This window comes from Pseudescherichia sp., from assembly GCF_031998825.1.
Lineage (GTDB): Bacteria > Pseudomonadota > Gammaproteobacteria > Enterobacterales > Enterobacteriaceae > Pseudescherichia.
Genome location: NZ_DAMACX010000024.1, coordinates 1 through 54,559, shown reverse-complemented (window position 1 = coordinate 54,559; position 54,559 = coordinate 1). Strand labels below are relative to the sequence as shown.

Genomic DNA, 54,559 nt, shown 5'->3' with positions numbered 1-54,559 from the left:
ACCATGTGATCCCCAGCGCCGCCGTACCCAGCACCATTCCGAACACGGTTCCCACGTCCTGGATATCCCAGTTACCCAGCCAGGCGAGGAAAACCGCTATCCAGTAGGTCATGGCCGCTGTTACCCGTTCGATAGTCATATTTCACTCCCAGAGCTGCACGGTCTGGGCCGTGGGGCTGCTGACCAGCTCAGGCAGCTCCACCTCTAAACCGTGCGGCAGAACGGGGCCAACAGCAGCCAGCCCCGGATTGGCGGCCAGCACCGCTTCTGTCATGCCCAGCGTGCGCCCGTAGTGACGCCAGCAAATCGCGTCTACCGTGTCATACTGCTGCGCCCGGACTTTCATCAGATCAGCTCCACCGTCATGTGTGGCAGGTCCTGCAGACGGGCGATCGCCCAGCGTGCATCCCGCCACAAATCACCCAGGCCGCTTTCCATTTCGTCCGCCTTTTTGTTCCCTTCCGCCGTACTGTCAAAATCGCGATAGCTCTCAACCGTCAGCGCCTTTGTCCAGCACCAGACAGCGCGGCGGTACAGATGAACGCGCTCGCTTTCGCCACCAATTTTTTCCGCCGGAACATCAGCCAGGACTTTGCAGCCCCGGTCCATTTGTTTCTGGCGAAAACTGAACAGCTCCGCGTTCACCTCAGAAACGGCGGTCAGCGTAAGCAGCCGCAAGCGTTCCGGCGTTACCGTTCCGTCCTGCCGCATTACCTGGCGATACTCAGCCAGATCAAGAGCGGGCCAGAAAAAGGTATTAGGGATAATGTCCGCCTTCGCGCTTTCCTTCACCGGCTCCGGTGAAACAAATTTCATGTTCATTCACTACTCCCTGATGGGTGGGCGGTGGACGGGGTTTTGATGCGGCTTATAGCCTGTCGCCACCCCGTGCCGCCCCGCGCGTGGGCACGTTCGGTTAGCCGCCGTTGACGGCTTTTCTCAGCCGGGTTTCCAGCTGCTTGATTTCTGTTTTTACGCCGCAGTTCATATCCAGCTGCAAAGCACGCTTGAGGTGGCTCAGCGCTGCGACGCCCTGATCGTTGTCACGCAGGGCAAACCCCATCGCCTTGTAAATCCGGGCACGCGACTGATCCGGCATGTCGTGCGGCTCAACCAGTTCCAGCGCCTGCGTCAGCAGGGCAGCGCTGAACGTTTCTCCGCCCGCAAACGCCCGCATAGCCGCGTCCGCAAACTCTTCTGCAATGGCAGTAGCCGTGGTGCGGTTGAATCGCTGCGGCAGTACCCAGCCATGCCGCAGGGCGTGACGGGCAATCTCCAGCGCACCGGTGTAATTACCGGTATCGATACGCCAGATAAGAACGAACATCGCCACATCGTCCTGGCGTGCTGAATCTGCCGCCAGTACCCCGGCAACCCAGGCGTCATAGACGGGCAGAAATTCACGTTTCAGGGCAATCTTGCGTTCCGTTCCCTGCACCGTTTTCAGGCGGCGCATGTGCTCGCCGAGCTGCATCAGCATTTTTTCATAGCCGCTGGCCCCGGCTGCACTGCCGCCCGGACGGGCGGCCTCCTGTGCCTGGACAAACTGCGTATGTGCGCGGAATGGGTTCATGGTTACGCCCCGCCGCCTGCCGGATCCTCAGCCGGTGCTGCCGATGCGTTCATGGTCTGCATCACTGTTGCCGTCACGGCGGCGATGCGGGCGATCTGCTCATCGGTCAGCTCCGCGCTTACTGCCTGCTGCTGCGCCGGGGCGTCTTCGGTTTCCAGTACCTCGATGTTTTCAATCAGCGCCACGCAGTCGTAATCCTCAACCACGTATGCCTCGTTGACGGATTCGAAGTTTTCAATGCGATCGCGCTTCGGATTGTCGATAACCGCGCGGCGGCGGGTTCCGTCCTGCCAGTAAATCGACAGGTTATCCAGACGCGTGATCAGGATGGCGTTAGCCGGGAAGAAAGGCGCCTGCACAGCGGGCAGGCCGCCGATACGCTTCTGGCTGATAATCAGATCGGCGGCCAGCGCCTCGCTGTTCGGCTGGTCACGGTTGACGATAGGGAAATATTTATCAGCCATCAGCGAACGGCCACAGATAACAACCAGCTCAGTATCGTCCTGGTACCACGGCTCGATTTTCTCGCTGACTGCGCCCATAACCAGTGCGTCGAGGTTTTTAAAATCGCCGCCCTTGCCAATACGCACCGTCTGAGAAATAACGGTGCCATCGCTGCCCACAATCCGGCTCAGTACGCGCACCGGTGCTTCACGGCGGATTTTCTCCAGCCAGCCGATATTCACGTCCTGCAAGAGTGGATAGGTCAGGCGATCGGAGGTCTTTTCCCGGCGCTCACCGTTAAAGCCGATCATGATGCGGTCCAGCGCCTGGCGCTTGATAATCGCGTCACGGATGCGGATCTGGAAGTCCTGGAATTTCGCCCACAGGTCCAGCTTTTCATAACCCAGCGCGGTGTCAAAGTTGGTCTGGGTGCACTTGTAGCCTTCGCCGTCGATATAGGTCGGATCGGTCGGCTCGCGCTCTTTTTTGGTGGTATCCGTGGTTCCGGCTACCGTCGCGCCGATACCCAGCCCCAGACGTTCGCCGGACTGCTCATCAACCGGCACAACATTAATTCGCGTCAGGAACGCGGACGACTCCTGGATTTTTGTTTCCAGCGTCTGCGCGACCGATGCTTCAGCGGTGTACTTAGAGCCAATATCTTTAACGTCAATTTTGTTAAGCGTCGCCAGCTGCTGCAGGTAAGCGTTAAAGGCAAAGCGGGTTTTCGTTTTCATCGGGTTTTATGCTCCGTCAGCAGGTTGTGAGTTGGTCTGAGCTGCCGTTACCGCCGGAAGAGAACGGGCGGCGATCGCTGCGGCTGTCTTCGACAGATAATTTTTCGCGCAGGGTTGAAAGCTCGCTTTCTGCCGTGGACAGCTGTTGCTGCATGTCATCCAGGCGCTGTGAAAAATCACGTTTCAGATTGCCGACGCGCTGGCCGACCTCTGCCACTGATTCAGACAGTGCCTGGTGCGCCCCCGCGACTTCTTCAACGGCCTGATGCACGTCAGCAAAACGGGCGTCGTCGTCAGCGGATTTACGGGAAAGCAGCGCTTTGATGCTGGCGAAAAAGCTCGGCTTTTCTTCCGGCAGGTCTTCAAATTCGAAGAGAGTTTCTTCGGCAGCGGTGAAGAGGTTGCCGTCCGCCTGTTTGCGGCGTGCCAGCGGATTAACCGCAGCGCTGGCGCTAAACTGCAGCATTTCAGTGCCCAGGCTGGCCGGATCGTCAGTGACAGCCAGGCCGACCAGATAGGCTTCCCCGGTGTCGGAAAATTTCGGGTTTACTTCCATTGAGGTGAAGAGTTTCTGCAACCTCGCAGTCATGGAAACCAGCTCATCGGTCGGCAGAATCCAGCTGTATAAAGCCATCTTGCCTTTCAGCGGGCCTTCACTGATTTCCTCCGCCTCCAGCCCTTCCACGATGCCGAAACGGCGGAAAGAGCTGTCAGGCGTATAGCCCTTGATGTGTTCCATGTTGATTACAGCGGTGTAGACCTGCGGGTTGTAATTCGCCGCCATCTGGGTAAGCCATACGCGCTCAATGACGCGCCCGTCAGTGGTGGCACCTTCCACCCCAATACGAAAACGCTTTGATTTTTTTGCCATCTGTCCGGCTCCGGTTGTTCTGGACGTGTCGAGAGGCTTTATGTTTGCGTTTCAGGGGAGGGAGAAACAACGCGCGGGCATTGTGGGGAAAATGGCACAACAGGGCGAAGCGGCGCAGGTGAACGCGGGGCCGTAGTCTGACGCCATGAACATGACGACGATTAACCCGGACCTCGACCCGCGAAAACAGGCGATGTTTCTGTATTTCAGCGGTATACGCATCGCCCGCATTGCTGAAATGCTGGGAGAGAAACCCGCAACCGTTCACAGCTGGAAAAAACGCGACAAGTGGAGCGAGATCGGTCCTCTGGATCAGATGCAGCTGACCACGGCGGCGCGCTATTGCCAGCTCATCATGAAGCCCGCAAAGGAGGGGCGAGATTTTAAGGAAATTGACCTGCTGGCCCGTCAGGCAGAACGCCACGCCCGGATCGGTAAATTTAACGATGGCGGCAACGAAGCCGACCTCAATCCGAAGGTAGCCAACCGCAACAAAGGCCCGCGCAGACCGCCAGAGAAAAACGTTTTCAGCGATAACCAGATCGAGAAGCTGGAAGAAATTTTCCACTCCACCATGTTCGCCTACCAGCGCCAGTGGTGGGAGGCCGGGAATAAATACGCCGTCAGGAACCTGCTGAAATCCCGCCAGATCGGGGCGACGTTCTTTTTTGCCCGTGAGGCACTGATTGATGCACTTATCACCGGCCGCAATCAGATTTTCCTCTCAGCGAGTAAAGCCCAGGCTCACGTTTTCAAGCAGTACATTGTTGAGTTTGCAAAAGAGGTTGACGTGGAGCTGCGCGGCGATCCGATGGTGCTGCCGAACGGGGCGACGCTATATTTCCTCGGCACCAACGCCCGGACCGCGCAGAGCTATCACGGAAACCTCTACCTGGACGAATATTTCTGGATACCAAAATTCCAGGAGCTGCAGAAAGTGGCGTCCGGTATGGCGCTGCATAAAAAATGGCGTGAAACCTACTTCTCCACGCCGTCCAGCCTGACGCACAGCGCCTATCCGTTCTGGTCCGGCGCTCAGTTTAACAAGGGCCGGTCAAAGCATGACAGAATAGAGATTGACCTCTCCCACAGCCATCTTGCACGCGGCGCACTCTGTGCTGACGGCCAGTATCGCCAGATCATCACCGTGGAAGATGCGGTGCGCGGTGGCTGCGACCTGTTTGACCTGGAGCAGCTGCGCCAGCGCTACAGCCCGGAAGATTACCAGAACCTGCTGATGTGCGTGTTTATGGACGATCTGGCGTCTGTATTCAATCTGGCTCTTATGCAGGGCTGCATGGTGGACAGCTGGGAAGTCTGGGACGACTTTGAGCCGCTTATGCTTAATCCGTTCGGGCAGCGCCCGGTATGGATCGGCTATGACCCGGCTAAAGGCACGCAGAACGGCGACAGCGCCGGGTGCGTGGTGATCGCGCCCCCTCTGGTACCAGGCGGTAAGTTTCGCATCCTGCAGCGCTACCAGTGGCGCGGGATGGACTTTCGCGCCCAGGCTGAAGCCATCCGGCAGCTTACCCTGCAGTTTAACGTGACCTATATCGGCATCGACTCTACCGGCGTGGGCCACGGCGTCTATGAGAACGTGAAGGCGTTCTATCCCGGTGTCCGCGAGTTTGTCTATAACCCCAACGTCAAGAATGCCCTGGTGCTCAAAGCCTACGACATCATCGCGAGCCGCCGTCTGGAGTTTGACGCGGGCATGACCGACGTAGCCCAGTCATTCATGGCGATCCGCAAAAGCACCACGGCCAGCGGAAACCGGCCAACGTATGAGGCCAGCCGCAGCGAGGAAGCCAGCCATGCAGATTTGGCCTGGGCAACCATGCACGCACTCTTTAACGAACCGCTGGAAGGCGCAACGGCGAATAACAGCACTATTGTGGAGATTTACTGATGGGTAAACGTAAGCCCCGCGCGCAGGAGCTGCGCCGCCAGTCTGCCGCGCAGACCATGACCGAGCAGCCCGGCGGCGCTCATGCCGAGGCGTTTTCATTCGGGGACCCCGTGCCGGTGCTCGATCGCCGCGAACTGCTGGACTATCTGGAATGCGTTCAGGTCGACAGGTGGTATGAACCGCCCATCAGCCTGGACGGGCTGGCGCGTACGTACCGCGCAGCGGTCCATCACAGCAGCGCAATACAGGTGAAGCGTAACATTCTGGTCAGCACCTTTAAGCCGCACCGCCTGCTGTCCAAGCAGGCATTTGGCCGTTTCGCCCAGGACTTTCTGGTATTCGGCAACGCCTACCTTGAGAAGCGGGTTAACCGGCTAGGCGACACGCTGACGCTTGAGGCTTCGCTTGCCAAATTCACCCGGCGCGGCATTGACCCGGATCATTTCTGGTTCGTGCAGTACGGCTACCAGAAGCAGCCCTATGAGTTTGCGCCGGGCCGGGTCTTTCACCTGATGGAAGCCGACCTGAACCAGGAGATTTACGGCCTGCCGGATTATCTGTCCGCCATTCCGTCCACGCTGCTGAACGAGTCCGCGACCATGTTCCGCCGGAAGTATTACCTTAACGGTAGCCACGCGGGCTTTATCATGTACATGTCAGATCCCGCGGCTAACCAGCAGGACGTGGATAACATCCGGGAGGCGCTGAAAAAATCGAAAGGGCCGGGCAACTTCCGCAACCTGTTTATGTACAGCCCGAACGGGAAGAAAGACGGCATTCAGATCATCCCGCTGTCAGAAGTAGCGGCAAAGGATGAGTTTCTGAATATCAAAAATGTGAGCCGTGATGACATGCTGGCCGCTCATCGTGTGCCGCCTCAACTGATGGGCATCATTCCGACTAATACCGGCGGGTTTGGTGATGTGGAGAAGGCCGCCCGCGTCTTTGTTCGTAACGAGCTGCTACCACTCCAGAAGCGCATGGAAGAACTGAACGACTGGATCGGGGAGCAGGTGATCCGCTGGGACCCGTACAGCCTGGACCTGGGCGACGAAAGCGCCAGCTAACCCAGCAGACCGCCCGTCAGGGCGGTTTTTTTTGGCCTTCAATCTTTAAACGACCTACCGCCACAAGCTCTGACCCACTCAGCACGTCTCTATGGCCCTCTGAGCGACCCTATTTTTTGCATCACTTCCGCACCGCTTCGCTTCGTCGCACCTCACAGCGGCCCGCACGCGCACGAATTGCCCCCTTCCCGGCGTGCCTGCCGGGGTCAAAAATGGTCTTCTGACCCCGCTTTAACCTCAAAGCGCGCGCTCGTAGCCCCGCCACGCCTGCGCGCTTTGTGTAATAGTTTTCATGCAAGTGCATGAGATATGAAAAAGCCCGCCAGAACTGGCGGGCCGGGGCATAAACGATCCTCTAACGATCCTTCATTTTCATGCACCATAGACATGCACAACCGCGTGAACGGCGCGGCAATGATAAAACCATCAGATCACAGGGCAGTTATCATCGCTGATTGTGCGGTTGATGAGGTGCGTAACCCTGCCTAAAACAACCACATCGTCCAGTGCTTCACCTTCCAGCGCTTCGCCGTCGGATGTTATAAAAGAGTGACCGGCAACTTTTGCGAAATGCGTACGCCCGAATGCCTGGATCAGAACGTCCGCACCAGGCGGGCATTTTAATGCGGGGTTAATCACCGCATAACCTGCTGATGTTTCAATAATACGACTGTTAGCGGTGATGCCGCATAAGCTGTTTGGAGTCAGGACAGTCTCTACGTAGTCCTGTGCCGGGCTAGGAAATCCCATAACTAACGCCTCGCTTCGCTCGTTGTTCAACCCTGCATACGCCAGAATAAAATTCTTACGTCTGCAGGGTTCCTTTTATTGCTTTCAGCTTACGTTTTTCTAATTTGTGACCTTCATTGATTGGTTGTATTCGTGGCTTCTAATTTTTGCCATCAATTCGTCGGTCAGCTCAGACACCCACTGGATAGCCAGGCGCTTTTCTTCGTCACTGCATTCACTAGCCGCTACAAGTTTCACAAAAAAATCAATACGCTGGAGCTTCATCGACTCCAAGAAAAAGTCTTCCATTTTCCCTCCCTTACATCATTTACTGTATGCATATACACTGTTTATAAATACAGTATAGAACCGATCCCACGTTGTAAACTATTTTTATGTTTCAATGGGATGTGTCCGATGCCATTTATAACCGCAACTATTGCAAAAGGAGGATAAACATTGCGCAAGGCCTGTATTGAGTTAGTAGCACAAACCAAAATTGCCCTGCTTCTGGCTGGCGACCTCGGTACTGGTCGGTGCCTGCACATGGTCGTTTGTTCAAAGGATATGGACCATATGCCCACCACTGAACAATGGCTCAATGCTTACAAGCGGTGTGAGCAAAAAGCAGCAGAGCTGAAATATGAAGTAACGCGCGTACGGGGCCGAAAGCTGGCGGGCCTTTAGCTATTTTTATGGCGGCATTAATACCACTGCCGCCACTTAGCATCCTCCTGCAGACGCTGGTCCCGGTAAAAAATGCGCAGCCCTGCCCCGGATGGAATGCTCCCGCCCCGCAGAAGCAGATCAATCTCCGTTTCGCTACCGTCAAAGCCCCTGGACCTGAGTTCCGTCTCAAGCTGCAGCCGCAGGTGAGAAGATATTTCCTGCTTATACCCCTTTCTCCGCTTCGGCTTAACCAGCCTTAACCGGGTATTAAGCTCACGCAGTTCCTTTTTGCTCATGCTGTGGAGGTGATCCTGCAGTTCCTTCTCATTCATGGCCCTAATATCTGGTGCGTCATCCCCTGACTGGCTCAAATTTTCAACAGGGGGACAGTTATTGCCACGAGTCCAAGGGGCGCAAGCGCCCTGGTCGGCTGTCGCCTCCTGAAGGTCAACGGCTTTACGAACCATTTTCCACTTCACTGCGTGAGTGCAGATCCGGCCCTCAATGATCGGGGACCAGATGCCATAAATACGAACACCATGATCGCCGTAAGCGCTCGGCTCATCGTTCAGTTCATAAGCGGTTCTGACAAGGTGATGTTTACGGGGGACCAGAACGCCGCCCTGCTTCATGATGTAGGTGGCAAAACAGCCTGCATCTGCTGCGGCCAGCACCGCATCGAGACGCGGGTTTTCCAGTACCGGCACGCCTGCCTTCTTGTCACCCTGCGCCCTGGCAGCCTGACCGGCCAGCAGGCGCAGCTCGCGGTACGCCTGGCGGCCAGGAATACCAAAGAAGCGGAATTGCTGGACACGGTGCAGCGAAGCCCAGGCGTTTACGTTCTCAGCGTTATCGCGCAGTGATCTGCCCGTTTCTTTACTGATTTCCTGCGCCAGCCCGCGCCCGTCGATGTTCTTACTGATGTATTTGGCGATATAGCTGGTCGGCGTACCCTTGCGCGGGTTGATAAGCTCAGACTTGAAGCGCGGCCCGGTATTGGTGCCCAGCTCCTCCCGGTCCTCACGAATGGCAAATTTACGCAGCAGCGCGGTGATGGATTTACGGTCTTTTTTGCGCATGAAGCACAGCAGATGCCAGTGCACGGTGCCGTCATGGTGCGGCTCTGCCACGCGGACGCCATACCAGCGTAGCCCGGCCTTGTGCATTGCCTTGCGGAAAGCGGCGAACATATCAACCAGATAGTCGCTGCTCTGCCGGACACTGGCGCTGGACCACTTCGGATTAGGCCTGCCGTTATTGAGGGTTGCGTGGAAGCGTGACGGGCAGGTGATGGTATAGAACACCGCGCACTCCCCACGCATTTCTGCGATAAGCTCCAGCCCCTTAACGCAGGCCATCATTTCGTTGCGCCGGTGCGCCGGGTTGCTACTGCTGGCGTTTACCACATCCTCCATATCCAGAGTGTCGCCGTCAGCGTTAACCAGCTCATGCGAGCGGAAAAACTCCAGAGACTTGCGGCGCTGTTCGCGTTTGTGGATCACAGCCTCATAGCTGACATAGGGAGACGCCTTTTTATTTACCAGGCACACCGCACGCAGCTGCTCCTCTCGCCATTCACAGCGCATCTTCCACAGTTTGCGATACCACCAGTCAGCGCACAGCATACGCGCCAGCGAACCCGGAATAAGCTCGTATGGGACCGGGTTACGGCGGTGCTTTTTACGGCGTAGCTGCTCGAAAGCTGGCGGGATAACATCAAGACGCATGGCCTCAGCGGCCACCCTTTCCCATGACCGGCGGATCTCTTCCGGCATAACGTCATCATCGGTAAACAGCTCGCCGCAGGCAGCATCCAGACACATGCTCATGTGCGCCGCCACAAGGGTAGATAACCGCTTAACCTGCTCCTGGTTCATTTCGGGCAGAACCAGAAGCCCCTCCAGTCCGTCGCGGCTCGCCATAAACCGGAATGAGGCAGAAGCCTGACTATCCCGCACATGCTCAAGCCGTTTAATGCATGGCCCGATTGTTTCACGTAGATAGCGGGAATAAGCCTTAGGTTTATCCAGGCTCTGGAAATACTTTATCCGCTCAAGCAGCGGTTTGCTGATGTGTGCCGGCTGTGCGCTTACGTCAGAGATGATGACCAGATCGGGATTGAATTGCTGCTGTTCACGGGCCATTTTGGCGCGACTTATTAGCAGGTCCTGCCCCATTTCCCGCTGGACAGGATCACGGGATTCATTGAAGAAATAGCGTTCCCAAACCTCGTCGCTCACCTTCTCGCGGCGCAGCTGTTCCTGCTCGTTATCCGCAGCGTAAAGAGCGATCAGGTTTGAAAGCGCAGACTCCGGCGCAACTGCCGCCGGGTCCAGATAAGGGTTAATAGCCGTTTGAGGCGCGCTCCATGCGCATTCCTTGGTATCCTTATCGACTTTATAAGGGGCGAGAGACGCGGCGAGACGGCCTGAGCTGTTACACGTCACTCACAGACTCCCGCATAAACGCTGCTGCAGACGGACTTGTCATTAGATTCAGCCAGCAGGTCGAATTGTGCGCCCCCGCGTGTTGTCATGGCCCAGTCGCGATAGGTCTCAATCCCGTACCTATCAACGGTAACAACTTCAATCCGTTTTTCGGCGCGACGTGGATCGTGCGTGGAAGGAAAGAACATAGAATTTCCACGGCGCGAACATGCAGCGACAAAACGCTCCCACTCTGCTACACGTTTTATCTCTTCAGGCCAGCGGGTAAATATTTCTGCTAGCTCAGATTTTCTGGCATGGATGCACGGCATACACCCGACGCGGCTACAGCCCTGTTCGTAAAGCGGGTTCGGTTTAATTCCGTGGCGCTTAGCCAGGGCAAACACATCTTCATGCAGCCACTTAAGTATCGGGCGGTACACATGCAGCCCTGGAGTGTTATCAGCGTCCTCTTCCCACTCAGGGAGATTTGCACGTGCAGGCGATTCCTGAGCCCGGACACCCTGCCACAGAATTACCTCATCGAACTCCTCCAGCGTAGGTAGAACAACCTGATCGCGCACTGGGTCATGCTTCAACTCCAGAGAACAAAATCTGGCTTTAGTGCTGGGGAACCGGCCTTTCCACATGCATAAGTCAAGGAACGGGTTGCCTGTTGGCTTAAGGATATTCAGTGCCTGATGGATGCGTTCTGCCGCCTCATCAGGGGACATTCCGCACTCCTCAACCAGAGAAACAGGCCACTTCTCTGCAATAAATTTCCGCTTCCCTTCAATCTGGCGAGTGAAGTCAGCCCGGACGCGTTTAACTGGCCCCAGCTTTTGTTCAAGATAATCCAGGTACTCCATTGTCTGCGGATGTTCATGGCCAGTATCTGCAAAGACGTTCAGATGTGGCACGCCGGATTCCCTAGCAAGCAGCCATTGCGCCAGGGAATCTTTCCCTCCCGAAATACTAATAACGTTGATGGTGCTGGGAGCAAAACAGCGGTGATCGATAGTGTTCATGCCCGTACCTCACGCTTAACGCAGTAATCAGGGCCACCTGCAGGGTCAAAACCGATCCAGTGATGAGGTTTAGAAACAGCTATAACCTCAACGGCGGATTTACTTTCACCGGCGGCCACGCCCATGCTGCGCTTTGCTGTCAGCTGATGGAGGGAGAAATTGCGATAAAGGGAACGCGTCAATGAGGTGTCACTGTTGGACACAATGACCGGATGACCTTCTGATGACCGGCGTTCAAGAATAGACGCCAGATGATACTGATCATCTTCAGTAAATCCTGCAGTGTGATAACCAGTAAACGTTCCGTCATATGGCGGATCGCAATAAACCACATCACCTGCCTGCAGCATTGCCAGTGTCTCGTCATAACTGGCGCAGATGAACGTGGCACGCGCAGCCTTTTCAGCAAATGCGCGGATTTCATCAACAGGCAGATAAGGCTTTTTGTAATTACCATATGGCACATTGAAAAGGCCGCGCTGATTATAACGGCACAAACCACGGTAACAATGGCGATTAAGGAAAAGGAAGTAAGCCGCCTTATCTATTGGCTCAAGTGGTACAGTATTAAAAAACTGGCGGCACTTATAATAACCTACTTCCGTGGTGAACTTTGAAAATACACGCTCAGCCAGATGAATGAAGCTGTTAACGTCTTCTTTGATTACCTGATAAAGATTAATAAGGTCAGGGTTAATATCCGCGACAAGATAATGAGGATAGTCTGTTGCCATCATTACGGCGCAGGAACCCGCGAAAGGTTCAACCAGTCGCGGGCCAGCGGGTAAGTGTTCTTTAAGCTGGGGCATAATGGCTGTTTTATTGCCCGCCCATTTAAGGATGGTGGTCATACAGCACCTCCGTTGTAATGCTTGCCTTTCAGCTCGGCGATTTCCTGACAAGTGACGCAGCACTGCACGCCCGGAATAACAGCCCGGCGAGCAGCAGGAATCTCGCCGTCGCACGCTTGGCACAGAAACGCAGAAGGCGCAGCCGTACAGCTGCGCGCATTCTGAATAAGGCGATCACGGTCTTCCTGTTCGCGCTGCTGCACGCGATCCATAAAGCAGCCCATTAGTGCAGCTCCTGTGCTTCGTTGATGATAATAGTTGCCTCAAGCCGCAGAAGCTCCGCCGCTTCAGTGCCGCTTAGCTCGCCACGGGTGATAAATACAGCCAGCTTTTCCAGACGTGCCGCCATTACATCAGCGCGGCCCCGACGTTCTTCCAGACGTGCTGCGGTCAAAAGGCTATTAATACCAGCATCGTCCGGCCCGGTTTGGGTGTTACGCTTTTCAATATTTCGCATATTTATTTCTCCAGAATTTAGGCAAAAGAATGCCCGGCGGGTTTACGCCATTAATTTTGTTAGTGGTTAATTACTCGGGTAGTACGCTTTCATGCGGCGAAAAGCGACGGGGTAGAATTTCGCCCCAGCGCGCTATTTCATTCATTGCTTTAATCAGCAACAACCGGCGGGACTGATCGAAATATTCAAACGGCTTTCCGACCTCATCGCTTTTAAACGTACCTGGCTCGTTGCGGTTCGCCAGCGTCATGACAACGAATTTAAAATCATCATTAAGCTTGTTGAAATTACGCAACGCGCCGTTCTGCGTTGCCTTTAGTTTCTGATGAAAACGGGCGAAACACTCCTCGCCAGACATCTTCACCGGCTGCGCATCGGCACAACCAGCATTATTAAACGGCATCGCACCTGCATTGATTGGTGCGGACATGTTGTTAATCATATCAACCTCAAAAAAGCTTTAACCCGGCGCTTAAAAGACACGGGGCGCAAAGTGCGCAGTTCACTTAATAATGCCGACTGGTCGCGGCTGGGGTTCCAGCGCTTACGGTCGCTTCCCATGATCCAGCCGTGGCCGTAGCTCATGGACGGACTTTGACGAACAAGCAGCGACGCGAACGAGGGTTCATGTTTCATGCTCATCTCACATCAGGCCGAATGTTGCGCCGATACCGCTGACAGTATCTACAGCGCTGGCGACTGCTGGGTTGCCCTGGACGCGGGCTTGCAGTGCGATAGCCGTTAACGTCAGCATTCTGATGCCAGAATTAACGCACTCGATCATTCCGTGCTTACGGGCTGGCGTCAGCCGTTCCGTTGATATAGCACCGGTGGCCAGCTCGCCAAGCTCACCCATCGCACGCATGACATAGGTTTGCATTTTCTCGGGTGCCAGCTCGTTCACCGGTACACATGGCAGACAATGTATCTGAGCTAAAAACCCATCAACCAGTGTTGAGTCCTCAGTTAGGTCAGTAAGCGTCCAAATCTCACGGGGTGTTAACTGATGCGGCTGGTCCGGGTTGAGCTTGTTGTAAAGCGTATGCGGCTTGATACCCGCCTTAACAGCTAGCTCTTTAACGTTGTGAGTTGCTGCGAACTTTCTGCAAGCATCGTCGAAATGTGAATGTGACGAAACGCGAAAATCTAACATGCTGTAAATCCTTTTATATCCCAGAATGGAACTATCAAGCCTGCAGTGCGATTTCGCAGCCCTGGGCCGCTTCCATCGTTAAAGCAAACATGTTCACTTCAACCAGACCGTTAGCGTTTTCTTTCTTGCGGATCGGAAGACGGCCTTCACGAATCATTTGGCGGGCATAGCTGAGCTTGTAACCGGTACGGCGGCAGAACTCATCAAGGGTGATATAAGGCTCTGACACCACAAGGTTAAAGCTGGGGCGCATTGATAATTGTCGTTTCATGATGCACTATTCCTCAGTTTGTGTTTTAAACTTCACTATTCGGATGTATTCGCACATATTCCGAACATCACAAGACCGATGATAGGATCTCAAAACTGATATGTCAAACGCAAAAGAAACCCCCTGCGCGATTTCTGCATTTAATTTTTCATCTCAAAGCGGTGGCAAAGATGCGATAACGCGCATCCTTGAAGCTTATGGATTCAGTACAAGACAAGCTCTATGTGAGCACCTGGGTGTTTCTCAAAGCACTATGGCAAACCGCTGGATGCGCGACACTTTCCCCCATGATTGGCTAATCGCATGCCATCTAGACACTGGTGCTCCGATGCTTTGGCTAGCTACCGGGCAGGGTAAACCGACAAGCGAAAAAAATGACCCGAACAGTTTAACTTTGAAATTAAAAGAAATCACAAATGGGCTTTTCAACGATTCCGTCTTGGTTCATTACGATTCGAACCTACTACCAAAAGACGCATTAGCCCCCTTCTTTGTGAAGTTCGAATCTGTGGTTTACCTCGTTGATGAATATAAAGGCGAAATCAACGATGGTGTTTTGCTGATCGAGATCGACGGCTTTGCCAGTGTCAGACAGATTTACCGACTACCCGGCGGCAAGTTAAGAGTTGAAAATGGCCCTGCATCATTTGAATGCGCAGTGTCTGACATAAAAGTACTAGGCAAGGTGATAAGCAAAACCGAGCAGTTTGTTTGATACCAAACGGGAGATTTATTAAGTGGCCGTAAGCAAACTCGCCAATGGCAAGTGGCAAGCTCAGGTATTCCCGAACGGGCGCGATGGAAAACGCATCCGCCGCCAGTTTGCCACCAAGGGGGAAGCCCTAGCATATGAACGCCATGTAAAGGAACAGGCCCAGGATAAGCCGTGGCTGGGTGAGAAAACAGACAAACGCCGCGTTCGAGATTTGGTTACAGCCTGGTATAACGCACACGGTGTAACACTCGCTGATGGCGAGAAGCGTAAAGGCGCGATGGAGTTTGCCTGTCTCGCTATGGGTGATCCCCTCGCAACTGAATTTAACGCTAAATTATTCTCAACGTATAGAGAGCAGCGGTTAAGCGGGAAAATAACCCGTTCTGATCGCGTTAAGTCTGTAACTCCTCGCACGGTAAATCTCGAACTGGCTTACTTTCGGGCTATGTTCAATGAGCTGAAAAGACTTGATGATTGGACAGCACCAAACCCTCTCGAAAACGTAAGAGAGTTTAAGATCGCAGAAGTTGAGCTGGCCTGGCTTACAGTTGAGGAAGCGACACGCTTGCTTGAAGAGTGCGAGAAAAGCAAAGCAGAGGATTTAGCCACGATTGTTAAAATCTGCCTTGCTACCGGCGCAAGATGGGGAGAGGCGGAAAGCTTAACCGGCAAACAGATAAGCCCTGGCAAGATCACTTTTATCAAAACGAAAGGTAAGAAGAACCGCGCGGTTCCAATCAGTGATGAGCTTTACGAACTGCTACCCAAAAGTCGAACCTCGAAACCACTCTTTACCGGATGTTATTCAGCATTCAGGAGCGCGATTAATCGCGCCGGGATAGAGCTGCCAGACGGCCAGCTATCGCATGTTCTTCGACATACTTTTGCCAGCCATTTCATGATGGGGGGCGGCAACATTCTGGTCTTACAACGCATCCTCGGACATACGGATATTAAAGTTACAATGCGGTATGCTCACTTTGCCCCCGACCACCTAACAGAAGCGGTTCAACTTAACCCCTTAAACCTAATTAGTGGCAGCAAAATGGCAGCACAGCGCAGCACTATTCAATACTTTTCGACAATATACGAAATCATATGCGCTTGAATTTACGGTAAATCATTGTTTTTAATGAAATATGGTTCGGACTCATAATCGCTTGGTCGTTGGTTCAAACCCAACAGGGGCCACCAAATTTTAGCTTTAAGATCATATAATTAAGCCACCCACAGAGGGTGGCTTTTTTGTTGGTACTTTTTGAGTGACGATGAAATGGCGATGGTTTTTTACACCATCCATATTCGACGCTCAACTGTCTCCATCATAAACGCGAGCGCCGTCAGCGGTTAATCTACCTTCGGCAGCAGATTCAGACCGCCATGCAATCCATGTGACCCTTAATCCTTTAAGTATTCCGGACTAACCAAACTACCTTTTCTCCAATAAGAACAGCCACAGCAGCCGCCAATGCGTTAAACACGATGTACATTGTGAAGTAGTTATCTTCTACCCGTTCAGGATAAGGCTCCCATTTATCTGTCGGGATATAATTCATCAGGTTCGTGACGGTATACTTTAGACTTTCTGCAAGCGGGTCGAATATCCCTGAACACATTAACACGAACGTGATAGCAAAAAATATTACCAGCCGCAGCGTCCACTTAATCGGATTGGACATCGCATTGACCTGATGCATTTCCAATCACTGTGACATCACCATAAGCCCAGAGCTTATCTCCCTGCATAATGCAGCTATACTTAATTCCTGTGAATGCATGCTTGAACCAGATTAGTCCGTAGCAAAACATGCTGCCGGATGATTGGTTTGCAATCAAATAACTACCAGGCGAAACTGTAATGCTATAGCGCCACATATCTGTACTGCTAGCCATGTTGCATCCTTTTAAGTGCATTGTGTCGCTCACCCTCTTACACCTGCATGAGACTCTTTGTTAATCTAAAAATGCTTTTTTCAGGTGAAATTCCGAAAAAGTTAGATATCTTACATAACTACCGAAATCATTAGTTTTTCTCATAACATATTCGATTACTCTTCCTAAAAATAATCGCCGCCTTACTTAAACTATTACTTTCATAATTGCAACTGTTATATCTGTCTCAAAAAAGACTATTTTTTGATTAGATATTTTTTTAGCACCGTCGTAAATTACTCTTTTCTATTAACGAATTTTAATGAAACGGTGCGTAAAAATGGGAACGCGCCAACATGCTCCTGTACTATTTCAAAAAGAGATTGACTCATCTTCTCCATACCTTATGAAAGCTGTTGCAACCGGGCAAACGATGAAATCTGCAGTAATTAAATGGTACAAAATCAATGATGCCGGACAGGAGGCTGAATATTATAATATGCTGTTAGAGGATGTTAAAATAGTTTCCGTTTCTCCTTTAATGCATGACATTAAGGACCCTGCCAAAGAAAAACATAATCATCTAGAACTTGTAGAACTGCGTTACAAAAAAATCACCTGGAAATACTGCGATGGAAATTTACAGTTTGCGGATAGCTGGACAGAGCGTTAATCATGCGATATTTAACGACTCCTGCTAATCCCTCGCAAATCCCCTATCCCGACAATCTGTTTGTTCCTCCAGGCGTGTCAATTGTGAACAACATGATGTTATCCCGTCTGCATGGGGGACCATCTGCATTGACATATGCATGGTTCTACCAACAGGTAAGGTTACATGGCCCATGGGATTACAAAACCAGAATCGGCCGCGAGTATGCTGACTTTGGTAATTTTAATTATGGTGCGGTTGGTACGGCAGCAGGCATACCAGAACACGTTTTGCTAAGAGCGGCTGGATGGGCACAATCAAGATCTGGAAATGGTGAAGCAAGTAACGGTCACTGGTATGACTCTTCACCTTATGGGGATGATCCAAATGATCAAGCATGGATAAAGGCCGGAATTGAATATGCAAAAACAGCGGGTTTTTAAAAAACGTTACATTCTCATACCGATTTTATTATTTCTCATCTGGCTTGGATGGATTGTCTTTTTCATGACCTTCCCGGTAGAGCATGAGTTATACAAAAAAGTTAAAATTAACAACGCCGTAAACCTTTACGTTACCCAAGCTAGCGCAGGTGCTATGACATCATTTTCGTATCATTATTATCTGTATGATGCAAAAAAGAGCGATACCGATTTTATGGAGCATGTAAAAAGTGAAACTGCATTTATGATAACCAATGACGACAAAACCATAACGGAGGTAAAAGCGGGACAGCTTTACCTGCGCGTGCATGGCAATGTTTACTCATTCAGGAACGTGAGTGATAGCGTCGGAATTTACCTCAACGCCTCACCCTATTAAGCGCCAGACTGCAAATTCCTCTCCATCTCATCCAGCGCCGCCTGATTCTCCAGCCCCCACTGGTACATCTGCTCTATCGGTTCGGCAAAGGTCTTGCCCAGCGTGGTCAGTCGGTAATCCACCTTCGGCGGAATAACGTCATAAACATGCCGGGCGATGAGGCCGCGCTGCTCCAGCTCTTTCAGCGTTTGAAACAGCATCTTCTTGGAGATGCCCTCCAGGCTGCGCTGTAGCTCCCCGGTGCGGGCGCGCTCGCCAGGCCAGTGATAAAGGGCATGCAGCACCATCGTGCTCCATTTGACGGAGAAGAGATCCATCAGGCGGCGCGGAGGCGAGTCCGCATAAAACATCAGCTTGCCGTCTACCCATGCAGGCATTGTTTACCCTCCGGTTTATGGTCACCATTTGGTGACTACTATCAATATCGAACCAACTTAATTAAAGTCTGCCGCCTTCCTTGAATAAAAGCACCCTATTTCAGAGGCACGATGAAAATTAACGCATTAGTCGCGACGGACGCGGCGCAGCCCCTCTCCAGCGGCCAGATTGCGCTGCGCCCGCTGCAACAGCAGGACGTGAAGATTGAGATCCTCTACTGCGGCGTCTGCCACTCCGATCTGCATATGGCACGTAACGAGTGGGCGGTGAGCCGCTATCCGCTGGTACCGGGTCATGAGATTGTTGGCCGCATCGTCGAGACCGGCGCAGGGGTCGATAAGTTTAAAGCGGGCGATATCGTCGGCGTCGGCGTGATGGTTGACTCCTGCCGCGAGTGCCACTTCTGCAAGCAGCAGGAGGAGCAGTACTGCGAGGCGGGCTTCACGGCAACCTATAACGGAATCGATAAATATACCGGGGAGAGCACCTGGGGCGGCTATGCGCAGAACGTGGTTGTCGATCAGGATTTTGTGGTCTCGGTACCACAGCACCTGCCCCTGTCGGGCGTGGCGCCGATGCTCTGCGCGGGGGTGACGGTCTGGTCTCCGCTGCGCCACTATAACGTTCAGGCTGGCATGCGCGTTGGCGTCGTCGGCCTTGGCGGTCTGGGCCATATGGCCGTTAAGCTGGCGAGCGCGCTGGGGGCGGAAGTAACCCTGTTTACCACCTCCCCGCAAAAAGGTGAGGATGCCCGTCGTCTCGGTGCACGTCACGTGGTGGTCTCTCGCGATGCCGCACAGATGGCGGCAGCCCAGACCACGCTGGATCTGATCGTCGACTGCGTGGCTGCCCCGCACGATCTCGATCCTTACCTGGCAACGTTGAAAACCAATGGTCGGCTGGTGCTGGTGGGCATTCCCGATCGTCCGCACCTGTCACCTAACGTCACGCCGATGGTGTTCCGCCGCTTGAGCATCAGCGGCTCGTCGATCGGCAGCATCAAGGAAACCCAGGAGATGCTGGATTTCTGCGGCAAGCACAATATTACCGCCGACGTTGAGATGATCGCTGGGGAAGAGATCGAAACAGCCTTTGCGCGCATGCTGAAAGGCGACGTGAAGTACCGGTTCGTGATTGATATGCAGCGAACCCGCTGGTAACGATCGCCTCTGGCGCGATCCCGGCAGCACTCCTAAGCTTAATGCTCCTGCTTTATCATCGAGTTAAGGAGTAAGCATGACCCGAGTGCTGCCGTTTCTCCCTGCCCTGCTGCTGGGCCTCTCCTCTATTACCGCCGCCGCTGACAACAACCGCACCCTGATCCGTAACGGCTACGTGCTGCCGATGACTGCTGACGGCAAAGATCGGCCCAACAGCGATATTCTGATTGAGGGCAATAAGATCGTCGAGATCGGATCCGATCTCAGCGCGCCGGGTGCCGAGGTGATCGATGCCAGCGGGAAATATGTTCTGCCAGGATTTGTCGATGCGCATAATCACCTCTGGGTAACCACTATGCGTGGCCAGTTCCGTAACAACGGCGGCAAGTTCTTTCCGGTGAGCAATAAGCTGGCGAAGGTGATGCAGCCTCAGGATATCCATACCGCGATGTATACAGGGGCGCTGGAGCTGTTGCAGTCCGGCGTGACCACCACCGGTGACTTCTTTGACAATATTCACGGTCCTGAATGGGGCGACGCTGGCCTTACCGCCCTGAAGGAGAGCGGCATCCGCGCCATCATGTACTACGGCGGGCCGGATAAAACCACGCAGCACGAAATTGATATCGAGCATATGGCAGCGCTACAGCAGCAGGCAACGGACCGCGTGCGTTTGGGCCTGGGCTGGCGTCTGCCGCGCGATCTTCAGAGCCAGGATAACTGGGCGATGCGGGACAAGGAGTTTAACTTCGCCCGCAAGCATAAGCTGCCGGTACAGGTTCACGTTAGCGGCGATGCGAAGAACCTGTTCGATGCTCTGATCGCACGCGGCTATCTAAACTCTTCCGTTACCGTGGTGCATGCCACGGATGCTACGCCAGAGCAGCAGGCGGCGCTGGTGAAGGCCGGAGGCTCTCTGGTGCTGACGCCCACCAGCGAGCAGCGGGTGGCCTACGGCATTACCCGGCTGGATAACTTCCGCAACGTTGAGCGCCAGGGGCTGGGCATCGATGGCAACGCCCTGGCCGGAACGGGGAATATGTTTGAAAACCTGCGCCTCGCGGCCCTGACCGAGAGCGGTGCGGCGAAGGATGAAGCGCAGCCGGATCCGCGTGATGTACTGGCGCTGGCGACTCGACGCGGTGCCGAGGCGCTGGGGCTGGCGGATATCACCGGCACCCTCGAGCCCGGCAAGCGGGCTGATATGCAGATTATCGATCCAGCCAGTCTGAATATGGCAGGTTTCGGCGGCGGCGATCCGGCGGCTTACATCCTCTACTCCGCCCAGCCACAAAATGTGCAGACGGTGCTGGTAGACGGCAAGGTGGTGAAACGGAATGGTCAGCTAGTGGAGGTTGATCTGCCTGCGCTGATGAAGCAGGCCAGCGACTCGGCAAAAGGGATGGTTGAGCGGGCGGAGTAATGAATCGAGAGCAACGCTATCGAGTTGCCTCTTTTTACCCTCAATAATATGTCGATTAAATCGTTTTTTTTAAACATGTTGTCGTGACATGTCGATATCATCGACATATTATGGGCACATGTCGATAAAATCGGATTTTTTAAACATGTTATGGATGCCAGACAAACCTTACAATCAGCTGCCGCTGCTACCTCCAGATGTAGCGTCCATCGAAACGCGAAGCGTGCTTAAAGCCTGCATCAGCGCCCGTGCCGCGCTGGCTGAATTAAAAATCGCCGGAGAACTATTACCGGACCAGGGCTTGCTGATAAACCTGCTGCCAATGCTGGAAGCGAAAGACTCCTCACGTATTGAGAACATTGTGACAACCAGCGATCGGCTTTTCCGGTACGTTGACCGAGCTGAACTTGCCGATCCGGCAACAAAAGAAGCGCTGCGTTACCGTACCGCATTGTATAACGGCGCCAGGCACCTCATCACCTATCCTTTATGCGCCAGTACCGCTGTAGAGATCTGTACGACATTGCGTGCCGTGGATACGGATATCAGGAAAACGCCTGGTACAGTACTACGCGATCAGGATATGCGCGTGGTTTATACCCCGCCAGAAGGTGAGTCTGCGATACGTAATCTGCTTTCAAACTGGGAAAATTTTTTGCATGGCGAGGACGATATAGATCCGCTAGTGAAGATGGCCATTTCACACTATCAGTTTGAATGTATTCACCCATTTCCTGATGGAAACGGACGTACCGGACGTATCTTGAATATTCTGTATCTGATAGAGAGCGGACTGCTGTCACTCCCTATTCTGTACCTTTCCCGGTTCATTCTTGAACGGCGTAACGACTACTATACGCTGCTGCGCGGCGTCACGGCGGAGGGGGACTGGGAAGCATGGATCCTCTTTATGCTCCAGGCAGTTGAAAACTCATCTATCTGGACTGTGAAAAAAATTGCCGTTGTCCGCGCACTTATTGAATCAACTACCGCCTATGTTCGGGAACGTCTTCCTAAAATCTACTCCTGGGAATTGGTACAGGCATTGTTTTCACAGCCTTACTGCCGTATCGATAATTTAGTTGAGAGCGGCATTGCGAAGCGGCAGACGGCTTCAACCTACCTTAAGCAACTGGTGGACATAGGTGTGCTAGAAGAGGTGGTCTCCGGGCGTGAAAAGCTTTATATCAACACGCGTCTGCTACAGGAGCTGAACGGTTAGCCGCCTTCCACCACCTCAGAAGGCGACCTCTGCCGGGTGGCGCTGCGCTTACCCGGCCTACGTGTTCCGCGCGTTACCCGGCCAGCGTGGCGCTGTCGATGACAAAGCGGTACTTCACATCGCCTTTGATCATGCGCTCCCAGGCTTCATTGATCTCATCGGCGCGGATCATCTCAATGTCGGCCACGATCCCGTGCTCGGCACAGAAGTCGAGCATCTCCTGAGTTTCCGGGATACCGCCGATCATCGAGCCGGCAATCGAGCGGCGCTTCATGATCAGGCTAAAGACTTCCGGGGATGGATGCGGGGTAGCCGGTGCGCCCACCAGGGTCATGGTGCCGTCACGCTTCAGTAAGGCGGTGAAGGCGTCGAGGTTGTGCGGCGCGGCCACGGTGTTGAGGATAAAATCAAAGCTCTTGGTATGGGCCTGCATCTCTTCCGGGTTGCGGGAGACGACAACTTCATCCGCACCCAGCGCTTTTGCTGCTTCACGCTTGGACTCGGAGGTGGTGAATGCCACCACGTGTGCGCCCATCGCGTGCGCAATCTTGATCCCCATATGACCCAGCCCGCCGATGCCGACCACGCCCACTTTTTTACCTGGACCAGCCTGCCAGTGACGCAGCGGTGAATAGGTGGTGATCCCGGCGCAGAGCAGCGGCGCAACGGCAGCCAGCTGATCTTCCGGATGTTTGATGCGCAGCACGTAGCGCTCATGAACCACGATCTGCTGCGAATAGCCGCCAAGAGTATGGCCTGGGGCATCCGCCGTCGGACCGTTATAGGTGCCGACCATATGGTCGCAGTAGTTCTCCAGCCCCTCTTCACAATCTTCGCAGTGCTTACAGCTGTCAACGATACAGCCTACGCCCACCAGATCGCCCTCTTTATGGCTAGTGACCTCTGAGCCGACGGCAGCAACGCGGCCTACGATCTCATGCCCAGGCACGCAGGGAAATAGCGTCCCGGCCCACTCGGCGCGAGCCTGGTGTACGTCCGAGTGGCAAACCCCGCAGTACGCGATGGCAATCTGCACGTCGTGCGGGCCTGGCTCGCGGCGGCTGATGTCCATCGGCTCAAGCGCCTGAGCGGCGGATAATGCACCAATTGCTTTAATTTTCATGGTAATAGCCTCTAACGGAAGTAGACAGCGGTGAATGAGGTGATTTAATGAAATTGTGTCGCTAAAAATTCTACACGGCTGGCATAATCTAGCCAGTCAATAACGCTTAATACGCTTATGAGTTCGATTCATGAATAGTAGCCAGAGCAACGCTTGCACTTTGCTAACATCGCGCTGGATTTTTGATGCTATTTTTGCCGCGGCGAATGATAATCTCTAGCGAAACGGTACTATTTCCTGTTCTTTTAATAACAACTACGCTTGAGTCAACTACCCAGGCGCACAGCGAAACGCCATGAACAAACCAATCAAACGGCTTGAGATCATAAAAAACGCCATTGAGCTGGAGGATGAGGTCATCATCCATAGCCAGCTTGGCTGGCTGCAGAGCAACGCTCAGGATCCTGAGCTGGCGTTTATCGTTGCCGCGCTGGAGCAGAAAAATTACTCCGCGGCGTTGCAGGCTATCGCCGCCTGGCTACAGAGCCAGCGGGCGGTGACCCAGTGGCACGATCCGCAGGTGGCGGCCAGCAAGCTGGAGCTGAAGGCGCTGGAGGAGCAGATGCGGGAGCTGATCGATAAGCGCAATGCCCGCATTCAGATCCTCGACGACTTTAACGACAGCTATATGAAGCGTCTCGGGCCGCTGATGACGCAGATCCTGCGCCTGCGTCAGGCCCTGGCGGAGGCCACGCTGCGCAGGCAGCAGGCGGAGGCCCGGCGGCGGGAAGCGGACTACCTGCGCTGCCAGCAGTATATGGCCCAGGCCGTTGAGGAACTAACGTCCTTGACCCAGCGCTGGCGCAGCCTGCCCGCCAGCTCGGCACAGGCAGCGGATACTCGCCGTCGCGTCCAGCAGCAAAACGCCCTGATCGCCTCCCTGCTGGCCGAAGCCCAGGAGCTGGAGAAAGGACTCACCCGCGAGGAAGAGCCGGCTCGCCAGGCGCGGGACGAGGCACGTCAGGAGTATGAGGAGTATCAGGAGCAGCAGCACGATGCCCAGGCGCGCTTTAGCTTTGAGCAGAAGCTCTCGCAGGACGAACGTCAGGAGCTGAAAAAGCTGTGGCGGCAGGCCAGCAAGCTGTGCCATCCCGATCTCGTGGACGACGAGCTGAAAGACGAGGCTAACGCGATGATGGTCCAACTTAACCAGGCCCGGCAGCGCGGCGACGTAGCCGCTGTCCGCTCGCTCTTTGCCCGCCTGCAGAAGGGGCTGGGGCCGCTGATGGCCAGCGACAGACTCAACGATCTGACCCGTCTGCGGGCAAGGATCGCTGAAGTGAAGGCACACATCACCGGGCTGCTGGCGGAGCTTAGCAAGCTGGAGGGCGAGAGCGCTTGGCAGCTGGTCTCGTCGCTCCAGGATCAGGAGGGTTATTTCGTCCAGCAAGAGAAAGCCCTGGCGGAGGTGTGCACCTCGCTGGAACGGCAGGTCAGCGAGGCGCAGTACGACGCGGTAGCCTGACGCCGTTACTTATCGTGCCAGTAGGCAGCAGCGCGTACCAGCTGCGGATCGATAGCGTCAGTCTCAAACCGGCGGCTGACGTTTTTCACGACCTTTCCTTCCCCGGTCAGCCAGATAAAGTAGTCATCCTGCGGGACGCTAACCTGCGCCAGACGCTGGTCCAGCGCCGCTTCGCTATGGCCAACGATCCACTCGATGGCAAACTCATCCAGATGCGCCAGGTACTCCTTATAACGCTCGTCGCCGATGGTGACGATGGCCGTCACCTGCGGGCGTACCGCCAGCTGGCGCAGCGTTTCCAGGCGGCGGCGCAGGGCGGGCATGCCGCTCTCGTCGCAGGCGTAGAGCTGCCAGGCGTAATCTTCCGGCACCACCAGTGAACCGCGCGGTCCACCGATCGTCAGGGTATCACCCACCTGCGCATTCTCGGCCCAGCTGCTGGCAACGCCGCCGTCGTGGATGAAAAAGTCGAGGCTTAGCTCGCGACGGGCTTCGTCGTAGAGCGGCGTATAGTCGCGCGAGGCCGGACGCACGCCGTCACCCCAGACAATGCCCTCTTCCGTTACCGTCGGCGGCACAAACGGTTGACCCGGTTCAGGGAAGAATACCTTAGTGTGATCGTCAAAGCCCCGGCTGCTAAAGCCCGCCAGCGCCTCTCCCCCCAGCACGATACGCTGGAAACCTGCGCCGATGCGCTCCACGCGCAGCACCGTCAGCTCGCGAAAGCGCAGCTCATTGCGTACGCGCTGCGGATAACGTCGATCTTGTTTCGTCATGTTAGCCATCCAAAGTGGAATACGATATATCTAAATAAATTTTAAATGATAATGATTGCTACTTAGAAAGATTGCAAGAATTTTTTTGATAGCGTTAGACAGGCAGTGATTTAGGCGTGTAGACTTACTTTAGACATAATTTAGATATATCAATTTAAGGAAGGCTTTAACCATGCGCCATAGCCATGAAGATCGTTCCCATCATCACAGCCACGGCGGACGCCGTCAGCGCTTCTTCGGCCACGGCGAGCTGCGGCTGGTGGTGTTAGATATCCTGACCCGTAACGCCAGCCACGGCTATGAGCTGATCAAAGAGATCGAAAACCTCACCCAGGGTCACTACACCCCCAGCCCCGGCGTGATCTACCCGACCCTCGACTTCCTGCAGGAGCAGGCGTTCATTGAGATTAGCGAAGAGGAGAGCGGGCGTAAGAAGATTGCCATTACCGAGGCAGGCCAGCAGTGGCTGGAGGAGAATCAGGAGCATCTCCTGCATATTCAGGAGCGGATCAAAGCACGTGGCGTCGGGCACCAGCTGCGTAAAAATCCGCAGATGAAACGCGCCCTGGATAACTTCAAGGCCGTGCTGGATCTGAAGGTGAACCATGAAGAGATTAGCGCCGCCCAGCTGAAGCAGATCATCGGCGTGATCGACCGGGCGGCGTTGGAGATCTCCCAGATGGATTAAGCGGTAGCCTCTTCGCGGCTGATGCGGAATACCTTGATCAGCCCCTTCAGGTGCTGCGCCTGCTCGTTCAGCGACGCCGCTGCCGCCACGGACTCCTCTACCAGGCTGGAGTTCTGTTGAGTAGTCGCGTCGATCAGGCCGATGGCGCTGTTAATCTGCGAAATGCCCTCTGTCTGCTCATGGCTGGCGTGGCCAATCTGCCGCAGGATGGTATCCATCTCCTCGACGTTGCTCACCATGCCGTTGATCAGCCCGCCCGCTTTTTCCACCAGCGCCATCCCTTCCCGCGCCTGGGTCGTGGAGTCTTCAATTAGCTGGCGGATATCATTCGCCGACGAGGCGCTTTTCTGTGCCAACTGACGTACTTCCCCGGCTACCACCGCAAAACCGCGCCCGTGTTCGCCTGCGCGTGCGGCTTCAACCGCCGCGTTGAGCGCCAGAATATTGGTCTGGAATGCGATAGCGTCAATCAGGTTGATGATGTCGGACATGCGGCTGGAGGTGTCGTTAATAACGCGCATCTTCTCCGTCACCTGCTTCATCATCGCGCCGTTGTTTTTCACCACCGTCGCCGCATCGGCAGAGAGCTGAGTCGCTTCTGTGGTGTGGCTGGCGGTATTTTTCACCGTGGCGGTGATCTGCTCCATCGAGGCTGCGGTCTGCTCCACGGAGCTGGCCTGCTCTTCGGTACGGGCCGCCAGGTCCTGGTTACCGGCAACGATCTGCGCGGCGGCGCTGGAGATATTCTCTGAACCAAACTGCACCTCCTGCACAATCTCCAGCAGGCGGCTCTTCATGGCCATCAGGGCATTCAGCAGCACGCCGGTCTCGTCCCGATGTTTAACGTCAATCGAGTGGGTGAGATCCCCGGCAGCAATCGCCTCTGCCAGATCTACCGCCTGCCCCAGCGGACGAGTGATGGCACGTACAATGAAGGTTCCCATCAGCACGGCGATAGCGATGCTGACCACTGTCAGCAGGATCAACATCAGGCGGTTAGTGTTGAAGTCGCTATCGACCCGGTTACCTGCTTCACGCATTCGCGCGTCCTGAATCGCGATCAGCTCCAGGACCTTCTGCGTATAGGCGTTCTGGATGGGCACGGTGGTGTTCATCATCTCCTGAACGGCCGCTTCCCGGTTGCCGACTTTTACCGCCTCTAAAATACGGAAACGAGAGTCGAGGTACTGCTGCCGTATTCCGCGCAGCTCGGTGAGGATCTTCTGCGCCTGCGGCTCGTCGAGCTGCTTCGTCAGCGTGTCCAGCAGCACCGTGATTTCGCCGCTGATGGCGGTCAGCTGCTGCTGCATGCTTTCACCCCACTTCCCTTCGCTATCCAGCAGCATCAGCTGCTGGGTACTAACGAAGGTCTGAAATCTTTCGATAAGGTGGTTGGCTTTTACCGTGGTGGGATAATCACTGTTCACGATAGTCTGCATGCCATTATTTGCGCGATTCAGGCTAAATAGTGAAAGGCAGGAACTTGCCACCATCAATAAAATAAAGAACCCGAACGCCAGAAATAACTTCGTGCCAATCTTTACGTCATGTAAGAACATATATACTCCATCAAGGTGATTATCTCTATGACGATCACGTTATCGGTAACGACGCCGCTAACTTTATGACTTTGATCGTTTTTATATTGGATAATTCCGATGATGGATAGGCGCAGGCTATTAATGGCGGATCATCGATCGTTATATGACCGCAAGTAGCACGATTTAACAAATAGATTAAAAATTAATTACACCATCGCAAAAAAAACCGCCTGATTGATAACAACCAGGCGGCTTCAAATAAAAGCAGCTAATTAATGCAGGACGGTAACCGCATCTTCCAGACGGTTAGCGCGATGCTTAACCATCGCAGAAATTTGCGCGCTCTCCTCTACCAGCTCGGCATTTTTTTGCGTGATGCCGTCCAGCTCGGCCACCGCCCGGGTTAGCTCCGACAGCCCGGTAGCCTGCTCAGAGGTAGAGTGGCTGATCTGGGCAATCAGACGCGTGACGTTTTTCACCTGCTCCACGATGTCGTCCATGGTACGCCCGGCGGCGTGAACCTGATCCGCGCCGGACTGCACCTTACTGGCGCTGGCATCAATCAGCTTGCGGATATCATTGGCCGCGTTAGCGCTGCGGTTTGCCAGGTGACGAACCTCCCCGGCCACCACGGCAAAGCCTTTGCCCTGCTCCCCGGCGCGAGCCGCCTCAACCGCCGCGTTGAGCGCCAGAATATTGGTCTGGAAAGCGATATCATTAATAAGCGAGGTGATCGAGCCGATACGCTGCGTGCTGTCGGCAATGTCATCCATGGTTTTCACCACCGTCTGCATCGCCTCCCCGCCTTCGCTCGCGGCCGTGCTGGCCTCCATCGATAGCTTATCGACTTCGGCAGCGGTTTCGGAGTTGCTCTGTACCGAGGCTGCCATCTGGTTCATGGTTGCCACGGTCTGCTGAACGTTGGTGACCGTCTGGCGGGTGCGGTCATTGAGATCTTCATTGCCCTGTGCCAGGCGATCGCTGCCGTTACGCACGCTGGCTACCTGACTGGAAATATCATTAATTAACCAGCGGCACATCAGGCCCAGCTGGCCAACCGCGCGCAGGGTGAGTCCCAGCTCGTCGCTGCGGTTCAGGTGATCGACGCTGTTCCGCTCGCCGGTGGCGACCTTCAGCGCCTGACGCGCTACGTTCTCTACCGGGCGGACGATCTGCTGCTCAAACAGCCATGTGCCGAGCAGCATCACCACCGCGCTGGCCGCCAGCGCGCTCCATCCGGCATGGCTTAGCATGAGCGAGGCCGCCAGCAGCGCAAACAGCACCGCCATCACGCCGCGGACCCGCCAGCGCAGCGGCATGGCTGGCAGCCTGCCGAGCCAGCCCTTACGCACCACCAGACCTTTGTGGATGCGCTTGCTGCAGCGCCCCTCGTTCAGCGCCTTGTAGAGCGGCTCAACCGCGGCGATCTCTTCCGGCGTTGCCCGGTTACGGATAGACATATAGCCCGTTGTTTTGCCGTTACGCACCACCGGCACCGCGTTAGCCCGCACCCAGTAGTGATCGCCGTTTTTACGGCGGTTTTTCACGATCCCGCTCCACGGCTCCCCCTGCTGAAGCGTGTACCACATATCGGCAAAGGCCGCTTTCGGCATGTCCGGGTGGCGAACCAGGTTGTGTGGCTGACCCAGCAGCTCGTTAAGCGTATAGCCGCTCACCTGAACAAAGGTATCGTTAGCGTGGGTCAGGTAGCTTTGCAGATCGGTGGTCGACATCAGGGTGGTGTCATCATCCAGCAGGTACTCGTTCTGGGTGACATAGCGTTGAGAGGACATGGCGGGCATTCCTTGCAGGTGTTATATGTTAATTTTTTAGACTAATCATTTTTCGGCGGTAAAAAATTTATCTTTAGTTGTTAAAACCGATCGCGATCGCAAAATGCCGCTAAACCGCACTTTTTATATGCCCTTCTGCGCAGCATATTCTGCACTCATCTGGTGCAGCACATCGCGCCAAGCTGCAAAATCCATCCTAAAATGCCCCGTGGTTCGGTACATTTGACATAATTTGGCATGATTAAATTTTGCACAGTCCTGTTTTGACCTGGCGTTTATCCCGATTTTTGCTACCCGTGCCGAAGTGGCGTAATCCCTGCAATAATTTATGCAGTATCGCGTGATACGCCATCCCCGGGAGCTCATTTTGAACAGGTTACCTTCCAGCGCATCGGCCCTCGCCTGTAGCGCACACGCCCTGAATCTCATTGAGAAGCGAACGCTTGATCATGAGGAGATGAAAGAACTTAACCGAGAGGTGATTGATTACTTTAAAGAGCATGTAAATCCTGGATTTTTAGAGTACCGCAAGTCTGTAACTGCTGGCGGGGATTACGGAGCCGTAGAGTGGCAAGCAGGAAGTCTGAATACGCTTGTCGACACCCAGGGACAGGAGTTTTTAGATTGTCTGGGTGGATTTGGCATCTTTAACGTGGGGCACCGTAATCCAGTTGTGGTTTCCGCCGTACAGAATCAGCTTGCGAAACAACCGCTTCACAGCCAGGAGCTGCTCGATCCGCTCCGGGCCATGCTGGCAAAAACCCTCGCTGCCCTTGCACCGGGCAAACTCAAGTACAGCTTCTTTAGCAACAGCGGCACCGAGTCCGTTGAGGCTGCCCTCAAGCTGGCGAAGGCGTATCAGTCGCCGCGCGGGAAGTTTACCTTCGTCGCCACCAGCGGCGCATTCCACGGCAAATCCCTCGGGGCGCTATCAGCGACGGCAAAATCTGCCTTCCGTAAACCCTTTATGCCGCTGCTGCCGGGCTTCCGTCATGTTCCCTTTGGTGATATTGAGGCCATGCGTACCCTGCTCTCCGAGTGCCATAAAACCGGTGATGACGTGGCAGCGGTGATCCTCGAGCCTATTCAGGGCGAAGGCGGCGTGATCCTGCCGCCAACGGGGTACCTGCCTGCCGTGCGTAAGCTGTGCGATGAGTTTGGTGCGCTACTGATCTTTGATGAAGTCCAGACCGGCATGGGTCGCACCGGCAGGATGTTTGCCTGCGAGCATGAGAATGTGCAGCCCGATATCCTCTGCCTCGCTAAGGCGCTTGGCGGCGGCGTAATGCCTATCGGCGCGACGATCGCTACCGAGGAGGTCTTCTCGGTGCTGTTCGACAACCCCTTCCTGCACACGACCACCTTTGGCGGCAACCCGCTGGCCTGTGCCGCGGCGCTGGCGACCATCAACGTGCTGCTGGAGGAGAACCTGCCGGCGCAGGCCGAGCAGAAAGGCGACATGTTGCTGGATGGCTTCCGCCTGCTGGCGCGTCAGTACCCCGAGCTGGTGTACGACGTGCGCGGCAAAGGAATGCTGATGGCGATTGAGTTTGTCGATAACGAGAGCGGATATAACTTTGCTAGCGAGATGTTCCGCCAGCGCGTGCTGGTAGCGGGCACGCTGAACAATGCAAAAACGATTCGTATCGAACCGCCGTTAACCCTGACGGTTGAGCAGTGCGAGCAGGTGCTAAAAGCAGCCGGGCTGGCGCTGGCGGCGCTGAACGTCTCGACTGAAAAAGCCTAACTACGTTGGCCCCTCACTGCGGAGAGGGGCCAACGCCATTCTTTGAATCTCATCACAACTGTTTCACGCCCCTTTTCCCTTTTATTCTGCGACGGCTAAATTAGAACTCATCCGACCACATAACAATAATTTTATACTGGAAGAGACAATGCGCTATTCGTCGCTGTTTGCCCCTCTCGATCTGGGCTTTACCACTCTGAAAAACCGCGTGCTGATGGGCTCGATGCATACCGGCCTTGAGGAGCGTCCCGACGGCCCTGAACGTCTCGCGGCTTTCTACGCCGAACGCGCCCGTCACGGCGTAGCGCTGATTGTCACCGGCGGCGTGGCCCCAGCGCTCTCTGGCGTGACGATGGCGGGCGGTGCGGCGCTGTGCGATGCCAGCCAGCTGCCGCATCATCAGTTGGTCACCGGCGCGGTACATCAGGAGGGCGGCAAAATCGCCCTGCAGATCCTGCACACCGGGCGCTACAGCTATCAGCCGCAGCTGGTGGCTCCCTCCGCTATTCGGGCACCTATCAACCGCTTTACGCCCCATGCTCTGACCCATGATGAGATCCTGGCCCTGATCGAAGATTTCGCCCGCTGCGCCCTGCTTGCACGCGAGGCGGGCTACGATGGGGTGGAGATCATGGGGTCAGAGGGGTATCTGATTAACGAGTTTCTCGCGGCCAGAACCAACCAGCGCGAGGATGAGTGGGGAGGTAATTACACCCGCCGAATGCGTTTTGCGACCGAGGTGGTACGCACCGTACGGCAGCGCGTGGGCAGCGATTTTATTATTATCTACCGCCTGTCGATGCTCGATTTAGTCGAGGACGGCGGCACCTTCGAGGAGACAGTGCAGCTGGCAAAAGCCGTGGAGGCCGTAGGCGCAACCCTCATCAACACCGGGATTGGCTGGCACGAGGCGCGCATTCCCACCATCGCCACGCCGGTGCCGCGTGCCGCCTTTAGCTGGGTGACGCGCAAGCTGAAGGGCCACGTTTCGGTGCCGCTGATCACCACCAACCGGATTAACGATCCCGGCGTTGCCGACGAGGTGCTGGCGCGCGGCGATGCGGATATGGTGTCGATGGCCCGCCCCTTCCTAGCCGATGCCGAGATCCTGTCGAAGGCGCAGAGCGGTCGCGAGGCGGAGATCAATACCTGCATCGGCTGCAACCAGGCCTGCCTCGATCGGATTTTTGTCGGCGAGGTGACCTCCTGCCTCGTCAATCCCCGCGCCTGTCACGAGACGCTGATGCCGATCGTTCCGGCAGTAAAAGCGAAAAAGCTGGCGGTGGTCGGCGCAGGCCCTGCGGGTCTGGCCTTTGCGGTGAACGCTGCCCAGCGCGGCCATCAGGTGACGCTGTTCGATGCGGGAGCGGAGATCGGCGGCCAGTTCAATATCGCCAAGCAGATCCCCGGCAAAGAGGAGTTCTATGAAACCCTGCGCTACTACCGGCGGATGATCGATATCACCGGCGTCCGTTTGCAGCTCAACCGGCTGGTGGTCGCAGAGGATCTTATCGACTTTGACGAAACGATCCTCGCCTGCGGCATTGAGCCACGGATCCCGCCGATCGAGGGGATCGATCATCCGAAGGTGCTGACCTACCTGGCGGTGCTGCGCGACAAGATGCCGGTGGGTGCGAAGGTGGCGATCATCGGCTGCGGCGGCATCGGTTTCGATACTGCCATGTACCTGAGCCAGCCGGGAGAGCCATCCAGCCAGAACATTGCCGAGTTTTGCGTTGAGTGGGGAATCGATACCAGCTTACGGCAGGTGGGCGGCCTGCGTCCCGAGGGGGCGCTCCAGCCTAAAAGTCCGAGGCAGATTGTGATGCTTCAGCGTAAGCCAGGCAAACCCGGCGAGGGGCTGGGGAAGACCACCGGCTGGATCCACCGCGCCACGCTGCTGTCGCGTGGGGTGAAGATGATCCCGGCGGTGAGCTACCAGAAGGTCGACGACGAAGGGCTGCACGTCACGATCAACGGTGAACCGCAGCTGCTGGCGGTGGATCACGTGGTGCTCTGTGCGGGTCAGGAGCCGCGTCGGGATCTGGCCGATCCGCTGCGTGCGGCAGGAAAAACGGTGCATCTGATTGGCGGCTGCGACGTGGCGATGGAGCTGGACGCCCGCCGCGCCATCGCCCAGGGAACAACGTTAGCGTTAGCGATTTAACATACGCCCGGTGGCGCTACGCTTACCGGGCCTACAAAATCACGACCACTCCGCCGGAATGGGAATTAACGCCTGCGCGCCAGCTTCACCGCCTTCAGCACCACAAACTTGTTGTTAGTCGCGACGGTAGCGCAGTTACCAAAGATCTTCTTCAGCTTGTGGAAGTAGTCGAGGTGACGGTTGGCAACAATATACAGCTCGCCGTTGGTTTTCAGGCAGCGACGAGCATGGTGGAACATCTCCCAGGCGATATTGTCCGTCAGGGCATGCTTCTGGTGGAACGGCGGGTTGCAGAACACCGCGTTGAAGCGGTACGGCTCTACGCCGGAGAGCGCGTTGTTGATCATGAACTCGCAGCGCTCCTGCGCTTCAGGCATGTTGGTCTCAACGTTCAGGCGGCTGGAGGCCACCGCCATCGGCGACTCATCAACAAACACCACCTGCGCCTCGGGGTTCTTCTCCAGCAGGGTCAGGCCAATCACGCCGTTACCGCAGCCGAGATCGACAATCTCCCCCTCCAGGTTTTCCGGCAGGTGCTGGAGGAAGAAGCGCGCGCCTATATCCAGCCCGGTACGGGAGAAGACGTTGGCGTGGTTATGGATAGTCCACGGCGTGCCGTCCAGCTTCCAGCTCAGGGTTTCCGGCACATCGTTTAGCGCAGGCGCGTTAAAGGTGCAGTTCACCAGTCGCGCCTTTTTCCACGCCAGCGTGGTGGTGGTCGGACCGAGGACCTTCTCAAACAGCTCCAGCGTAGAGGTGTGGATATCGCGGGCCTTGGTGCCAGCGATAATCCGCGTCTCTGGCGTCACAACCTGACGCAAAGCGCGCAGCTGCTGCTCCAGCAGCGCGAGGGTTTTCGGGATCTTGATCAGCACCACGCCCGGGGCGGCCGGATAAGCGGCCGTGCTGTCGAGGAAGGTGACGCTGCCCTCATCCAGCTCGTTGTGGCGCAGGTTCTCCCGGGTCGCCAGCTCACTTAGGTAAGAGTCGCCAATGCTGAAAGGCGTATGCTCCACCAGCGCACAGGCTAGCGCACCAAAGTGATCGTTAAAAATCAGGACCGGGCCGCTGATTTCGGTTTCGTCCAGCTGCTGCAGCAGATACTCATCGGCCGCTTCCCACGCCTGCAGCGGGTTGACGTCGTCCGTTTCCGGAAAACGCTTTAAGTTTAGTGAACGGAAACCGTTGTCTGAATGGCTCATCGGCCCTCCTGGATGGTAAAATTCGGTGTTCTCCCCTGAGCGGGGGCGTGAGTATACCCTTTTTTAACTCTTATCGCGGGGCAATATTGAGCAATCTTCTCTATCTTCAGGGCTATCCGGAAAATCTGCTGGCCCAGGTGCAGTCGCTTATTGCGCAAAACCGTCTCGGTGAGGTGCTGGAGAAGCGCTATCCGGGCCAGCACAGCGTCACCACCGACAAGGCGCTCTATAGCTATATTCAGGATCTCAAAAGCGAGTTCCTGCGCAACGCGCCGCCGATCAACAAGGTGGCCTACGACAACAAGATCCACGTTCTGAAGAACGCCCTCGGCCTGCATACCGCCGTCTCCCGGGTACAGGGCGGCAAGCTGAAGGCCAAGGCGGAGATCCGCATCGCCACCGTGTTTCGCAGTGCGCCGGAGCCGTTCTTGCGCATGATCGCCGTCCACGAGCTGGCGCACTTGAAGGAGAAGGAACATGACAAAGCCTTCTATCAGCTCTGCTGCTATATGGAGCCGCAGTACCACCAGCTGGAGTTCGACACCCGTCTCTGGCTGACCCACCGCTCGCTTAGCGATTTTGCGCAATAGCGCACTCGTTTTGTCATCCTGACATGCTACATTGGGCAGACTGTCCCCGATGGAGCATAAAGGATTTATGATACGTTTCGCAGTCGTTGGCACCAACTGGATCACCCGCCAGTTCGTTGATGCCGCCCATGAGACCGGCAAGCTGAAGCTGACCGGCGTTTACTCCCGCAGCCTTGAGCAGGCCGAGCACTTTGCCAGCGATTATCCCGTCGAGCACCTCTTTACCTCTCTCGACGCCCTGGCCCAGAGTGACGCTATCGATGCGGTCTATGTCGCCAGCCCGAACTCCCTGCACTTCCCGCAGACCGAGCTTTTTTTGCGCCATAAAAAGCATGTGATCTGCGAGAAGCCGCTGGCCTCGAACCTGCAGGAGGCCGAGGCAGCCATCGCGGTCGCACGGGCAAACGGCGTGGTGCTGTTTGAAGCCTTTAAGACCGGCGCGCTGCCCAACTTCCAGCTGGTGCAGCAGTCGCTGCCGAAGGTAGGCAGGCTGCGGAAGGTATTCTTTAACTACTGCCAGTACTCCTCGCGCTATCCGCGCTACCTCAACGGTGAGAATCCTAATACCTTCAATCCGGCCTTCTCTAACGGCTCGATCATGGATATCGGCTTCTACTGCCTGGCGTCGGCGGTCGCACTGTGGGGCGAGCCGCAGAGCGTGCAGGCTACCGCCAGCCTGCTGCCGAGCGGCGTTGACGGTCACGGCGTGGCGGTGCTGAACTATGGCGACTTCAGCGTGACCCTACAGCACTCGAAGGTCAGCGACTCCTCGCTGGCAAGCGAGATTCAGGGGGAAGAGGGTGCGCTGGTCATCGATCACCTTTCCGAGTGCCAGCGGGTATCGTTTGTGCCACGCGGCGGTAAGCCGCAGGAGATCACCCAGCCACAGCATATCAACACCATGCTTTATGAAGCGGAGCGGTTTGCTCAACTGGTGGATGAGAACGCGGTTAACCACGCGGGCCTTGAGGTGAGCCGCATTACGGCGAAATTGCTTACCGAGATCCGTCGCCAGACCGGCGTAGTGTTTCCCGCAGATGACGCAGCCCGGCTCGACCTACCGGCGTAAAGGTATGTAAAACCAGAGGGGGCAGACGTTGACGCCCTCTCAGCTCTGACATATTTTGTTACTAGCAAAGGGGAGTAACTTCTTCGCCGGCAGGTCGTCATTACGATGCGTTTACGCATCCGGTCGCCGGGCATCCTGAAAAGGGTGTAAGTGAGACCTTGCCGAAAGGCGGGTCCCTGTGCATCTAAAACAAGCGGCTGCCGTCTTTCGACGTTGGCCGTTTTTGTTTTTACTGCAAGGAACTCTCTATGAATAGTGTCGGCACACCGCTCCTGTGGGGCGGATTCGCTGTAGTCGTTGTGATCATGCTGGCTATCGACCTTCTGCTTCATGGCCGTCGTGGCACTCATACCATGACCATGAAACAGGCGGCCGGTTGGTCGATCCTGTGGGTCACCCTCTCGCTGCTGTTTAACGCTGCCTTCTGGTGGTATCTCGCCTCTACCGAAGGCCGGGCGGTGGCCGATCCACAGGCGCTCGCCTTCCTCACCGGCTACCTAATTGAAAAGGCGCTGGCGGTGGATAACGTCTTTGTCTGGCTGATGCTGTTCAGCTACTTCTCAATCCCGCCTGCTCTACAACGCCGGGTGCTGATCTATGGCGTACTGGGCGCGATTGTGCTGCGTACCATCATGATCTTCGCCGGTAGCTGGCTGATCTCCCAGTTCGAGTGGCTGCTCTACGTCTTCGGTGCCTTCCTGCTCTTTACCGGGGTCAAAATGGCGCTGGCGAAAGAGGACGAGGCCGGGATTGGCGACAAGCCGATGGTACGCTGGCTGCGCGGCCATCTGCGCATGACCGATACCATTGAGAACGAGCACTTCTTCGTGCGACACAACGGCCTGCTGTATGCCACGCCGCTGCTGCTGGTGCTGATCCTCGTCGAGCTGAGCGACGTGATCTTCGCGGTCGATAGCATCCCGGCGATCTTTGCCGTCACCACCGACCCGTTTATCGTGCTGACCTCGAACCTGTTCGCGATCCTTGGCCTGCGTGCGATGTACTTCCTGCTGGCAGGCGTGGCGGAGCGTTTTGCGATGCTGAAGTATGGTCTGTCGGTGATCCTGGTGTTTATCGGTATCAAAATGCTGATTGTCGATTTCTACCACATCCCAATCGCCATCTCACTGGGCGTAGTAGGTGGGATCCTGGCGGTGACCCTGCTGATTAACGCCTGGGTTAACCATCAGAACGACAAGAAGCAGCGACTCTCATAATGATTACGCCGGGCGGCGTGAGCGCCGCCCGGAAAAATGTAAATACTTAGTTAAAAAATATGACGCAACACGTAAAATCCAGCACGTTGCACTTCCCCTCGATAGTTCTTTCCATATACTCAACCAGGCAAACATTCAGTTACATCCGGACATAAACGTGACATAGAGCACATTCCGGCTGGAACGCAATTTCACTTAAGGAACTATCATGGCTACACAACCGTCTGGCCTGCTCAAGCATATTATGCAGGGCAGTCTTGTTAAACAGATCCTTGTCGGGCTGGTGCTCGGTATTCTGCTTGCGTGGCTCTCCAAGCCCGCGGCGATTGCCGTGGGTCTGCTGGGTACTCTCTTTGTAGGCGCATTGAAGGCCGTCGCGCCGGTGCTGGTCCTGATGCTGGTGATGGCCTCTATCGCCAACCACCAGCACGGGCAGAAAACCAGTATTCGCCCTATTCTGTTTCTCTATCTGCTGGGCACCTTCTCCGCCGCGCTAACGGCGGTGGTGTTCAGCTTCCTGTTCCCTTCAACGCTGCATCTGGTTACCGGCGCAACGGAGATTACGCCGCCGTCAGGCATCGTTGAGGTGCTGCGCGGTCTGCTGATGAGCATGGTCTCTAACCCGATCGATGCTCTGCTGAACGCCAACTACATCGGCATTCTGGTCTGGGCCGTCGGTTTGGGCTTTGCCCTACGCCACGGTAACGAGACGACCAAAAATCTGCTGAATGATGTCTCCAGCGCGGTAACCTTTATCGTACAGCTGGTGATCCGTTTCGCCCCAATCGGTATCTTCGGCCTGGTTGCCTCTACTCTCGCCACTACCGGTTTTGACACCCTGTTTGGCTATGCCCAGCTGCTGGTCGTCCTGATCGGCTGCATGCTGCTGGTCGCGCTGGTCATCAACCCGCTGCTGGTGTTCTGGAAGATCCGCCGCAACCCCTATCCGCTGGTGTTTACCTGCCTGCGCGAGAGCGGGGTCTACGCCTTCTTTACCCGCAGCTCGGCGGCCAACATTCCGGTTAACATGGCGCTGTGCGAAAAGCTAAACCTGGATCGCGACACCTACTCCGTCTCCGTGCCGCTGGGTGCAACCATTAACATGGCAGGCGCGGCGATCACCATCACGGTACTGACCCTGGCGGCGGTTCATACTCTGGGTATTCCGGTGGATCTGCCTACGGCACTGCTGCTGAGCGTGGTGGCCTCCCTGTGCGCCTGCGGTGCTTCCGGCGTGGCGGGTGGCTCGCTGCTGCTGATCCCGCTGGCCTGTAATATGTTCGGTATCCCGAACGATATCGCCATGCAGGTAGTGGCGGTAGGCTTTATCATTGGTGTGCTGCAGGACTCCTGCGAGACGGCGCTGAACTCCTCTACCGACGTGCTCTTTACCGCTGCGGCCTGTATGGCGGAAGACGAGCGCCTGGCGAAAAACGCCCTGCGTAGCTAATAGAAAAGCCCGGTGGCGGCTACGCCTTACCGGGCTCACAGGGTTCCGTAGGTCGGGTAAGCGTTAGCGCCACCCGACACCACGCTTACAGCGTAACGCCGCTTTTGAAGATCGCCAGCTCGCGGAACTCGTTGCGCTCGTTGCAGGTCTGTTTGCCGTTAGCGATCTCAACAATGGTGTCCACGAACTCAGTCAGCACCTGCGGCATCAGTTTGCCGTGGATCAGCTGACCGGCGTCGAAGTCGATCCAGTGCTTTTTCTTCGCTGCCAGCTCGCTGTTGGTGGCGATTTTCACCGTCGGCACAAAGCCGCCGTATGGCGTACCGCGACCGGTGGAGAAGAGCACCATATGGCAGCCTGCCCCGGCCAGGGCGCTGGTGGCAACGGCATCGTTACCCGGCGCGCTCAGCAGATTCAGCCCGTGGGTTTTCAGACGCTCGCCGTAGCGCAGCACGTCAACCACCTGGCTGGCCCCCGCTTTCTGGGTACAGCCCAGCGACTTCTCTTCCAGAGTTGTAATGCCACCCGCTTTGTTACCCGGCGATGGGTTCTCGTAGATCGGCTGGTTGTGGGCGATAAAGTACTGTTTGAAGTCGTTCACCATGGTGACGGTTTTTTCAAACGTGGACTCATCGCGGCAGTGGCTCATCAGGATCTGCTCTGCGCCAAACATCTCCGGCACCTCGGTCAGCACGGTAGTGCCACCGTTGCCGATCACGTAGTCCGAGAAGCGACCCAGCATCGGGTTGGCGGTGATGCCGGAGAGGCCATCAGAGCCGCCGCACTCGAGGCCAAACTTCAGCTCGCTCAGCTTGCCCGGTTCGCGTTTATCGTTACGCATCGCGTTATAGAGCTGGTGCATATGCTCAAGGCCCGCTTCCACTTCGTCTTCCTGGTGTTGGCAGACCATAAAGTGGACGCGGTCCGGGTCGAAGTCGCCCAGCGTTTCGCGGAAGGCATCAACCTGGTTGTTCTCGCAGCCGAGGCCAATCACCAGCACCGCACCCGCATTCGGATGACGCACCATGTTTTGCAGCATGGTGCGGGTGTTGACGTGGTCATCCCCGAGCTGGGAGCAGCCGTAGGTGTGGCTGAACAGGAAGACGCCGTCGGTGCCTTCAGCATTCTGCGTCTCTTTTAAGAAACGGGTCTGGATCTGGCGGGCAATGCCGTTGACGCAGCCAACGGTTGGCAGGATCCACAGCTCATTGCGGATACCTACCTCACCGTTAGCCCGACGGTAGATCTCAACGTCGCGATCCGCCGCCTGCGCCTGCACAGCCTGAAGATCGGGTTGATAGCTGTACTCGTCCAGATCGCTCAGATTGGTGCGCGCATTGTGAGAGTGAATGTATTCACCCTCCGCGATATCTGCCGTGGCATGACCAATAGGCAGACCGTATTTCACCACGTTTTGCCCCTGCGGGATGGCCTGCAGAGCAAACTTGTGCCCGCGTCCCACCGGCTGGCGCAGCCGTACGGTGTGGTTATCGACAGAAATTTCCGCGCCTTCCGCCAGGTCAGCCAGCGCGACTGCGACGTTATCTAGCGAATGGATCTTGATGTATTGCATATCAACCTCAAACGGCCTTAGTTCAGTTCAATCGCGAAGTAATCACGCGCATTGTTAAAGCAGATATTTCTCACCATCTCGCCCAGCAGCTGGATATCTGCCGGAGCTTCCCCGGCGGCAACCCAGCGGCCAATCATCTGGCACAGGATGCGGCGGAAATACTCGTGACGGGTATAGGAGAGGAAGCTGCGGCTGTCGGTCAGCATCCCGACGAAGCGGCTTAACAGGCCAAGCTGTGCCAGCTGGGTCATCTGACGCTCCATGCCATCTTTCTGGTCGTTAAACCACCAGCCGGAGCCGAACTGCATTTTGCCCGGCATACCTTCACCCTGGAAGTTACCGATCATGGTGCCCAGCACTTCGTTATCGCGCGGGTTCAGGCAGTAAAGAATGGTTTTCGGCAGCAGGTTCTCTTCGTTCTGCTTGCTCAGCAGCTTAGAGAGCTCTTCCGCCAGCGGACGGTCGTTGATGGAGTCGAAGCCCACGTCCGGCCCCAGCAGTTTGAATTGGCGCAGGTTGTTATTACGCAGTGCGCCAATGTGGTACTGCTGTACCCATTCGCGGCGGGCATACTCTGCGCCCAGCCAGACCAGCACGGCGGTCTTAAACTGCGCGACTTCGCGCTCGCTCAGGGTCTCACCTGCCAGACGACGGGCAAGGATGCTATCCAGCTCGGCTTCGCTCGCTTCGGCAAACAGCACAACGTCCAGCGCATGGTCAGAGACTTTACAGCCGTGGGCAGCAAAGTGATCCAGACGCTTAGTCAGCGCGGTCTGCAGATCGCCAAAGCGGCGGATATCGGTATCAGAGACTTCACCCAGCTTCGCCATGTAGTCGTTAAAGGTCGCCAGCTCGATGTTGAACGCCTTATCCGGACGCCAGCTCGGCAGCACTTTGATGCTGAAGGAGGTGTCTTTAGCCACGCTGGCATGGTGCTCAAGGGAGTCGATCGGATCGTCAGTGGTGCCGACCATCTTCACATTCATCTGCTGCATGATGCCGCGCGCGGAGAATTTATCCTGAGCCAGCAGCGCGTTGCCCTGCTCCCAGATCTCATCGGCGGTCGCCGGAGAGAGCAGCTTACCTGTAATACCAAACGGGCGGCGCAGCTCGAGGTGCGTCCAGTGGTATAACGGGTTGCCAATAGTGTGCGGCACGGTGGCTGCCCAGGCGTCAAACTTTTCACGGTCAGAGGCGTCGCCGGTACACAGGCGCTCAGGCACGCCGTTAGTGCGCATCGCACGCCACTTATAGTGATCGCCTTTTAACCAGATGTCATACAGGTTTTTGAAACGGTAGTTGTCCGCAATCTGCTGCGGCGGCAGGTGGCAATGATAGTCGAAAATCGGCTGATCTTTCGCGTAATCATGGTACAGACGGCGAGCAAATTCGGTATCCAGCAGGAAATCTTCGGTCATAAAAGCGGTCATTATCGTCTTCCTCTAAACGAGAGCGTTAGATGCGTACGTTCAATGCTGACAAAGTTATCACACCAATTTCTATAGACCGAAGATATTTTCGTGAGTTAGATCAATAAACGCTGACAAAAAATTTACCCTCAAGGGGGTAAATTGGACGCCAGCCCGCGCCAGCTCTGGCTTTGCTGGCGGGGAATAATGACCACACAGAGAAAAGCACTTTTGTGATGTCACTCACCTTTTAAAGTTGTATGACAAGTTATCTTTCTGCCGTCGCAGAACATACACCGACGGAATGCATTACAGGTGATTTATCACTCACTTTACCGGTACGGATACCGATTTGTGCACGCACACTGATGGCAAGGTCCGGGCCGTTTCGGGAGTTACTCCCGGCTACGCCCCCCGTTACACCTCCCCCGGCTCGATCCGGAGGAGGGGCCGCCCAAGGCGGAAATAACATAACGATGAGGTTTTACATGCGTAAAATTAAAGGGTTACGTTGGTACATGATAGCGCTGGTGACGCTGGGCACCGTGCTGGGCTACCTGACACGTAATACCATAGCCGCGGCTGCGCCAACGCTAATGGAAGAGTTGCACATCTCCACGCAGCAGTACTCTTATATCATCGCGGCCTACTCTGCCGCCTACACCATCATGCAGCCGGTTGCAGGCTATGTGCTGGATATTCTGGGTACCAAAGTGGGCTACGCCGTCTTCGCCGTGACCTGGGCGATCTTCTGCGGTGCGACAGCGCTGGCAGGCAGCTGGGGTGGTTTAGCGCTGGCACGTGGTGCAGTCGGTGCCGCTGAAGCCGCCATGATCCCGGCCGGACTGAAAGCTGCGTCCGAGTGGTTCCCGGCGAAAGAGCGTTCTATCGCTGTGGGCTACTTCAACGTCGGCTCCTCTATTGGTGCAATGATTGCGCCGCCGCTGGTGGTGTGGGCAATCGTCATGCACAGCTGGCAGCTGGCCTTCATCATCTCCGGCGTGCTGAGCTTCGCCTGGGCGATGGCCTGGCTGATCTTCTACAAACACCCGCGCGATCAGAAAAAATTAACCGAAGAAGAGCGTGGCTATATTATTGGCGGTCAGGAAGCACAGCACCAGACCAACAACGGTAAGAAGATGTCCGTCTGGCAGATTCTGGGCACCCGTCAGTTCTGGGGTATCGCCCTGCCACGTTTCCTGGCAGAGCCAGCCTGGGGTACCTTCAACGCCTGGATCCCGCTGTTCATGTTTAAAGTCTACGGCTTTAACCTGAAAGAGATCGCCATGTTTGCCTGGATGCCCATGCTGTTCGCGGACCTCGGCTGTATCGTTGGGGGTTATCTGCCGCCGCTGTTCCAGCGCTGGTTTGGCGTGAACCTGATCGTCTCCCGTAAAATGGTGGTGACCATGGGGGCAGTGCTGATGATCGGCCCAGGCATGATCGGCCTGTTCACCAGCCCGTACGTCGCTATCGCCCTGCTGTGCGTCGGCGGTTTTGCTCACCAGTCCCTGTCTGGTGCGCTGATCACCCTCTCCTCTGACGTATTTGGCCGTAACGAAGTGGCTACCGCCAACGGTCTGACCGGTATGGCGGCCTGGACGGCGAGCACCATGTTTGCGCTGGTGGTCGGTGCGCTGGCTGACACCATCGGCTTCAGCCCGCTGTTCGCCGTGCTGGCGGTGTTCGACGTGCTGGGGGCTATCGTTATCTGGACCGTGCTGAAGAGCAAGTCGGCGGCGGAACTCGAAGAAGAGAAGCGAGCCGTCGGTGGTCCTGCTACTCAGCACTAGCAAATTCAGTAAGGCGTCATGCATTTGACACCAAGCCGCCCGCACTATTCGGGCGGCTTTTTCGTTACTGGTATGGTGGGAATTTAGGAAAAGTGGTATAACAAATCTATCTATCCTGTCTCGCCTGGAGCACAAATGGAAATCACCGAATCACGCCGTTTATATCAGCAGCTGGCCGCTGAGCTAAAGAGCCGCATTGAGGACGGCGTGTACATTGTTGGTGACAAACTGCCCGCCGAGCGCTTTATCGCCGATGAGAAGAGCGTTAGCCGCACGGTAGTGCGCGAAGCGATCATCATGCTGGAGGTTGAGGGCTACGTTGAGGTACGCAAAGGCTCTGGTATCCATGTCATCTCCAACCAGGCGAAGTATCAGCAGATCCCCGACGAATCCATGGAGTTTGCCAACTACGGCCCGTTCGAGCTATTACAGGCCCGTCAGCTGATCGAGAGCAATATTGCTGAGTTTGCCGCTACCCAGGTGACCAAGCAGGACATCATGAAGCTGATGGAGATCCAGGACAAGGCGCGCCAGGAGAAGTGCTTCCGCGACTCTGAGTGGGATCTCCAGTTCCACGTTCAGGTGGCGCTGGCCACGCAGAATACTGCCCTGGCAGCAATCGTGGAAAAAATGTGGACTCAGCGGACGCACAACCCGTACTGGAAAAAACTGCACGATCACATCGATGCGCGTACGGTGGATAACTGGTGCGACGATCATGACCAGATCCTTAAGGCGCTGATTCGTAAGGATCCACATGCGGCCAAGCTGGCAATGTGGCAGCACCTCGAGAACACCAAGCTGATGCTGTTTAATGAAACCAGCGATGACTTTGAGTTTAACGCTGACCGCTATCTGTTTGCGGAAAACCCGGTGGTCCACCTCGATACCGCAGCAAGCGCGGTGAAATAGCACTCTTCCCGTTACAGCGTAGGTGCAGATGCGCCTGCGCTGTCCAATCAATGACATAAGGCGGTCAGAAACCGTATAGAGTGTCAGCCTTTGTAAATACCTTTGTCACCCCCCTCCCCGGCAAGCAAAATCAATTCCTAAAATACGTATTTTCAGTGACGCAGATCTCTGGCGTTTGTTACAATTAGATGCAATTTCTCTCCAGCGGCGTTAACCCCGATATTCGTTAACCGATGTACCAGGAACACTGAATGGAACTACTTACCCAGTTACTGAACGCTTTATGGCACCAGGATTTCGAAACGCTGGCGAATCCTTCCATGATCGGCATGCTCTATTTTGTTTTGTTTATGATTCTGTTTCTGGAAAACGGCCTGCTGCCAGCGGCATTTTTACCGGGTGATAGCCTGCTGGTGCTGGTAGGCGTACTGATTGCGAAGGGGGCGATGGGCTACCCGCAAACCATTCTGCTGCTGACCGCTGCCGCCAGCCTCGGCTGCTGGGTGAGCTATATACAGGGGCGATGGCTGGGCAACACGCGCATCGTGCAGAACTGGCTGTCACACCTGCCTGCGCACTACCACCAGCGGGCGCACCATATGTTCCATAAGCACGGACTCTCTGCGCTGCTGGTTGGCCGCTTTATTGCCTTTGTGCGTACGCTGCTGCCAACGATTGCCGGTCTCTCCGGCCTGAACAATACCCGCTTTCAGTTCTTTAACTGGATGAGCGGCCTGCTGTGGGTCGTGATCCTCACCACCTTTGGTTATCTGCTGGGCAAGACGCCCGTGTTTCTTAAATATGAAGATGCGCTAATGTCCTGTCTGATGCTGCTGCCGGTGGTTCTGCTGGTAGTGGGGCTGGTTGGCTCGCTGTTCGTTTTATGGAAGAAAAAATATGGAAATCGGCAGTAATCCACGCTCGCGACGCGCACTGATGCACCAGTGCGCCTTTGCGCTGGCAACCATTATGCTCTTTACCCTGCTCTTCTCTGCCTGGGCTACGCTGCAGCAGCGGGAGTCAACGCTGGCCATTCGCCCGAGTAATCAGAGCGTCAGCGTGCCGGATGGCTTCTCCGTCTGGCATCACCTTGACGCCAACGGTATCCGCTTTAAAAGTATTACGCCGAAAAATGACACCCTGGTGATTACCTTTGATTCCAGCGCGCAAAGCGCGGCGGCGAAAGTGGTCTTAGACCGTACCCTGCCGCAGGGATATATCATTGCCCTTCAGGACGACGACGACCAGACCTCCGCATGGCTCACCCGCCTGCGGGATACCCCTCACCGTCTGGGCTAACCTTCTACTAATCCGAATCTTTTCACTTACTTTGGTGATCTTCGCGTTTACTTACTATGCTTGAGTAGACGGGAACAGTGTCACTCTTTTACTGACTGCATTATCGGCATTTCATGGTGATATGCCGCTTAAACAAGGGAAAGTTATAAGAATGAGATACCGCATCGTACTGGCGTTAAGCCTTTTTTCTTTGAGCGCCGCTTCGCAGGCCGTATCGCTTTGCCAGGAGAAAGAACAGGATATCCTGCGCGAAATTAGCTACGCCGAGAAGCATAACAATCAGCGCCGCGTTGATGGTCTGAATAAGGCGCTTACGGAAGTAAAAGCCAACTGCACTGACAGCAAGCTGCGCGCAGACCACCAGAAAAAAATTGCTGAACAGAAGGAAGAGGTTGCTGAACGCCAGCAGGATCTGACTGAAGCACAGCAAAAAGGCGATGCGGATAAAGTGACCAAACGTGAACACAAGCTGAGAGAGGCGCAGGAAGAGCTGCGTACGCTTGAGGCCCGTGATTATTAAAGGAAGTTACCACTCGCTCACTGGAGAGAACTATGTCTAAGTCTAAAGATACTACTGCCGATCATCTGCGCGCTGAGTTGAAATCCCTGACGGATACCCTGGAAGAGGTGTTAAGCAACTCCGGGGACAAATCGAAAGAAGAGCTGAGTAAGCTGCGTTCCAAAGCAGAACGTGCTCTGCACGAAAGCCGTTATCGCCTGGGTGAAACCAGCGATGTTATTGCCAAGCAAACCCGTGAAGCCGCCACGCGCGCCGATGAATACGTGCGCGAGAACCCGTGGACTGGTGTAGGGATTGCAGCTGCCGCCGGTGTGGTGCTGGGCGTGCTGCTGACGCGTCGCTGATTATGGCTGACTTACGTCAAACAAGCGGGCCAGGAAAAAGCGTCCTGGGTATTGGGCAACGCATTATGACCATCCTTGTTGAGATGGTCGAAACGCGTTTGCGTCTGGTCGTGGTGGAACTGGAAGAAGAGAAAGCAAACGTCATCCAGATGCTCCTGATGTTGGGGCTCACCATGCTGCTGGCCGCCTTTGGCCTGATGAGCTTGATGGTCCTCATCATCTGGGCTATCGACCCTCAATACCGTCTTAACGCGATGATTGCTACCACTGTGGTTCTGCTGGTAGGCGCCATCATCGGCGGTTTCTGGACGCTGCATAAGGCTCGACAATCAACATTCCTGCGCCATACGCGCGGTGAGCTGGCTAACGATCGTTCTCTGCTGGAGGAGGATAAAAAGTGAGCAGTAGTAAAGCGGAGCGTCTCAAACGCAAAGCGATGCTGCTAAGCCAGATCCAGCAGCAGCGCCTCGATCTCACCGCCAGCCGTCGCGACTGGCTGGAGACGACGGGCGCTTACGATCGCGGCTGGAATACTTTTCTTAGTATGCGATCGTGGCTGCTGGTGGGCAGCAGTCTGATGGCGGTGCGTACCGTTCGTCACCCCAACATGCTGCTGCGCTGGGCGAAGCGCGGGTTTGCCGCGTGGAGCACCTGGCGTCTGGTGCAGTCCACCATCAAGCAGCAACGCCTGCGTTAATCACCATTATGCACCGGTCCACGCAGTGTGTAGGCCGGTGCAAGCGTAGCGCCGCCCGGCGTGAGCGCATAGTTATCCCTCAGATTATTTGACGAAGATTAACAGTTTTCCTTGCTAACAATCCCTCCCCGCCACGTTTATTATCCTCTCCATCGACAGCGAACAGGCAGCAACTGCCCGCCAGCACTGAAAAAATGACATTAGCGGCCCCTGCGGCTTCATGGAGAGTAAAATGAAAAAATTAGAAGATGTTGGTATTCTGGTAGCGCGTATTCTGATGCCAATCCTGTTTATTACCGCTGGCTGGGGCAAAATTACCGGTTACGCAGGCACCCAGCAGTATATGGAAGCGATGGGCGTGCCCGGCTTCATGCTGCCGCTGGTTATCCTGCTTGAGTTCGGCGGCGGTCTGGCAATTCTGTTTGGTTTCCTGACCCGCACCACCGCGCTGATCACCGCAGTCTTTACGCTGCTCACCGCCTTCCTGTTCCACAGCAACTTTGCGGAAGGCGTGAACTCCATCATGTTCATGAAAAACCTGACCATCGCGGGCGGCTTCCTGCTGCTGGGTATTACCGGTCCGGGTGCATTTAGCATCGACCGCGTGCTGAATAAAAAGTGGTAAGGCTTCTATACTGATAGCAATTCAAGGCGGGGAGAGCCCTCTCTTCCCGCTTAACCTTTTTCCAGCAGTAAGGAGATCACCATGGGACAGCTTATTGACGGCATCTGGCATGACGTCTGGTACGATACGAAGTCAACCGGCGGACGCTTTAAACGCTCGGAGTCCGCGTACCGTAACTGGCTGACCGCAGACGGCGAAGCAGGCCCAACGGGCGAAGGCGGTTTTGCACCAGCGAAAGATCGCTATCATCTCTACGTTTCTCTCGCCTGCCCGTGGGCGCACCGGACGCTGATCCTCCGCGCCCTGAAAGGCCTTGAGCCGTTTATCGACGTGTCGGTGGTTAACCCGCTGATGCTCGAGAGTGGCTGGACCTTTGATGATGACTTCCCCGCCGCCACCGGCGACAAGCTCTATCAGCACGATTTTCTCTATCAGCTCTATCTCCACGCCGACCCGCACTATACCGGGCGCGTCACCGTGCCGGTGCTATGGGATAAGAAAAACCACACCATCGTCAGCAATGAGTCTGCGGATATTATTCGCATGTTCAATACCGCCTTTGACGCGCACGGTGCGAAAGCGGGTGACTACTATCCGCCAGCGCTGCGGGGGCAGATTGATGAGCTGAACAGCTGGATCTACGATAATGTGAATAACGGCGTCTACAAAGCCGGGTTCGCGACCAGCCAGGAAGCCTACGACGAAGCGGTAGAGAACGTATTCTCTTCTCTGTCACGGCTGGAGCAGATCCTTGGCCAGCACCGCTACCTGACCGGCAATCACCTGACGGAAGCGGATATTCGCCTGTGGACGACGCTGGTACGCTTTGATCCGGTCTACGTTACGCACTTCAAGTGCGATAAGCACCGGATCAGCGACTACCTGAACCTGTACGGCTTTCTGCGTGATATCTACCAGATGCCGGGCATTGCTGAAACCGTCGACTTTGCCCACATTCGCAACCACTACTACCGCAGCCATAAGACCATCAACCCGACGGGGATTATCTCCATCGGACCGTGGCAGGATCTGGATGAGCCGCACGGGCGCGATACCCGTTTCGGCTAAGCTATCAGGGCACCTTCAGGGTGCCTTTTTTATTGCCTGGTTCCCGGCAAAAAGCTTGGGGATCTCCCGCAGGCACCAGGCCTTCGCCTCGCCCATGCTGTCGCGCCGCCAGGCCATAATGATATCCACCTCGCTGGTGGATTCTGGGCTGACCACCCGCAGACGCCCTTCGGCGATATCCTGCTCTACCAGCGGGTAAGGCATGGTGGCTACGCCTAGCCCGGCCAGCAGCGCGTTGCGCTTATCCTCCAGGCTGCTCACCGTCAGGCGCGGCTGCTTGTCCAACAGCTGTACGGTAAGCACCGGGCGTTCGCGGGCGGTATCGGCTACCGCCACGCCGCGATATTTTACCCGCGTTACCTCTGAGAGCGGCTCCGGCTCCTGGTGAATGGGATGATCCGGCGCGGCGACGTAGACGTTGAGGAGCGTGTAGAGCTTGCGCGAGTTGATCTCTGACGACGAGCGGAAGTGCATATCCGGGGCGATAACGATATCCGCCCGCCCCTGCTCCAGACGCTCCCACGCCCCCGCCAGCACTTCGGTAATAATGGAGAGCTGGGTATTGGCTTTCGTCGCCAGCCTCTCCACCAGCGGGAAAAAGGAGGGCGTTGGCACCAGCGCTTCGCTCACCAGCGTCAGGTGCGTCTCCCAGCCCCGGGCCAGCGCTTCGGCGTCGGTGGTGAGCTTGTCGGCGGCCTCCAGCAGCACGCGTCCTCGCTCCAGCAGCATCCGCCCGACGTTAGTAAATTTCGTCCGGTGTCCGGAACGGTCGAAGAGCACCACGTCCAGCTCTTCCTCCAGCTTCTGCATGGTATAGCTCAGCGCGGAAGGCACCCGGCCCAGCTCATCCGCCGCGGCGGCAAAGCTGCCGCGCCTGTCGATGGCGTCCATGACGCGTAATGCTTCGAGCGTCAACGCTCTCTCTTTAGCCATTTCGTTCTCATTCAGGAAATTTGAACATACCGGGCAGAATATCTGGCTAACAATGCAGCGTCCATACCTTTACCATTGATTTAGTGTAAAGAGAGGTCAGAATTATGATTACTACCAGAACAGCCAAACAGTGCGGACAGGCAGATTTCGGATGGCTGCAGGCCCGTTACACCTTCTCCTTTGGACACTACTTTGATCCTAAACTGCTGGGTTACGCCTCCCTGCGAGTGCTGAATCAGGAGGTCCTCGCTCCCGGAGCCTCATTCCAGCCGCGTACCTATCCTAAGGTAGATATTCTTAACCTGATCCTCGAGGGTGAAGCTGAGTACCGTGACAGCGATGGTCACCATGTGCAGGTGAAAGCGGGAGAAGCGCTGCTGATAGCGACCCAGCCGGGGATCAGCTATAGCGAGCACAATCTGAGCAAAGATAAATCTCTGACGCGGATGCAGCTCTGGCTGGACGCCTGCCCGGAGCGGGAGAACCCGCCGGTGCAAAAAATTGCCATCGCGGGCAAACAGCAGCTGCTGGCCTCCCCTGACGGAAACGATGAAAGCTTACAGCTCCGCCAGCAGGTTTGGCTGCACCATATTGAGCTGGAGAAGGGTGAACAGCTCAGTTTCCAGCTGCATGGCCCCCGCGCTTACCTGCAGTCGATTCATGGCAGATTCCATGCTCTGACGCCGCAGGAGGAGCAGAAGGCGCTGACCTGCGGCGACGGGGCGTTTATTCGCGACGAGGCGCATATCACGCTGGTGGCGGATACGCCGCTGCGGGCGCTGCTGGTTGATTTGCCTGTGTGACCCTGAAACGCCGGGCGGCGGCTTCGCCTGACCCGGCCTACGGTTTCAGACCTTATGCGCCATAATATCGATGATCTGCCGGTCGGTTGCCTGCATAGCATGGCAGGCCAGCGCACAGAGGTTTGCGATCGATTGCTCGACGTCGTGCGCCACAATCCCCTCGTTGCCAGTTACCGCAGTCTCATCCAACGCCATCAGCACGGCTTTCCACGCTGACGAGACGCTGGTCGATACCTTCATCGCGCAGCTGTTAGATGCGCCATCGCAGATCATCCCGCTGACGTCCCCGATCATGCTGCTGATAGCTCTGGCGAGGGTGTCATAGCGTCCGTCCATCAGCCACGCCATTCCTGCCGCCGCTCCCATGGCCGCCGTCGTCGCGGCGCAGAGCGCTGACAGACGCGGGAGCTGGCTGTGGATGTAGATCGCGCTGAGATGGGAGAGCATCAGCGCCCGGGCCAGCCGCTCGTCGCCCTCACCCAAAAACTCTGCAACCACCACAATCGGCAGCGTGGCGGCGATCCCCTGGTTGCCGGAACCTGAGTTGCTCATCGCCGGCAGAGCTGCGCCGCCCATTCGCGCATCCGAGGCGGCGCTGGTACGGATCACGATTGCCGAAGCGAGATCCTTTGCCAGCAGGCCGCGATCGCACTGCTTTTGCAGCGTGGTACCGATGTGCAGGCCCCACTCCTGCGCCAATCCCTCCCGCGAGAGCGCATCGTTAATGCGGCCCGCATCAAGAATGAAGCGGATACGCTCAAACGGGGCCTGCTCAATGAAGGCCAAAATGTCGCGCAGCGTGGTCCGTGACAGCACGGTCAGTGGATCCTCGCAGTGCTCTTCCACTTCACTGCTGCGCTGGAAAACCGTCTCGCCCTGCTTTTCGATCCTTACGATGCGGGTATGATCGCCCTCGATCGTCACGCTAGCATGGCCGTCCGCCGTAGAAACGCAGGCGCGGGCATAGAGGATCTCACTGCACGGCTCCTGTAGCCTGACGCATACTCGCCCCTCGGCAAGCATCGCTTTGGCATCCGCTATCGCCTGTGGCGACGCGGCTTTAAGCACCTCCAGCCCGGCGGTGGCATCACCTCCGAGCGCGCCGAGGGCGGCGGCAATCGGCAGCCCCACCATGCCCGTTCCCGGCACGGTCACGCCCATCCCGTTTTTCAGTAAGTTAGGTGAGACCCAGCACTCCACGCGTTCGATCTTGCCGGAGAGCTGCGCGCGAGCAGTGGCGCTGGCCAACGCCAGCGCAACCGGTTCGGTACAGCCCAGCGCGGGTTTAACCTCCTGGCGTACGATCTGAATAAACCGATCCCATTCCGGGTTCCATTTTGCATCTGACATAATAGCGTCCATCTGTTTCATGAGATTAATAGCATCAGGCGAAGGCCAGCAGCGGTGAAATACAGAGCAGCAGACCGGTGATAATAATGATCTTCAACGACAGGCCTTTGTATTTGTGCAGGGCGGGCACCTTATAGACCAGCCAGGCGGGAATTAAGCAGCCGATCAGGCCGAATATAGGGCTACAGATAGAGGTGAAGCTCAGCACCGGGGCATTAAGCACAATGGCGCTCCAGGCCAGCAAAATAGCGAAGATCATGATCCCGCCCTGGATATACTTCTCGTCAAACTGCCGGGTCGGAAATTTACGCCGCAGCAGGTTCATGACGATGCCCTGGGTCGCCTCACGAAAGCCGAGATAAACGCCAAAGAAGGCGGTCATCACGGCAAAGATATTTAAGATAACGCTAACTACTTTTACCCAACCTGCACCCTCGCCGCTAATAAACTGCGCGGCAATGGCCAGCGCGGAGATATTTTGCTCATAGGCTTTCACCGCTTCATCGTGGCCCATAGCCAGGGTGAATGAGACGGCGTAGAAAAAGACGGTAACAAACAGAATGGCAAAAGCGATATTCATCGCCCGCAGGGCTTTATAGCGAGCAACCTCGACGGACTTCTCTTTGGCGCGGTAGGAGATCACCATTGGGCTGAGGGTCTGGATAAAAAGAATGGAGGTCAGGGTAAAGGGCAGCGTAATGATCGCGTTCTTAATCAGCAGACCTGCGGGCGGGAGCGTCCCGGCATTGTAGAGGTGCCAGAGCCCCACCATGCTCAGCCCCAACGCCGCGACCACCAGCAGCTTGGTCAGCACCATCAGGCTCGAGACCTTAAACAGCAGCTTCTCGCCGCGCGAGGAGATAGCGACCAGAATGCAGATTAGCACCAAGCCATAGAATGGGTTATCGGAGAGCAGTCCTTCGGTAACGCCAAAGGTGTGCAGGTAGGAGGCGCTGTCGTTGGTGATGGCGGTAGAGTAGACGAACATCCAGATCACCAGCATAACAAAATAGAGCACGCCTAATAAGACGCCCCAATTTTTACCTAAATAGCCGCTAATGACACTGGGATAATCTTTGCACTCCGGCGACTCCGCCAGCGTATTAATAAATAGTCGCTGGAAGAGATACATTGCCGGGTAGCCAATAATAGAGGAGAGCAGAAACACCCACAGCCCCATTAGCCCCACCTGCACCGGTAGAAAAACAATTCCCGCGCCGATGGCCATGCCGATACTCATAATGACCCAGCCCGTGTCGGTGCTGTCGAATTTAATGGCTTCGCGCCATGCCTGCTCCGTCATCCCTGCCTTTCGGGCCGCCGCAGATGTGCCTTGCATCACATCAATATTATTCGTGCTCATAACATTCTCGCTTATTAATGTAGGGACAGATTTTATTATCGCTGCCGCTAATAGCGCGGCTATATTGGTATCGATTAATCCTAATCAGGAAGCGGGAGAAAAACTTCGCTATTGCGTAACGTGAAGGGGAGAGCGAGAGAAACCACCGCTGCGCTTCCATATGAATAAATAAAAATATTCTAACGCGGGTGTATGTGTGAAAGGGATCACGCAGAATAACTTACCGTAAAAAACAAAAAACCCCGCCGAGGCGGGGTTCTGTGTAAAGAGTGAAACTGACCGATAAGCCGGGTTCTGTCGTGGACAGTCATTCATCTAGGCCAGCAATCGCTCACTGGCTCAAGCAGCCTACCCGGGTTCAGTACGGGCCGTACCTTATGAACCCCTATTTGGCCTTGCTCCGGGTGGAGTTTACCGTGCCACGGACTGTTACCAGCCGCGCGGTGCGCTCTTACCGCACCCTTTCACCCTTACCTGATCCCACTTGCGTGGGCCATCGGCGGTTTGCTCTCTGTTGCACTGGTCGTGGGCTGTGACACCCCCCAGGCGTTACCTGGCACCTTGCCCTATGGAGCCCGGACTTTCCTCCCCTCCGCCCGTCTCCCCCGAA

Annotated in this window: 57 protein-coding genes, 1 other RNA gene and 1 pseudogene (1 of these 59 cut by a window edge); 29 read left to right on the top strand and 30 right to left on the bottom strand. The window is 55.8% G+C overall.

Translation table 11 applies throughout. The features are described 5' to 3' along the window. The 6 genes from RTP97_RS12695 to RTP97_RS12670 all read right to left on the bottom strand — a co-directional run. Positions 1-139, bottom strand: partial view of an HP1 family phage holin gene (locus RTP97_RS12695; RefSeq protein ID WP_088475204.1) — the 5' portion only. Its footprint begins 77 nt before the window's first position; 139 of the gene's 216 nt are visible here — the first part of the coding sequence; it begins with the start codon at positions 137-139; its stop codon lies beyond the left edge, outside the window. A 3-nt stretch (positions 140-142) separates the two neighbouring features. Next, the gene (locus RTP97_RS12690; protein ID WP_088475203.1) at positions 143-346 is read right to left on the bottom strand and encodes a tail protein X; all 204 of its coding nucleotides are present in this window, start codon (positions 344-346) and stop codon (positions 143-145) included. Next, positions 346-816, bottom strand: a complete 471-nt coding sequence (locus tag RTP97_RS12685; RefSeq protein WP_312414127.1) for a head completion/stabilization protein — start codon at positions 814-816, stop codon at positions 346-348. Before RTP97_RS12685 ends, RTP97_RS12690 begins: the two co-directional genes overlap by 1 nt. A 100-nt stretch (positions 817-916) precedes the next feature. Further along, the gene (gene gpM / locus RTP97_RS12680) at positions 917-1,573 is read right to left on the bottom strand and encodes a phage terminase small subunit (protein ID WP_312414075.1); all 657 of its coding nucleotides are present in this window, start codon (positions 1,571-1,573) and stop codon (positions 917-919) included. 2 nt (positions 1,574-1,575) lie between these two features. Beyond that, positions 1,576-2,754 carry a phage major capsid protein, P2 family gene (locus RTP97_RS12675; RefSeq protein WP_312414072.1) on the bottom strand — a complete coding sequence of 393 codons (1,179 nt, stop codon included), beginning with the start codon at positions 2,752-2,754 and terminating at the stop codon, positions 1,576-1,578. A 16-nt stretch (positions 2,755-2,770) separates the two neighbouring features. Then, on the bottom strand, positions 2,771-3,625 hold the full coding sequence (locus RTP97_RS12670; protein WP_312414069.1) for a GPO family capsid scaffolding protein: 855 nt from the start codon (positions 3,623-3,625) through the stop codon (positions 2,771-2,773). Between the two features lie 145 nt (positions 3,626-3,770). Between RTP97_RS12670 and RTP97_RS12665 the strand changes: the two genes are divergently transcribed. After that, positions 3,771-5,537: a terminase ATPase subunit family protein gene (locus RTP97_RS12665; protein ID WP_312414066.1), complete on the top strand. Its 1,767-nt coding sequence runs from the start codon at positions 3,771-3,773 to the stop codon at positions 5,535-5,537. Further along, entirely contained in the window at positions 5,537-6,604 is a 1,068-nt protein-coding gene (locus RTP97_RS12660; RefSeq protein WP_312414064.1) for a phage portal protein, read from the top strand. The genes RTP97_RS12665 and RTP97_RS12660 overlap by 1 nt, the downstream gene beginning before the upstream one ends. A 426-nt stretch (positions 6,605-7,030) precedes the next feature. On the opposite strand, the gene RTP97_RS12655 is transcribed toward RTP97_RS12660, so the two are convergent. The 11 genes from RTP97_RS12655 to RTP97_RS12605 form a co-directional block, all read right to left on the bottom strand. After that, complete coding sequence (locus RTP97_RS12655) at positions 7,031-7,354, bottom strand: hypothetical protein (protein ID WP_312414061.1); 324 nt, start codon at positions 7,352-7,354, stop codon at positions 7,031-7,033. A gap of 99 nt (positions 7,355-7,453) precedes the next feature. After that, complete coding sequence (locus tag RTP97_RS12650; RefSeq protein ID WP_312414059.1) at positions 7,454-7,642, bottom strand: hypothetical protein; 189 nt, start codon at positions 7,640-7,642, stop codon at positions 7,454-7,456. 395 nt (positions 7,643-8,037) lie between these two features. Further along, the gene (locus tag RTP97_RS12645; protein ID WP_312414057.1) at positions 8,038-10,449 is read right to left on the bottom strand and encodes a replication endonuclease; all 2,412 of its coding nucleotides are present in this window, start codon (positions 10,447-10,449) and stop codon (positions 8,038-8,040) included. After that, positions 10,446-11,456, bottom strand: coding sequence for a phosphoadenosine phosphosulfate reductase family protein (locus RTP97_RS12640; RefSeq protein WP_312414054.1), 1,011 nt, complete (start codon positions 11,454-11,456; stop codon positions 10,446-10,448). The genes RTP97_RS12645 and RTP97_RS12640 overlap by 4 nt, the downstream gene beginning before the upstream one ends. After that, a complete protein-coding gene (locus RTP97_RS12635) occupies positions 11,453-12,307 on the bottom strand; it encodes a DNA adenine methylase (protein WP_312414053.1) in 855 nt (284 codons plus the stop codon). Before RTP97_RS12635 ends, RTP97_RS12640 begins: the two co-directional genes overlap by 4 nt. After that, positions 12,304-12,531: a TraR/DksA family transcriptional regulator gene (locus RTP97_RS12630; RefSeq protein WP_312414052.1), complete on the bottom strand. Its 228-nt coding sequence runs from the start codon at positions 12,529-12,531 to the stop codon at positions 12,304-12,306. The genes RTP97_RS12635 and RTP97_RS12630 overlap by 4 nt, the downstream gene beginning before the upstream one ends. Next, positions 12,531-12,764: a DUF2732 family protein gene (locus RTP97_RS12625; protein WP_312414051.1), complete on the bottom strand. Its 234-nt coding sequence runs from the start codon at positions 12,762-12,764 to the stop codon at positions 12,531-12,533. The genes RTP97_RS12630 and RTP97_RS12625 overlap by 1 nt, the downstream gene beginning before the upstream one ends. Positions 12,765-12,834: 70 nt before the next feature. Beyond that, positions 12,835-13,206, bottom strand: a complete 372-nt coding sequence (locus RTP97_RS12620) for a hypothetical protein (RefSeq protein ID WP_312414048.1) — start codon at positions 13,204-13,206, stop codon at positions 12,835-12,837. After that, positions 13,203-13,400 carry a phage filamentation protein Fil family protein gene (locus tag RTP97_RS12615; protein WP_312414125.1) on the bottom strand — a complete coding sequence of 66 codons (198 nt, stop codon included), beginning with the start codon at positions 13,398-13,400 and terminating at the stop codon, positions 13,203-13,205. Before RTP97_RS12615 ends, RTP97_RS12620 begins: the two co-directional genes overlap by 4 nt. Positions 13,401-13,407: 7 nt before the next feature. After that, positions 13,408-13,917, bottom strand: coding sequence for a phage regulatory CII family protein (locus RTP97_RS12610; RefSeq protein ID WP_312414046.1), 510 nt, complete (start codon positions 13,915-13,917; stop codon positions 13,408-13,410). A 34-nt stretch (positions 13,918-13,951) separates the two neighbouring features. Next, positions 13,952-14,188 carry a regulator gene (locus RTP97_RS12605; RefSeq protein WP_312414044.1) on the bottom strand — a complete coding sequence of 79 codons (237 nt, stop codon included), beginning with the start codon at positions 14,186-14,188 and terminating at the stop codon, positions 13,952-13,954. 100 nt (positions 14,189-14,288) lie between these two features. Between RTP97_RS12605 and RTP97_RS12600 the strand changes: the two genes are divergently transcribed. Together RTP97_RS12600 and RTP97_RS12595 are read left to right on the top strand one after the other, a co-directional pair. Then, entirely contained in the window at positions 14,289-14,903 is a 615-nt protein-coding gene (locus tag RTP97_RS12600; protein WP_312414041.1) for a phage repressor protein CI, read from the top strand. A gap of 22 nt (positions 14,904-14,925) precedes the next feature. Continuing rightward, positions 14,926-16,011: a tyrosine-type recombinase/integrase gene (locus RTP97_RS12595; RefSeq protein ID WP_312414038.1), complete on the top strand. Its 1,086-nt coding sequence runs from the start codon at positions 14,926-14,928 to the stop codon at positions 16,009-16,011. Positions 16,012-16,565: 554 nt separating this feature from the next. Here the strand turns inward: RTP97_RS12595 and RTP97_RS12590 are convergent. Beyond that, the gene (locus tag RTP97_RS12590) at positions 16,566-16,796 is read right to left on the bottom strand and encodes a hypothetical protein (RefSeq protein WP_312414036.1); all 231 of its coding nucleotides are present in this window, start codon (positions 16,794-16,796) and stop codon (positions 16,566-16,568) included. Positions 16,797-17,118: 322 nt separating this feature from the next. On the opposite strand from RTP97_RS12590, the pseudogene tssD reads away from it, so the two are divergent. The 3 genes and pseudogenes from tssD to RTP97_RS12575 form a co-directional block, all read left to right on the top strand. Continuing rightward, positions 17,119-17,448, top strand: a pseudogene (gene tssD, locus RTP97_RS12585) (type VI secretion system tube protein TssD); the annotation flags it as partial. A 2-nt stretch (positions 17,449-17,450) separates the two neighbouring features. Continuing rightward, positions 17,451-17,870, top strand: a complete 420-nt coding sequence (locus RTP97_RS12580; protein ID WP_312414034.1) for a polymorphic toxin type 44 domain-containing protein — start codon at positions 17,451-17,453, stop codon at positions 17,868-17,870. Beyond that, positions 17,848-18,249, top strand: a complete 402-nt coding sequence (locus RTP97_RS12575; protein ID WP_312414031.1) for a hypothetical protein — start codon at positions 17,848-17,850, stop codon at positions 18,247-18,249. Before RTP97_RS12580 ends, RTP97_RS12575 begins: the two co-directional genes overlap by 23 nt. On the opposite strand, the gene RTP97_RS12570 is transcribed toward RTP97_RS12575, so the two are convergent. Continuing rightward, positions 18,246-18,626 (bottom strand): helix-turn-helix domain-containing protein, encoded by a 381-nt coding sequence (locus tag RTP97_RS12570; RefSeq protein WP_312414029.1) that lies wholly within the window; start codon positions 18,624-18,626, stop codon positions 18,246-18,248. The genes RTP97_RS12575 and RTP97_RS12570 overlap by 4 nt on opposite strands. Before the next feature lie 111 nt (positions 18,627-18,737). Here RTP97_RS12570 and RTP97_RS12565 point away from each other — a divergent pair, with 111 nt between their 5' ends. The 3 genes from RTP97_RS12565 to fic all read left to right on the top strand — a co-directional run bounded on the left by RTP97_RS12565 (position 18,738) and on the right by fic (position 22,432). Further along, positions 18,738-19,787: an NAD(P)-dependent alcohol dehydrogenase gene (locus RTP97_RS12565; protein WP_312414027.1), complete on the top strand. Its 1,050-nt coding sequence runs from the start codon at positions 18,738-18,740 to the stop codon at positions 19,785-19,787. A 76-nt stretch (positions 19,788-19,863) separates the two neighbouring features. Further along, positions 19,864-21,210 (top strand): amidohydrolase family protein, encoded by a 1,347-nt coding sequence (locus RTP97_RS12560; RefSeq protein WP_312414024.1) that lies wholly within the window; start codon positions 19,864-19,866, stop codon positions 21,208-21,210. 145 nt (positions 21,211-21,355) lie between these two features. Next, positions 21,356-22,432: a protein adenylyltransferase Fic gene (gene fic / locus RTP97_RS12555; RefSeq protein WP_312414022.1), complete on the top strand. Its 1,077-nt coding sequence runs from the start codon at positions 21,356-21,358 to the stop codon at positions 22,430-22,432. Between the two features lie 73 nt (positions 22,433-22,505). On the opposite strand, the gene RTP97_RS12550 is transcribed toward fic, so the two are convergent. Further along, complete coding sequence (locus RTP97_RS12550) at positions 22,506-23,555, bottom strand: NAD(P)-dependent alcohol dehydrogenase (RefSeq protein WP_312414021.1); 1,050 nt, start codon at positions 23,553-23,555, stop codon at positions 22,506-22,508. A 295-nt stretch (positions 23,556-23,850) separates the two neighbouring features. Here RTP97_RS12550 and RTP97_RS12545 point away from each other — a divergent pair, with 295 nt between their 5' ends. Further along, positions 23,851-25,020 carry a DNA repair protein gene (locus RTP97_RS12545; protein ID WP_312414020.1) on the top strand — a complete coding sequence of 390 codons (1,170 nt, stop codon included), beginning with the start codon at positions 23,851-23,853 and terminating at the stop codon, positions 25,018-25,020. Positions 25,021-25,025: 5 nt separating this feature from the next. On the opposite strand, the gene RTP97_RS12540 is transcribed toward RTP97_RS12545, so the two are convergent. Further along, complete coding sequence (locus RTP97_RS12540) at positions 25,026-25,796, bottom strand: siderophore-interacting protein (RefSeq protein ID WP_312414018.1); 771 nt, start codon at positions 25,794-25,796, stop codon at positions 25,026-25,028. Positions 25,797-25,968: 172 nt separating this feature from the next. On the opposite strand from RTP97_RS12540, the gene RTP97_RS12535 reads away from it, so the two are divergent. After that, positions 25,969-26,484, top strand: a complete 516-nt coding sequence (locus tag RTP97_RS12535; protein ID WP_312414016.1) for a PadR family transcriptional regulator — start codon at positions 25,969-25,971, stop codon at positions 26,482-26,484. On the opposite strand, the gene RTP97_RS12530 is transcribed toward RTP97_RS12535, so the two are convergent. Together RTP97_RS12530 and RTP97_RS12525 are read right to left on the bottom strand one after the other, a co-directional pair. Then, on the bottom strand, positions 26,481-28,043 hold the full coding sequence (locus tag RTP97_RS12530; RefSeq protein WP_312414014.1) for a methyl-accepting chemotaxis protein: 1,563 nt from the start codon (positions 28,041-28,043) through the stop codon (positions 26,481-26,483). The two genes, RTP97_RS12535 and RTP97_RS12530, sit on opposite strands and share 4 nt — an antisense overlap. A gap of 254 nt (positions 28,044-28,297) precedes the next feature. Continuing rightward, a complete protein-coding gene (locus RTP97_RS12525) occupies positions 28,298-29,818 on the bottom strand; it encodes a methyl-accepting chemotaxis protein (protein ID WP_312414011.1) in 1,521 nt (506 codons plus the stop codon). A 367-nt stretch (positions 29,819-30,185) separates the two neighbouring features. Between RTP97_RS12525 and ygjG the strand changes: the two genes are divergently transcribed. Then, positions 30,186-31,565 (top strand): putrescine aminotransferase, encoded by a 1,380-nt coding sequence (gene ygjG / locus RTP97_RS12520; protein ID WP_312414009.1) that lies wholly within the window; start codon positions 30,186-30,188, stop codon positions 31,563-31,565. A gap of 148 nt (positions 31,566-31,713) precedes the next feature. Beyond that, positions 31,714-33,732, top strand: a complete 2,019-nt coding sequence (locus RTP97_RS12515; RefSeq protein ID WP_312414006.1) for an NADPH-dependent 2,4-dienoyl-CoA reductase — start codon at positions 31,714-31,716, stop codon at positions 33,730-33,732. A 65-nt stretch (positions 33,733-33,797) separates the two neighbouring features. On the opposite strand, the gene rlmG is transcribed toward RTP97_RS12515, so the two are convergent. Further along, positions 33,798-34,934, bottom strand: coding sequence for a 23S rRNA (guanine(1835)-N(2))-methyltransferase RlmG (gene rlmG, locus RTP97_RS12510; RefSeq protein ID WP_312414003.1), 1,137 nt, complete (start codon positions 34,932-34,934; stop codon positions 33,798-33,800). Positions 34,935-35,020: 86 nt separating this feature from the next. Between rlmG and RTP97_RS12505 the strand changes: the two genes are divergently transcribed. The 4 genes from RTP97_RS12505 (at position 35,021) to sstT (ending at position 39,260) form a co-directional block, all read left to right on the top strand. Further along, positions 35,021-35,524 (top strand): YgjP-like metallopeptidase domain-containing protein, encoded by a 504-nt coding sequence (locus RTP97_RS12505; protein WP_268109169.1) that lies wholly within the window; start codon positions 35,021-35,023, stop codon positions 35,522-35,524. Between the two features lie 67 nt (positions 35,525-35,591). After that, the gene (locus RTP97_RS12500; protein ID WP_312414000.1) at positions 35,592-36,593 is read left to right on the top strand and encodes a Gfo/Idh/MocA family oxidoreductase; all 1,002 of its coding nucleotides are present in this window, start codon (positions 35,592-35,594) and stop codon (positions 36,591-36,593) included. Positions 36,594-36,841: 248 nt separating this feature from the next. Then, positions 36,842-37,810 (top strand): TerC family protein, encoded by a 969-nt coding sequence (locus RTP97_RS12495; RefSeq protein WP_103821292.1) that lies wholly within the window; start codon positions 36,842-36,844, stop codon positions 37,808-37,810. 208 nt (positions 37,811-38,018) lie between these two features. Then, positions 38,019-39,260 (top strand): serine/threonine transporter SstT, encoded by a 1,242-nt coding sequence (gene sstT, locus RTP97_RS12490; protein ID WP_312413998.1) that lies wholly within the window; start codon positions 38,019-38,021, stop codon positions 39,258-39,260. Between the two features lie 85 nt (positions 39,261-39,345). On the opposite strand, the gene RTP97_RS12485 is transcribed toward sstT, so the two are convergent. Both RTP97_RS12485 and uxaC read right to left on the bottom strand, forming a co-directional pair. Beyond that, complete coding sequence (locus RTP97_RS12485; protein WP_312413996.1) at positions 39,346-40,833, bottom strand: altronate dehydratase family protein; 1,488 nt, start codon at positions 40,831-40,833, stop codon at positions 39,346-39,348. A gap of 17 nt (positions 40,834-40,850) precedes the next feature. Continuing rightward, positions 40,851-42,263 carry a glucuronate isomerase gene (uxaC, locus tag RTP97_RS12480; protein ID WP_312413995.1) on the bottom strand — a complete coding sequence of 471 codons (1,413 nt, stop codon included), beginning with the start codon at positions 42,261-42,263 and terminating at the stop codon, positions 40,851-40,853. A gap of 467 nt (positions 42,264-42,730) precedes the next feature. On the opposite strand from uxaC, the gene RTP97_RS12475 reads away from it, so the two are divergent. The 10 genes from RTP97_RS12475 to RTP97_RS12430 all read left to right on the top strand — a co-directional run bounded on the left by RTP97_RS12475 (position 42,731) and on the right by RTP97_RS12430 (position 49,500). Beyond that, a complete protein-coding gene (locus RTP97_RS12475) occupies positions 42,731-44,035 on the top strand; it encodes an MFS transporter (protein ID WP_312228773.1) in 1,305 nt (434 codons plus the stop codon). 135 nt (positions 44,036-44,170) lie between these two features. Then, complete coding sequence (exuR, locus tag RTP97_RS12470; RefSeq protein ID WP_312413994.1) at positions 44,171-44,947, top strand: transcriptional regulator ExuR; 777 nt, start codon at positions 44,171-44,173, stop codon at positions 44,945-44,947. A 251-nt stretch (positions 44,948-45,198) separates the two neighbouring features. Then, the gene (yqjA, locus tag RTP97_RS12465) at positions 45,199-45,861 is read left to right on the top strand and encodes a DedA family general envelope maintenance protein YqjA (RefSeq protein ID WP_312413992.1); all 663 of its coding nucleotides are present in this window, start codon (positions 45,199-45,201) and stop codon (positions 45,859-45,861) included. A gap of 22 nt (positions 45,862-45,883) precedes the next feature. Beyond that, entirely contained in the window at positions 45,884-46,246 is a 363-nt protein-coding gene (gene mzrA, locus RTP97_RS12460; RefSeq protein ID WP_312414122.1) for an EnvZ/OmpR regulon moderator MzrA, read from the top strand. 151 nt (positions 46,247-46,397) lie between these two features. Next, positions 46,398-46,766 carry a DUF1090 domain-containing protein gene (locus tag RTP97_RS12455; protein ID WP_312413990.1) on the top strand — a complete coding sequence of 123 codons (369 nt, stop codon included), beginning with the start codon at positions 46,398-46,400 and terminating at the stop codon, positions 46,764-46,766. Between the two features lie 32 nt (positions 46,767-46,798). Next, positions 46,799-47,110 carry a YqjD family protein gene (locus RTP97_RS12450; RefSeq protein ID WP_312413987.1) on the top strand — a complete coding sequence of 104 codons (312 nt, stop codon included), beginning with the start codon at positions 46,799-46,801 and terminating at the stop codon, positions 47,108-47,110. A 2-nt stretch (positions 47,111-47,112) separates the two neighbouring features. Next, on the top strand, positions 47,113-47,511 hold the full coding sequence (locus tag RTP97_RS12445; RefSeq protein ID WP_312212032.1) for a phage holin family protein: 399 nt from the start codon (positions 47,113-47,115) through the stop codon (positions 47,509-47,511). A 35-nt stretch (positions 47,512-47,546) separates the two neighbouring features. Continuing rightward, positions 47,547-47,807 carry a YqjK-like family protein gene (locus RTP97_RS12440; protein WP_103821416.1) on the top strand — a complete coding sequence of 87 codons (261 nt, stop codon included), beginning with the start codon at positions 47,547-47,549 and terminating at the stop codon, positions 47,805-47,807. Positions 47,808-48,039: 232 nt separating this feature from the next. Beyond that, a complete protein-coding gene (locus RTP97_RS12435; protein WP_312413984.1) occupies positions 48,040-48,432 on the top strand; it encodes a DoxX family protein in 393 nt (130 codons plus the stop codon). A gap of 81 nt (positions 48,433-48,513) precedes the next feature. Continuing rightward, positions 48,514-49,500 carry a glutathione S-transferase family protein gene (locus RTP97_RS12430; RefSeq protein ID WP_312413981.1) on the top strand — a complete coding sequence of 329 codons (987 nt, stop codon included), beginning with the start codon at positions 48,514-48,516 and terminating at the stop codon, positions 49,498-49,500. A 15-nt stretch (positions 49,501-49,515) separates the two neighbouring features. Here RTP97_RS12430 and RTP97_RS12425 read toward each other — a convergent pair whose 3' ends face one another. Continuing rightward, on the bottom strand, positions 49,516-50,433 hold the full coding sequence (locus tag RTP97_RS12425) for a LysR family transcriptional regulator (RefSeq protein WP_312413978.1): 918 nt from the start codon (positions 50,431-50,433) through the stop codon (positions 49,516-49,518). A 104-nt stretch (positions 50,434-50,537) separates the two neighbouring features. Between RTP97_RS12425 and RTP97_RS12420 the strand changes: the two genes are divergently transcribed. Then, positions 50,538-51,236, top strand: coding sequence for a pirin family protein (locus RTP97_RS12420; protein ID WP_312413974.1), 699 nt, complete (start codon positions 50,538-50,540; stop codon positions 51,234-51,236). 45 nt (positions 51,237-51,281) lie between these two features. Here the strand turns inward: RTP97_RS12420 and RTP97_RS12415 are convergent, their stop codons facing one another. The 3 genes from RTP97_RS12415 to rnpB all read right to left on the bottom strand — a co-directional run. Continuing rightward, the gene (locus tag RTP97_RS12415; protein WP_312413973.1) at positions 51,282-52,586 is read right to left on the bottom strand and encodes a serine dehydratase subunit alpha family protein; all 1,305 of its coding nucleotides are present in this window, start codon (positions 52,584-52,586) and stop codon (positions 51,282-51,284) included. A gap of 34 nt (positions 52,587-52,620) precedes the next feature. Then, the gene (locus tag RTP97_RS12410; protein ID WP_312413971.1) at positions 52,621-53,949 is read right to left on the bottom strand and encodes a hypothetical protein; all 1,329 of its coding nucleotides are present in this window, start codon (positions 53,947-53,949) and stop codon (positions 52,621-52,623) included. Between the two features lie 267 nt (positions 53,950-54,216). Then, positions 54,217-54,559: RNase P RNA component class A (gene rnpB / locus RTP97_RS12405), an RNA gene on the bottom strand; the annotation flags it as partial.

Bases quoted from the DNA above. Each gene is read 5' to 3' on its own strand.
- RTP97_RS12495 (WP_103821292.1), top strand. From the start codon at position 36,842: ATGAATAGTGTCGGCACACCGCTCCTGTGGGGCGGATTCGCTGTAGTC.
- RTP97_RS12550 (WP_312414021.1), bottom strand. From the start codon at position 23,555: ATGAAAATTAAAGCAATTGGTGCATTATCCGCCGCTCAGGCGCTTGAG.
- RTP97_RS12475 (WP_312228773.1), top strand. From the start codon at position 42,731: ATGCGTAAAATTAAAGGGTTACGTTGGTACATGATAGCGCTGGTGACG.
- RTP97_RS12500 (WP_312414000.1), top strand. From the start codon at position 35,592: ATGATACGTTTCGCAGTCGTTGGCACCAACTGGATCACCCGCCAGTTC.
- RTP97_RS12575 (WP_312414031.1), top strand. From the start codon at position 17,848: ATGCAAAAACAGCGGGTTTTTAAAAAACGTTACATTCTCATACCGATT.
- RTP97_RS12420 (WP_312413974.1), top strand. From the start codon at position 50,538: ATGATTACTACCAGAACAGCCAAACAGTGCGGACAGGCAGATTTCGGA.
- RTP97_RS12540 (WP_312414018.1), bottom strand. From the start codon at position 25,796: ATGACGAAACAAGATCGACGTTATCCGCAGCGCGTACGCAATGAGCTG.
- exuR (WP_312413994.1), top strand. From the start codon at position 44,171: ATGGAAATCACCGAATCACGCCGTTTATATCAGCAGCTGGCCGCTGAG.
- RTP97_RS12670 (WP_312414069.1), bottom strand. From the start codon at position 3,625: ATGGCAAAAAAATCAAAGCGTTTTCGTATTGGGGTGGAAGGTGCCACC.
- RTP97_RS12650 (WP_312414059.1), bottom strand. From the start codon at position 7,642: ATGGAAGACTTTTTCTTGGAGTCGATGAAGCTCCAGCGTATTGATTTT.
- RTP97_RS12630 (WP_312414052.1), bottom strand. From the start codon at position 12,531: ATGGGCTGCTTTATGGATCGCGTGCAGCAGCGCGAACAGGAAGACCGT.
- RTP97_RS12440 (WP_103821416.1), top strand. From the start codon at position 47,547: ATGCTGCTAAGCCAGATCCAGCAGCAGCGCCTCGATCTCACCGCCAGC.
- RTP97_RS12665 (WP_312414066.1), top strand. From the start codon at position 3,771: ATGAACATGACGACGATTAACCCGGACCTCGACCCGCGAAAACAGGCG.
- RTP97_RS12600 (WP_312414041.1), top strand. From the start codon at position 14,289: ATGTCAAACGCAAAAGAAACCCCCTGCGCGATTTCTGCATTTAATTTT.
- RTP97_RS12580 (WP_312414034.1), top strand. From the start codon at position 17,451: ATGCGATATTTAACGACTCCTGCTAATCCCTCGCAAATCCCCTATCCC.
- RTP97_RS12685 (WP_312414127.1), bottom strand. From the start codon at position 816: ATGAAATTTGTTTCACCGGAGCCGGTGAAGGAAAGCGCGAAGGCGGAC.
- yqjA (WP_312413992.1), top strand. From the start codon at position 45,199: ATGGAACTACTTACCCAGTTACTGAACGCTTTATGGCACCAGGATTTC.
- RTP97_RS12570 (WP_312414029.1), bottom strand. From the start codon at position 18,626: ATGCCTGCATGGGTAGACGGCAAGCTGATGTTTTATGCGGACTCGCCT.
- uxaC (WP_312413995.1), bottom strand. From the start codon at position 42,263: ATGACCGCTTTTATGACCGAAGATTTCCTGCTGGATACCGAATTTGCT.
- RTP97_RS12535 (WP_312414016.1), top strand. From the start codon at position 25,969: ATGCGCCATAGCCATGAAGATCGTTCCCATCATCACAGCCACGGCGGA.
- RTP97_RS12565 (WP_312414027.1), top strand. From the start codon at position 18,738: ATGAAAATTAACGCATTAGTCGCGACGGACGCGGCGCAGCCCCTCTCC.
- RTP97_RS12690 (WP_088475203.1), bottom strand. From the start codon at position 346: ATGAAAGTCCGGGCGCAGCAGTATGACACGGTAGACGCGATTTGCTGG.
- RTP97_RS12655 (WP_312414061.1), bottom strand. From the start codon at position 7,354: ATGGGATTTCCTAGCCCGGCACAGGACTACGTAGAGACTGTCCTGACT.
- RTP97_RS12455 (WP_312413990.1), top strand. From the start codon at position 46,398: ATGAGATACCGCATCGTACTGGCGTTAAGCCTTTTTTCTTTGAGCGCC.
- RTP97_RS12485 (WP_312413996.1), bottom strand. From the start codon at position 40,833: ATGCAATACATCAAGATCCATTCGCTAGATAACGTCGCAGTCGCGCTG.
- RTP97_RS12610 (WP_312414046.1), bottom strand. From the start codon at position 13,917: ATGTTAGATTTTCGCGTTTCGTCACATTCACATTTCGACGATGCTTGC.
- RTP97_RS12525 (WP_312414011.1), bottom strand. From the start codon at position 29,818: ATGTCCTCTCAACGCTATGTCACCCAGAACGAGTACCTGCTGGATGAT.
- RTP97_RS12605 (WP_312414044.1), bottom strand. From the start codon at position 14,188: ATGAAACGACAATTATCAATGCGCCCCAGCTTTAACCTTGTGGTGTCA.
- RTP97_RS12660 (WP_312414064.1), top strand. From the start codon at position 5,537: ATGGGTAAACGTAAGCCCCGCGCGCAGGAGCTGCGCCGCCAGTCTGCC.
- RTP97_RS12425 (WP_312413978.1), bottom strand. From the start codon at position 50,433: ATGGCTAAAGAGAGAGCGTTGACGCTCGAAGCATTACGCGTCATGGAC.
- RTP97_RS12415 (WP_312413973.1), bottom strand. From the start codon at position 52,586: ATGTCAGATGCAAAATGGAACCCGGAATGGGATCGGTTTATTCAGATC.
- RTP97_RS12635 (WP_312414053.1), bottom strand. From the start codon at position 12,307: ATGACCACCATCCTTAAATGGGCGGGCAATAAAACAGCCATTATGCCC.
- gpM (WP_312414075.1), bottom strand. From the start codon at position 1,573: ATGAACCCATTCCGCGCACATACGCAGTTTGTCCAGGCACAGGAGGCC.
- RTP97_RS12625 (WP_312414051.1), bottom strand. From the start codon at position 12,764: ATGCGAAATATTGAAAAGCGTAACACCCAAACCGGGCCGGACGATGCT.
- RTP97_RS12435 (WP_312413984.1), top strand. From the start codon at position 48,040: ATGAAAAAATTAGAAGATGTTGGTATTCTGGTAGCGCGTATTCTGATG.
- RTP97_RS12615 (WP_312414125.1), bottom strand. From the start codon at position 13,400: ATGAAACATGAACCCTCGTTCGCGTCGCTGCTTGTTCGTCAAAGTCCG.
- RTP97_RS12675 (WP_312414072.1), bottom strand. From the start codon at position 2,754: ATGAAAACGAAAACCCGCTTTGCCTTTAACGCTTACCTGCAGCAGCTG.
- RTP97_RS12620 (WP_312414048.1), bottom strand. From the start codon at position 13,206: ATGATTAACAACATGTCCGCACCAATCAATGCAGGTGCGATGCCGTTT.
- RTP97_RS12445 (WP_312212032.1), top strand. From the start codon at position 47,113: ATGGCTGACTTACGTCAAACAAGCGGGCCAGGAAAAAGCGTCCTGGGT.
- RTP97_RS12515 (WP_312414006.1), top strand. From the start codon at position 31,714: ATGCGCTATTCGTCGCTGTTTGCCCCTCTCGATCTGGGCTTTACCACT.
- RTP97_RS12530 (WP_312414014.1), bottom strand. From the start codon at position 28,043: ATGTTCTTACATGACGTAAAGATTGGCACGAAGTTATTTCTGGCGTTC.
- rlmG (WP_312414003.1), bottom strand. From the start codon at position 34,934: ATGAGCCATTCAGACAACGGTTTCCGTTCACTAAACTTAAAGCGTTTT.
- RTP97_RS12430 (WP_312413981.1), top strand. From the start codon at position 48,514: ATGGGACAGCTTATTGACGGCATCTGGCATGACGTCTGGTACGATACG.
- RTP97_RS12545 (WP_312414020.1), top strand. From the start codon at position 23,851: ATGAACAAACCAATCAAACGGCTTGAGATCATAAAAAACGCCATTGAG.
- mzrA (WP_312414122.1), top strand. From the start codon at position 45,884: ATGCACCAGTGCGCCTTTGCGCTGGCAACCATTATGCTCTTTACCCTG.
- RTP97_RS12410 (WP_312413971.1), bottom strand. From the start codon at position 53,949: ATGAGCACGAATAATATTGATGTGATGCAAGGCACATCTGCGGCGGCC.
- RTP97_RS12590 (WP_312414036.1), bottom strand. From the start codon at position 16,796: ATGGCTAGCAGTACAGATATGTGGCGCTATAGCATTACAGTTTCGCCT.
- RTP97_RS12560 (WP_312414024.1), top strand. From the start codon at position 19,864: ATGACCCGAGTGCTGCCGTTTCTCCCTGCCCTGCTGCTGGGCCTCTCC.
- RTP97_RS12640 (WP_312414054.1), bottom strand. From the start codon at position 11,456: ATGAACACTATCGATCACCGCTGTTTTGCTCCCAGCACCATCAACGTT.
- RTP97_RS12450 (WP_312413987.1), top strand. From the start codon at position 46,799: ATGTCTAAGTCTAAAGATACTACTGCCGATCATCTGCGCGCTGAGTTG.
- sstT (WP_312413998.1), top strand. From the start codon at position 38,019: ATGGCTACACAACCGTCTGGCCTGCTCAAGCATATTATGCAGGGCAGT.
- fic (WP_312414022.1), top strand. From the start codon at position 21,356: ATGTTATGGATGCCAGACAAACCTTACAATCAGCTGCCGCTGCTACCT.